General features: G+C 49.5%; 57 protein-coding genes, 2 tRNA genes, 1 riboswitch and 2 other annotated features (1 of these 62 running past the window's edge). Of the genes, 15 read left to right on the plus strand and 44 right to left on the minus strand.

Features of this window, described 5'->3' with window-relative positions; genetic code table 11:
• Nucleotides 1-172 precede the first annotated feature (172 nt).
• The 13 genes from rplT to QOS01_RS04440 form a co-directional block, all read right to left on the minus strand.
• Nucleotides 173-526: a 50S ribosomal protein L20 gene (gene rplT, locus QOS01_RS04380; RefSeq protein WP_047770540.1), complete on the minus strand. Its 354-nt coding sequence runs from the start codon at nucleotides 524-526 to the stop codon at nucleotides 173-175.
• A 44-nt stretch (nucleotides 527-570) separates the two neighbouring features.
• Complete coding sequence (gene rpmI / locus QOS01_RS04385) at nucleotides 571-768, minus strand: 50S ribosomal protein L35 (RefSeq protein ID WP_283621262.1); 198 nt, start codon at nucleotides 766-768, stop codon at nucleotides 571-573.
• A gap of 25 nt (nucleotides 769-793) precedes the next feature.
• Entirely contained in the window at nucleotides 794-1,306 is a 513-nt protein-coding gene (gene infC / locus QOS01_RS04390) for a translation initiation factor IF-3 (RefSeq protein ID WP_222257898.1), read from the minus strand.
• A 43-nt stretch (nucleotides 1,307-1,349) separates the two neighbouring features.
• Nucleotides 1,350-1,483, minus strand: a sequence feature (ribosomal protein L20 leader region).
• 46 nt (nucleotides 1,484-1,529) lie between these two features.
• The gene (gene dnaI / locus QOS01_RS04395; protein ID WP_283621263.1) at nucleotides 1,530-2,471 is read right to left on the minus strand and encodes a primosomal protein DnaI; all 942 of its coding nucleotides are present in this window, start codon (nucleotides 2,469-2,471) and stop codon (nucleotides 1,530-1,532) included.
• Nucleotides 2,468-3,838, minus strand: coding sequence for a DnaD domain protein (locus tag QOS01_RS04400; protein ID WP_283621264.1), 1,371 nt, complete (start codon nucleotides 3,836-3,838; stop codon nucleotides 2,468-2,470). The genes dnaI and QOS01_RS04400 overlap by 4 nt, the downstream gene beginning before the upstream one ends.
• 11 nt (nucleotides 3,839-3,849) lie before the next feature.
• Nucleotides 3,850-4,323, minus strand: coding sequence for a transcriptional regulator NrdR (gene nrdR, locus QOS01_RS04405; RefSeq protein ID WP_047770530.1), 474 nt, complete (start codon nucleotides 4,321-4,323; stop codon nucleotides 3,850-3,852).
• 43 nt (nucleotides 4,324-4,366) lie between these two features.
• The gene (coaE, locus tag QOS01_RS04410) at nucleotides 4,367-4,966 is read right to left on the minus strand and encodes a dephospho-CoA kinase (RefSeq protein ID WP_283621265.1); all 600 of its coding nucleotides are present in this window, start codon (nucleotides 4,964-4,966) and stop codon (nucleotides 4,367-4,369) included.
• A complete protein-coding gene (gene mutM / locus QOS01_RS04415; protein WP_283621266.1) occupies nucleotides 4,963-5,802 on the minus strand; it encodes a bifunctional DNA-formamidopyrimidine glycosylase/DNA-(apurinic or apyrimidinic site) lyase in 840 nt (279 codons plus the stop codon). Before mutM ends, coaE begins: the two co-directional genes overlap by 4 nt.
• A gap of 12 nt (nucleotides 5,803-5,814) precedes the next feature.
• Nucleotides 5,815-8,472, minus strand: coding sequence for a DNA polymerase I (gene polA / locus QOS01_RS04420; protein WP_283621267.1), 2,658 nt, complete (start codon nucleotides 8,470-8,472; stop codon nucleotides 5,815-5,817).
• A 134-nt stretch (nucleotides 8,473-8,606) separates the two neighbouring features.
• Nucleotides 8,607-9,320, minus strand: a complete 714-nt coding sequence (locus QOS01_RS04425) for a Bax inhibitor-1/YccA family protein (protein ID WP_283621268.1) — start codon at nucleotides 9,318-9,320, stop codon at nucleotides 8,607-8,609.
• A gap of 74 nt (nucleotides 9,321-9,394) precedes the next feature.
• A complete protein-coding gene (gene murC / locus QOS01_RS04430; RefSeq protein ID WP_283621313.1) occupies nucleotides 9,395-10,702 on the minus strand; it encodes a UDP-N-acetylmuramate--L-alanine ligase in 1,308 nt (435 codons plus the stop codon).
• A gap of 133 nt (nucleotides 10,703-10,835) precedes the next feature.
• On the minus strand, nucleotides 10,836-11,483 hold the full coding sequence (gene ytpR, locus QOS01_RS04435) for a YtpR family tRNA-binding protein (RefSeq protein ID WP_283621269.1): 648 nt from the start codon (nucleotides 11,481-11,483) through the stop codon (nucleotides 10,836-10,838).
• A 113-nt stretch (nucleotides 11,484-11,596) separates the two neighbouring features.
• The gene (locus QOS01_RS04440; RefSeq protein ID WP_283621270.1) at nucleotides 11,597-11,917 is read right to left on the minus strand and encodes a thioredoxin family protein; all 321 of its coding nucleotides are present in this window, start codon (nucleotides 11,915-11,917) and stop codon (nucleotides 11,597-11,599) included.
• A 148-nt stretch (nucleotides 11,918-12,065) separates the two neighbouring features.
• On the opposite strand from QOS01_RS04440, the gene QOS01_RS04445 reads away from it, so the two are divergent.
• Complete coding sequence (locus QOS01_RS04445) at nucleotides 12,066-12,404, plus strand: PepSY domain-containing protein (RefSeq protein ID WP_283621271.1); 339 nt, start codon at nucleotides 12,066-12,068, stop codon at nucleotides 12,402-12,404.
• A gap of 47 nt (nucleotides 12,405-12,451) precedes the next feature.
• Here the strand turns inward: QOS01_RS04445 and trmB are convergent, their stop codons facing one another.
• The 3 genes from trmB to QOS01_RS04460 are packed head-to-tail and all read right to left on the minus strand — an operon-like array spanning nucleotide 12,452 to nucleotide 15,032.
• Complete coding sequence (gene trmB / locus QOS01_RS04450) at nucleotides 12,452-13,093, minus strand: tRNA (guanosine(46)-N7)-methyltransferase TrmB (protein ID WP_283621272.1); 642 nt, start codon at nucleotides 13,091-13,093, stop codon at nucleotides 12,452-12,454.
• Nucleotides 13,094-13,108: 15 nt separating this feature from the next.
• Nucleotides 13,109-14,302 (minus strand): ABC transporter permease, encoded by a 1,194-nt coding sequence (locus tag QOS01_RS04455; RefSeq protein ID WP_283621273.1) that lies wholly within the window; start codon nucleotides 14,300-14,302, stop codon nucleotides 13,109-13,111.
• A complete protein-coding gene (locus QOS01_RS04460) occupies nucleotides 14,295-15,032 on the minus strand; it encodes an ABC transporter ATP-binding protein (RefSeq protein ID WP_283621274.1) in 738 nt (245 codons plus the stop codon). Before QOS01_RS04460 ends, QOS01_RS04455 begins: the two co-directional genes overlap by 8 nt.
• 117 nt (nucleotides 15,033-15,149) lie before the next feature.
• On the opposite strand from QOS01_RS04460, the gene QOS01_RS04465 reads away from it, so the two are divergent.
• Nucleotides 15,150-15,584, plus strand: coding sequence for an HIT family protein (locus QOS01_RS04465; protein ID WP_047770510.1), 435 nt, complete (start codon nucleotides 15,150-15,152; stop codon nucleotides 15,582-15,584).
• Nucleotides 15,584-15,802, plus strand: a complete 219-nt coding sequence (locus QOS01_RS04470; RefSeq protein WP_283621275.1) for a hypothetical protein — start codon at nucleotides 15,584-15,586, stop codon at nucleotides 15,800-15,802. The genes QOS01_RS04465 and QOS01_RS04470 overlap by 1 nt, the downstream gene beginning before the upstream one ends.
• A 197-nt stretch (nucleotides 15,803-15,999) precedes the next feature.
• Here QOS01_RS04470 and QOS01_RS04475 read toward each other — a convergent pair whose 3' ends face one another.
• From QOS01_RS04475 to QOS01_RS04510, 8 genes are all read right to left on the minus strand, one after another.
• Entirely contained in the window at nucleotides 16,000-16,947 is a 948-nt protein-coding gene (locus QOS01_RS04475) for a peptidylprolyl isomerase (protein WP_283621276.1), read from the minus strand.
• A gap of 109 nt (nucleotides 16,948-17,056) precedes the next feature.
• On the minus strand, nucleotides 17,057-19,522 hold the full coding sequence (locus QOS01_RS04480; protein ID WP_283621277.1) for an ATP-binding protein: 2,466 nt from the start codon (nucleotides 19,520-19,522) through the stop codon (nucleotides 17,057-17,059).
• Entirely contained in the window at nucleotides 19,512-20,717 is a 1,206-nt protein-coding gene (locus QOS01_RS04485; protein WP_283621278.1) for a metallophosphoesterase family protein, read from the minus strand. The genes QOS01_RS04480 and QOS01_RS04485 overlap by 11 nt, the downstream gene beginning before the upstream one ends.
• 86 nt (nucleotides 20,718-20,803) lie before the next feature.
• Nucleotides 20,804-21,172: a YlbF family regulator gene (locus QOS01_RS04490; protein ID WP_047768601.1), complete on the minus strand. Its 369-nt coding sequence runs from the start codon at nucleotides 21,170-21,172 to the stop codon at nucleotides 20,804-20,806.
• 69 nt (nucleotides 21,173-21,241) lie between these two features.
• Nucleotides 21,242-23,401, minus strand: a complete 2,160-nt coding sequence (locus QOS01_RS04495) for a PBP1A family penicillin-binding protein (protein WP_283621279.1) — start codon at nucleotides 23,399-23,401, stop codon at nucleotides 21,242-21,244.
• 158 nt (nucleotides 23,402-23,559) lie between these two features.
• On the minus strand, nucleotides 23,560-25,248 hold the full coding sequence (argS, locus tag QOS01_RS04500; RefSeq protein ID WP_283621280.1) for an arginine--tRNA ligase: 1,689 nt from the start codon (nucleotides 25,246-25,248) through the stop codon (nucleotides 23,560-23,562).
• 312 nt (nucleotides 25,249-25,560) lie between these two features.
• Nucleotides 25,561-25,631, minus strand: a tRNA-Gly gene (locus QOS01_RS04505).
• A 41-nt stretch (nucleotides 25,632-25,672) separates the two neighbouring features.
• A complete protein-coding gene (locus QOS01_RS04510; RefSeq protein WP_047767115.1) occupies nucleotides 25,673-25,987 on the minus strand; it encodes a hypothetical protein in 315 nt (104 codons plus the stop codon).
• 137 nt (nucleotides 25,988-26,124) lie between these two features.
• On the opposite strand from QOS01_RS04510, the gene QOS01_RS04515 reads away from it, so the two are divergent.
• The 3 genes from QOS01_RS04515 (at nucleotide 26,125) to QOS01_RS04525 (ending at nucleotide 27,383) form a co-directional block, all read left to right on the plus strand.
• Nucleotides 26,125-26,460, plus strand: a complete 336-nt coding sequence (locus QOS01_RS04515; RefSeq protein WP_283621281.1) for a hypothetical protein — start codon at nucleotides 26,125-26,127, stop codon at nucleotides 26,458-26,460.
• Between the two features lie 69 nt (nucleotides 26,461-26,529).
• Nucleotides 26,530-26,613: transfer RNA gene (locus QOS01_RS04520), tRNA-Leu, on the plus strand.
• A 53-nt stretch (nucleotides 26,614-26,666) separates the two neighbouring features.
• Nucleotides 26,667-27,383, plus strand: coding sequence for a potassium channel family protein (locus QOS01_RS04525; RefSeq protein WP_283621282.1), 717 nt, complete (start codon nucleotides 26,667-26,669; stop codon nucleotides 27,381-27,383).
• Between the two features lie 147 nt (nucleotides 27,384-27,530).
• Here the strand turns inward: QOS01_RS04525 and QOS01_RS04530 are convergent, their stop codons facing one another.
• From QOS01_RS04530 to QOS01_RS04550, 5 genes are all read right to left on the minus strand, one after another.
• The gene (locus tag QOS01_RS04530) at nucleotides 27,531-27,812 is read right to left on the minus strand and encodes a heavy metal-binding domain-containing protein (protein WP_283621283.1); all 282 of its coding nucleotides are present in this window, start codon (nucleotides 27,810-27,812) and stop codon (nucleotides 27,531-27,533) included.
• A 431-nt stretch (nucleotides 27,813-28,243) separates the two neighbouring features.
• Nucleotides 28,244-28,924 carry a CPBP family intramembrane glutamic endopeptidase gene (locus QOS01_RS04535; protein ID WP_283621284.1) on the minus strand — a complete coding sequence of 227 codons (681 nt, stop codon included), beginning with the start codon at nucleotides 28,922-28,924 and terminating at the stop codon, nucleotides 28,244-28,246.
• Nucleotides 28,905-29,144, minus strand: a complete 240-nt coding sequence (locus QOS01_RS04540; protein WP_283621285.1) for a hypothetical protein — start codon at nucleotides 29,142-29,144, stop codon at nucleotides 28,905-28,907. Before QOS01_RS04540 ends, QOS01_RS04535 begins: the two co-directional genes overlap by 20 nt.
• A gap of 25 nt (nucleotides 29,145-29,169) precedes the next feature.
• Nucleotides 29,170-30,192: a ribose utilization transcriptional repressor RbsR gene (gene rbsR, locus QOS01_RS04545; protein WP_283621286.1), complete on the minus strand. Its 1,023-nt coding sequence runs from the start codon at nucleotides 30,190-30,192 to the stop codon at nucleotides 29,170-29,172.
• A gap of 62 nt (nucleotides 30,193-30,254) precedes the next feature.
• On the minus strand, nucleotides 30,255-30,863 hold the full coding sequence (locus QOS01_RS04550) for a hypothetical protein (protein WP_283621287.1): 609 nt from the start codon (nucleotides 30,861-30,863) through the stop codon (nucleotides 30,255-30,257).
• A gap of 175 nt (nucleotides 30,864-31,038) precedes the next feature.
• On the opposite strand from QOS01_RS04550, the gene QOS01_RS04555 reads away from it, so the two are divergent.
• Nucleotides 31,039-31,671 carry a deoxynucleoside kinase gene (locus tag QOS01_RS04555; protein ID WP_283621288.1) on the plus strand — a complete coding sequence of 211 codons (633 nt, stop codon included), beginning with the start codon at nucleotides 31,039-31,041 and terminating at the stop codon, nucleotides 31,669-31,671.
• Nucleotides 31,672-31,726: 55 nt separating this feature from the next.
• Here the strand turns inward: QOS01_RS04555 and QOS01_RS04560 are convergent, their stop codons facing one another.
• The 4 genes from QOS01_RS04560 to pepV form a co-directional block, all read right to left on the minus strand.
• Nucleotides 31,727-32,824 carry a glycoside hydrolase family 73 protein gene (locus QOS01_RS04560; protein ID WP_283621289.1) on the minus strand — a complete coding sequence of 366 codons (1,098 nt, stop codon included), beginning with the start codon at nucleotides 32,822-32,824 and terminating at the stop codon, nucleotides 31,727-31,729.
• Nucleotides 32,825-32,944: 120 nt separating this feature from the next.
• Entirely contained in the window at nucleotides 32,945-34,336 is a 1,392-nt protein-coding gene (locus QOS01_RS04565) for a L,D-transpeptidase family protein (RefSeq protein WP_283621290.1), read from the minus strand.
• 227 nt (nucleotides 34,337-34,563) lie between these two features.
• Nucleotides 34,564-35,061 (minus strand): universal stress protein, encoded by a 498-nt coding sequence (locus QOS01_RS04570; protein ID WP_283621291.1) that lies wholly within the window; start codon nucleotides 35,059-35,061, stop codon nucleotides 34,564-34,566.
• Between the two features lie 55 nt (nucleotides 35,062-35,116).
• Nucleotides 35,117-36,517: a dipeptidase PepV gene (gene pepV, locus QOS01_RS04575; protein ID WP_283621292.1), complete on the minus strand. Its 1,401-nt coding sequence runs from the start codon at nucleotides 36,515-36,517 to the stop codon at nucleotides 35,117-35,119.
• 88 nt (nucleotides 36,518-36,605) lie between these two features.
• On the opposite strand from pepV, the gene QOS01_RS04580 reads away from it, so the two are divergent.
• Nucleotides 36,606-37,466, plus strand: coding sequence for an NAD(P)H-hydrate dehydratase (locus QOS01_RS04580; RefSeq protein WP_283621293.1), 861 nt, complete (start codon nucleotides 36,606-36,608; stop codon nucleotides 37,464-37,466).
• 67 nt (nucleotides 37,467-37,533) lie between these two features.
• On the opposite strand, the gene QOS01_RS04585 is transcribed toward QOS01_RS04580, so the two are convergent.
• The 6 genes from QOS01_RS04585 to QOS01_RS04610 form a co-directional block, all read right to left on the minus strand.
• The gene (locus QOS01_RS04585) at nucleotides 37,534-39,183 is read right to left on the minus strand and encodes a putative polysaccharide biosynthesis protein (protein WP_283621294.1); all 1,650 of its coding nucleotides are present in this window, start codon (nucleotides 39,181-39,183) and stop codon (nucleotides 37,534-37,536) included.
• Between the two features lie 106 nt (nucleotides 39,184-39,289).
• Complete coding sequence (locus QOS01_RS04590; RefSeq protein ID WP_283621295.1) at nucleotides 39,290-39,553, minus strand: type II toxin-antitoxin system HicB family antitoxin; 264 nt, start codon at nucleotides 39,551-39,553, stop codon at nucleotides 39,290-39,292.
• Nucleotides 39,554-39,627: 74 nt separating this feature from the next.
• Entirely contained in the window at nucleotides 39,628-42,048 is a 2,421-nt protein-coding gene (gene leuS, locus QOS01_RS04595) for a leucine--tRNA ligase (protein WP_283621296.1), read from the minus strand.
• A 74-nt stretch (nucleotides 42,049-42,122) separates the two neighbouring features.
• Nucleotides 42,123-42,333 (minus strand) — a binding site (T-box leader).
• Between the two features lie 46 nt (nucleotides 42,334-42,379).
• Complete coding sequence (gene metK / locus QOS01_RS04600) at nucleotides 42,380-43,567, minus strand: methionine adenosyltransferase (RefSeq protein ID WP_283621297.1); 1,188 nt, start codon at nucleotides 43,565-43,567, stop codon at nucleotides 42,380-42,382.
• Nucleotides 43,565-43,680, minus strand: a riboswitch (SMK box riboswitch). (Overlaps the previous gene by 3 nt.)
• A gap of 49 nt (nucleotides 43,681-43,729) precedes the next feature.
• A complete protein-coding gene (locus tag QOS01_RS04605; protein ID WP_283621298.1) occupies nucleotides 43,730-44,266 on the minus strand; it encodes a DNA-3-methyladenine glycosylase I in 537 nt (178 codons plus the stop codon).
• Nucleotides 44,267-44,399: 133 nt separating this feature from the next.
• Nucleotides 44,400-45,836: an MFS transporter gene (locus QOS01_RS04610; protein ID WP_283621299.1), complete on the minus strand. Its 1,437-nt coding sequence runs from the start codon at nucleotides 45,834-45,836 to the stop codon at nucleotides 44,400-44,402.
• A gap of 128 nt (nucleotides 45,837-45,964) precedes the next feature.
• On the opposite strand from QOS01_RS04610, the gene QOS01_RS04615 reads away from it, so the two are divergent.
• Nucleotides 45,965-46,420 carry a Fur family transcriptional regulator gene (locus QOS01_RS04615; RefSeq protein WP_283621300.1) on the plus strand — a complete coding sequence of 152 codons (456 nt, stop codon included), beginning with the start codon at nucleotides 45,965-45,967 and terminating at the stop codon, nucleotides 46,418-46,420.
• A gap of 90 nt (nucleotides 46,421-46,510) precedes the next feature.
• On the opposite strand, the gene QOS01_RS04620 is transcribed toward QOS01_RS04615, so the two are convergent.
• A complete protein-coding gene (locus QOS01_RS04620) occupies nucleotides 46,511-47,860 on the minus strand; it encodes an amino acid permease (RefSeq protein WP_283621301.1) in 1,350 nt (449 codons plus the stop codon).
• Between the two features lie 243 nt (nucleotides 47,861-48,103).
• On the opposite strand from QOS01_RS04620, the gene QOS01_RS04625 reads away from it, so the two are divergent.
• The 3 genes from QOS01_RS04625 to QOS01_RS04635 all read left to right on the plus strand — a co-directional run bounded on the left by QOS01_RS04625 (nucleotide 48,104) and on the right by QOS01_RS04635 (nucleotide 49,373).
• Entirely contained in the window at nucleotides 48,104-48,532 is a 429-nt protein-coding gene (locus tag QOS01_RS04625) for a VanZ family protein (protein ID WP_283621302.1), read from the plus strand.
• A gap of 23 nt (nucleotides 48,533-48,555) precedes the next feature.
• The gene (locus tag QOS01_RS04630) at nucleotides 48,556-48,726 is read left to right on the plus strand and encodes a hypothetical protein (RefSeq protein ID WP_169746074.1); all 171 of its coding nucleotides are present in this window, start codon (nucleotides 48,556-48,558) and stop codon (nucleotides 48,724-48,726) included.
• 122 nt (nucleotides 48,727-48,848) lie between these two features.
• A complete protein-coding gene (locus tag QOS01_RS04635; protein ID WP_283621303.1) occupies nucleotides 48,849-49,373 on the plus strand; it encodes an HdeD family acid-resistance protein in 525 nt (174 codons plus the stop codon).
• A 72-nt stretch (nucleotides 49,374-49,445) separates the two neighbouring features.
• Here QOS01_RS04635 and QOS01_RS04640 read toward each other — a convergent pair whose 3' ends face one another.
• Nucleotides 49,446-49,877 (minus strand): Hsp20/alpha crystallin family protein, encoded by a 432-nt coding sequence (locus QOS01_RS04640; RefSeq protein ID WP_283621304.1) that lies wholly within the window; start codon nucleotides 49,875-49,877, stop codon nucleotides 49,446-49,448.
• Nucleotides 49,878-50,166: 289 nt separating this feature from the next.
• Between QOS01_RS04640 and QOS01_RS04645 the strand changes: the two genes are divergently transcribed.
• Together QOS01_RS04645 and QOS01_RS04650 are read left to right on the plus strand one after the other, a co-directional pair.
• Nucleotides 50,167-50,721, plus strand: coding sequence for a L,D-transpeptidase (locus QOS01_RS04645; protein ID WP_408612460.1), 555 nt, complete (start codon nucleotides 50,167-50,169; stop codon nucleotides 50,719-50,721).
• A gap of 14 nt (nucleotides 50,722-50,735) precedes the next feature.
• Nucleotides 50,736-51,584, plus strand: coding sequence for an aldo/keto reductase (locus tag QOS01_RS04650; protein WP_283621306.1), 849 nt, complete (start codon nucleotides 50,736-50,738; stop codon nucleotides 51,582-51,584).
• A gap of 50 nt (nucleotides 51,585-51,634) precedes the next feature.
• On the opposite strand, the gene QOS01_RS04655 is transcribed toward QOS01_RS04650, so the two are convergent.
• Nucleotides 51,635-52,144 (minus strand): acyl-CoA thioesterase, encoded by a 510-nt coding sequence (locus QOS01_RS04655; protein ID WP_408612459.1) that lies wholly within the window; start codon nucleotides 52,142-52,144, stop codon nucleotides 51,635-51,637.
• Between the two features lie 125 nt (nucleotides 52,145-52,269).
• Here QOS01_RS04655 and QOS01_RS04660 point away from each other — a divergent pair, with 125 nt between their 5' ends.
• Nucleotides 52,270-53,964 (plus strand): phosphoenolpyruvate carboxykinase (ATP), encoded by a 1,695-nt coding sequence (locus QOS01_RS04660; protein ID WP_283621307.1) that lies wholly within the window; start codon nucleotides 52,270-52,272, stop codon nucleotides 53,962-53,964.
• Between the two features lie 123 nt (nucleotides 53,965-54,087).
• Here the strand turns inward: QOS01_RS04660 and apf are convergent, their stop codons facing one another.
• Nucleotides 54,088-54,846 carry an aggregation-promoting factor gene (apf, locus tag QOS01_RS04665; protein ID WP_283621308.1) on the minus strand — a complete coding sequence of 253 codons (759 nt, stop codon included), beginning with the start codon at nucleotides 54,844-54,846 and terminating at the stop codon, nucleotides 54,088-54,090.
• A gap of 356 nt (nucleotides 54,847-55,202) precedes the next feature.
• On the minus strand, nucleotides 55,203-55,778 hold the final stretch of the coding sequence (locus tag QOS01_RS04670) for a glycoside hydrolase family 70 protein (RefSeq protein WP_283621309.1). Its footprint extends 4,182 nt past the window's final position; the window shows 576 of its 4,758 coding nt (coding positions 4,183-4,758); the start codon falls outside the window, past its right edge — the gene reads right to left on this strand; the stop codon is at nucleotides 55,203-55,205.

A 55,778-nucleotide genomic window follows, 5' to 3' on the forward strand; every position in this document is an offset into this window, starting at 1 on the left:
ATTGGCATACACCAATCGAGATCTTCCTGCTTAATCTACGTCATTAAATTCGTTCAAGTTATTTCTTGCAATCTGCCTAGATTAATTATAGCGATTGTGAATTCTAGTTTCAATTAACATCAAAAAAAGTCACCCACCCGGTAACAGATGGATGACTTCATTCAAGTTGGAATTAGTTGAGAGCCTTCTTAGCTTCGTCAACAACCGCAGCAAAAGCCTTTGGGTCGTTAACAGCCAGGTCAGCCAACATCTTCCGGTTGATGTCGATGTTAGCCAGCTTCAAACCGTGCATCAGCTTGCTGTAGCTGATTCCGTTGATCCGGGCACCAGCATTGATCCGGGCAATCCAGAGTTCACGGAACTTACGCTTGTTGACCTTCCGATCACGGAAAGCGTAAACGTAACTCTTCATTACTTGGTCCTTGGCAGTCTTGAATAAACGAGACTTTGCACCACGGTAACCCTTTGCTAACTTCATAACGCGCTTACGACGTGCACGCGTAACAGTTCCACCTTTAACTCGCATGTTGAAATCCTCCTACGTATTTTTGATTATTTAGTGTGTGAAGTTTACTTGAATGGCAGTAACTTCTTGTAACGCTTTACGTTGGACTTGTCCATCATGCTCAAGCCACGTAATTGACGACGTTGCTTCTTAGTCTTACCGTGGAAACGGTGGCTAGTAAATGAGTTACCACTCTTGAATCCACCTTTAGCAGTACGCTTAAAACGCTTTGCAGCAGCGCGGTTAGTCTTCATCTTTGACATAAGAAAATTCCCTACTTTCTTAAAATTATTTCTTTGCTTTATCAGCAGCTGGGGCGAGTGTTAAGAAAATGCTCCGCCCCTCCATCTTTGGACGTTGAACAACAGTAGCAATGTCTGACGTTTCATCAGCCATCCGTTCAATCATGTCACGACCGATATCCTTATGCGTAATGGCACGACCACGGAAACGGAGTGAAACCCGTACCTTGTCACCCTTGGCAATGAACTTACGAACCCGCTTCAATTTAACATTGAAGTCGTTCGTGTCGATTGATGGGCTCAGGCGAATTTCCTTGACCGTTACTGTCTTTTGTTTCTTCCGAGCTTCACGCTCTTTCTTTTGCATCTCGAAACGGTACTTACCGTAATCCATAATGCGGGCAACCGCTGGACGAGCCTTTGGTGCAACCAGCACCAAATCAAGATTGGCATCTTCTGCCAACTGGAGCGCTTCACGCTTGGACTTGATCCCTAATTGTTCACCATCTTGACCAATTAGCCGCACTTCACGTGCACGGATACCGTTGTTGACAATCATATCTTGTGCTATGGCAACGCACCTCCAATTTTATTAGCGAAAGATCAAGCAAAAAAAGCGGGATGCAAACCGCATCCCGCTTTATCTAAACGGACCTCACCTGTCCGTTCAATTTCATCTCGTCAGCCCGGCGATCCTTATCACCTAGGCGAGAAGCGGGTGCTTCTGCTTTTTCTTTCAACGTTTACTAGAATAACGAATCTCTTCTTAAATGTCAAGATAATTATCCCTTATTCCGCAAATTCTGGCCGGTCATCGGCATTTCGCGGGAAAGGAACTTAATCCGTTCCATGATTCGCTGGGCCTTTAGGGGCTCACGGTCACCCTGGGTATCAACTGCCAGGTGGTTAGCCGCTAGCTCATCCATTGAGAAGTTAGAACTGAAAAAGGTCGGCAACTCTTCTTGCATCCGGTATTCAAGAATGATCCCCAAGACATCGTCTCTGACCCACTTACTCATCGCATCGGCCCCGATATCGTCAAGCATCAGGATGGGGGCCTTCTTTACCGCCGCCAGCTTCTCGCTGGTGCTATTACTTTTAATTGAGTTCCGCATCTCCACCGCAAAGCTCGGGAAGTGCATCATGGTCGTGGCCACGCCCTTCGTCTTGGCAAGCTCATTGGCAATTGCCCCTAGGAGGTAGGTCTTGCCGACCCCAAAATTACCGTAGAGGTACAGGCCGGGCTGAAAGTGTCCCGGCTGGTAGCTCTCTGTAAAGTCAACCGCCGCCTTCAAGGCTGCTGTCCGGGTTGCCGTGGCGTGTTGTTCGTCAATGTAAAAGTCGTCTAGAGAAGCGTGTTGAATAAACTTTGGCATATTGATCGACTGAACCAGCCGTTTAATATGCCGCTGCCGTTCCTGTTCCACCAACTGCTTAGTGGGGACATAGGTCACATCAATCTGGCCAGAGTTCAAAACTAACTGGGGAGAATAGCCCGGGGCCACGGTGGCTTCACCCCGCTGGCGGAGCTGCTTTTCGTGGTAGAACTCGTACAATTTCGACTGGCCACTTCGTACCATTTCTTTAGTGATCTGGTCACGATTAGCACTAAGAAATGATTGAACGTCGGAATCCGCCATCACCTTTTTCATCAGCTCGGCAATGTTGGTGTTAATGTTCTTTCCCCGCATGATTCCCTGGAGTGATTCATTTAAGGATTTCATTGTTGGTCACCACCCTTTCTTCCTTTCCGCTTAGCGAGCATGGCCTGAACTTCTTTTAGCGCCGCGGGGGACGCCTTCTTATTTAGCTGCTGGCTATCCGTTTTGCTCCATTTTGGCATCTGTTCTTCAACCTGCGGCCGGCGGTAAGCAAAGCGACCCTTGGACGTTGCACGCTGCTTGCCCCGTTGCTCCTGAAAGTTCTTTAACTCCTGAAGGGCCCCCGGCGCATCCTTGACCCCCGCCTTAATCCAGCTATTGGCAATTGCGTCAACAAAGCTGGCCTTCAGGTTAGCATTGTCAAGGTCGGCAATGACGTACCAGGAAAGAATGTTAATGACCGCTGAATCAAGCTTAACATCATTAACCAGGTGGGTAAGGATATGACGTTCATTTGCACTTACAAAGCCACCGGTCTGTTCTTTCAAGCCTTGAAGAAATTCAACCGGTGCATAATCCGCCGCACTCTGCAGAAGCTGGCGATCCTTGGCCGTTAGCTTGACCGGCGAACTAGCGGACTGGTTAGCAGTCGCTGGAGGGGCCTGGTGACCAACCTGTTGGTAACGACTCGCAACGATCCGCTTGAACTTTGCCGGGTTGAAGTGGTTGTCGGCTAGGTCAACCGCCTTGAAGACCAGTTTAGCCATCGTGGGCTCATCAATTCCGTATAACTGATGCTCAACCTCGATTAACTGCCGGGCCGCACTCAGGTCCTTTTTCATCACTGGCTGCTTTTTAACTAACTGGAAAAGGGTCGGCCAGTCAAAGTCACTTTGCCCCGCCCCTAGCTGGGGACGCTGGTCAACGTTCGTTTGCTCGCGGGCATCTTTAATCGTGGTGGGCGTTTTAACTAGCGACTTGTTGGCCACGTGGAACTCATCGAGAAAGTGGTGGCTAACGTTTTCTAAAGACGGCGCAGAGGCCAGCTGGTAGCGCCGGGCTTCCTTGACCAACTGCTTAAAGTGGCCATCCCCAACTGCCTCAAGAAGGAGGACACTGAGGAGGTCATCCTCAATAAAGGCCGCCGGTGTGAGGGTCGCCCGTAACTGATAGACGAAAAAGGTTCCCTGGCTATCCTTCCCCCGGTAGGTCTGGACCATCCCCACCGCTTCTAAGCGGTGTAAGGCCCTTGCTAACTGGGAAGTTCCCGCATTCAGTTGGCGGATAATATTTGCCTGTAAGCGGCGGTCCGCCAAGGTGGGCTGGGAAATCAGCTGAGCGCGGAGGGCGTAAAAAAGGCTAAAAGCCGTTGGCCCTAACACCGGCTGGTAAAAGCTGGTAAAGACCCGGTCGTTAAAGTTGACAAAATCGGTGGCAGCAGTGACCAAGAATCCCGCTTGCGGGTTAAATTCCTCTTCCTGCGCAGTCATTGCCACTCCTCCTACTTCTTTTCACCCTTGTGTTCGTCCTTTACCATCGTCTCTAGTTCGCTCATAAAGGCATCAACGTCTTTAAACTGCCGGTAAACACTGGCAAAGCGGATGTAGGCGACCTCGTCAACGCCCTTTAACTCGTTCATGACGTACTTACCGATCAGCTGGCTAGAGATTTCGTTCTCACCCAGGCTCCGGACCTTCTTTTCCACCTTATCGGTCATCTTGGTCAGCCGCTCCATACTAATTGGGCGCTTTTCCGCTGACCGCACAATCCCGTTGAGGATTTTTTGCCGACTGAACTCCTGGCGCGTGCCGTCCTTCTTGATAACCAAGAGGGGGGTCTGCTCGTAGCGTTCAAAAGTGGTAAAACGAAAGCCGCAGTGGATGCATTCCCGGCGCCGGCGTATAAAGGTACCATCCTCACTGGGCCGGCTATCAACAACTCGTGATCCGTTACGGTGACAATGTGGACACTTCATGCGCTTTCCTCCTTAATTGCTTTAATACTTTATTTTACCATAATCACTTTGCCCCAAGGTAGTCAACTAACTTAGCGACCTGGCGCCGCAGTTCATCTAAGGAACCATCATTGTTGATCACTACGTCCGCTTGGCGGGACTTTTTAGCCAGTGGCCACTGGGCGGCAATTCGCTGTTCGGCCACCGCCCTTGTGTATCCGTTACGGGACATCAGGCGTTGGACTTGGCAATCATGACTGACCGTAACAACGACAATTAGGTCACATTCCTGGTCGTAGCCCTGTTCAAACAGGAGGGGGGCATCCAGGATTACGAATGGGATGTCCTGCTTTTTAAAAGCGGCTAGCTGGTCCATAATTGTCTCCCGAATCAGGGGCTGCATGATTGCGTTTAGTTGGTGACGAACGCCAGCATCACTAAAGGCCATTTTACCAAGGGCCCCCCGGTTTAAATGGCCATCCGCTGTTAAAATTTCCCGTCCAAACTGGCCCACCAGCTCGCTTAGGCCTAACTGACCAGGCTGTTGGAGGCGGTGGGCAACTTGGTCCGCATCGACAATCGGCAGGCCCACCTGACTGAGCATCTGGCTGACGGTCGATTTGCCACTCGCAATTCCCCCGGTTAAGCCCACTACTTTAGTCATTTTTCTTCCTCCACAAGCGGCTGGCAGTGCGGACAGAAGGTCGTCCCCCGCTGGGCAACCTTGATCTTTACCATCTTCGTTCCACAACGTGGGCAACGGTCACCAGCGTGCCCATAGGCGTTCAGCCGTTCCTGAAAGGCCCCGGCATCCCCGAAGGCGTTGGTAAAGCTGTGGACAGTCGTGCCCTTGTACTTCGTTGCCGTGGCCAGTTCCTTGATGATGTTATCGTGGAGGGCCTTCACCTTAGCTGGCGGAATCGTATTAGCCGCTTGTTCCGGATTGATTTTACTCATCCACAGGACCTCATCGGCGTAAATATTCCCCAGTCCGGCGACGTGACGTTGGTTCAATAGGAAGGGTTTAATCTTCCCCCGGCTACGTGCCAGCTCTTTTTGGAAGAAGTCGAGGTGAAAGGCCGCGGCCGTTGGCTCCGGCCCAATCGTCTTGAGTCCCCCAACCTGGTTCTCTTTACCGGTTTTGACCAGGGTCATCCGGCCAAACTTCCGGGTATCGTGGTAGCAGAGTTCACTGCCGTCGGTAAACTGAAAGACAACGTGGGTGTGTTTATCAATTGGTCCCCCGATTGGCTGGTTAAAGTACTTACCCTCCATCCGTAAGTGGGAAACCATCGTCAGGTTATTCGTAAAGCGGAACAGGAGGTACTTCCCCCGCCGGTCAACGTCGGTAATCGTCTGGCCAATCAATGCCTGACGAAACTTTTCAACGTCGTTTGTAATTGTCTTGCCGTAGTAAACATCAATTGCTTGAATCTTCCGCCCCTTTGCGATCTTTAATAATCCGCGGCGGACGGTTTCAACTTCTGGTAATTCCGGCATTTTATTGCCCCCTTACTTAAGGTCGTACCAGGTGTCGCCGACCTTACTGTCAACCTTTAACGGCACGTCCAGTTTCACAGCTGAGTCCATTACCTGTGGTACCAGCTTCTTCAAAACCGGGATCTCGTCTTGTGGCGCCTCAAAGACCAGTTCGTCATGGATCTGGAGGAGCATCTTGGCCTTGAGCTCCCGTTGGTCAAGCTCTCTTTGCATCCGAATCATCGCAATCTTGATGATGTCGGCCGCACTACCCTGGATTGGCGTGTTCATCGCCGTCCGTTCCGCAAATGACCGCCGGTTAAAGCTCTTCGCGTGGATGTCCGGAAGGTAACGCCGCCGGTGAGTAATGGTCTCCACATAACCGTGCTCCCGGGCAAAGGCGATGGTGTCGTCAATGTACTTCTTAACACCAGGGAACTCCTTGAAGTAGTTCTGAATGAACTCGTGGGCCTGAGCCCGGGTAACGTGAATTCGCTGGGCAAGGCCATAGTCACTGATACCATAGACGATACCAAAGTTAACGGCCTTGGCCCGCCGCCGCATGTTGCGGTCAATTTCAGCATCTGGCCTCAGGTGGAAGATCCGCCGGGCCGTACTTGCGTGAATATCCTCACCGTTTTTAAAGTCTTCCTGGAGGTTCTTATCCCCGGTAATGTGGGCCAGAACCCGTAATTCAACCTGGGAGTAATCAGACGAGAAGATTTGCCAGCCATCGTGACTAGGTACGAAAGCTTGCCGAATCAGCCGTCCTTCCGGTAGGCGGACAGGAATGTTTTGCAGGTTCGGGTCAACGGATGAGAGCCGTCCAGTCTGGGTTAAAGTCTGCAGATAACGGGTGTGGATCTTCTGGTCGCTGGAGTGAATGACCTTCAAAAGGCCGGTAATGTAAGTTGACTGTAATTTAGCGATCTGCCGGTATTCCAGGATCTGCTCAACGATTGGGGCCCGGTCAGCCAGCTTTTCCAAAACATCCACGGCGGTGGAGTACCCCGTCTTGGTCTTCTTGATAACCGGTAACTTCAGTTTTTCAAAGAGGATGTGGCCCAGTTGTTTGGTGGAATTGATGTTGAACTCCTCGCCAGCCTCTTCGTAAATACTGCTTTCAATGTCAGCTAACCGTTCCTTAAGCTTGCTACCCATGTTTTTGAGGGTTTGAGCATCAACGTGGACACCGGTAATCTCCATTTTTGCCAGGACCCTGGTCAGTGGCAATTCAATGTCCGTATAAAGTGGGGTCTGCTTATTCTGGTCGAGCTTTTCAAAGAGGGGCGCTTTTAGGGCATTAATTGCCCGGACCTTCTGGGCAAGGTGGGTAAAGAAGACCCCATCGTCGTCGGGGATCGCCCGCTTGACGCCCTTTCCATAAACCTCTTCGTCGGTTCGCACGTCGTGGTAGTCGTGTTCGAGGGCCACCTGGCCGAGGTCATTACTGTTGTCATTGGTGTTGAGGAGGTAGGAAGCGAGCAAAAGGTCAAAGTCGACCGCCGCCAGTTCGATGCCGAGCCGGTGCAAACCAACAATGTGTGCCTTGGCATTAAAGACATTCTTTTCGGTCGTTGTTGACTCCAGAAGCTTCTTCAACGGGGCCCGTTTAAGCAACTCGGCGTCCCGACTGACGAACCAGTGGCTACCATCCCCTAGGGCAAAGCCAGCGAATGGTGACAGGTGGTAGTTAGCTTCTGGCATTTCAAGGTAGAAGCTGACCTCACCACTCAGTTGGTCAAGGTCACCAAGGTTATCGGCCGTCAATTCAGTATAGGTAATTGGCTTAACCTGGTCTTCCTCCGCTTCGGGGGCAACGTTCATCTTAGCCAAGAAGGACTTAAAGCCCATCTGCTGGTAGAAGTCAATCAATTCTTCCGTCTGTTCCCCCTCGTATTTCAGGTCCTTCAGACTGATCTCTAAGGGCGCATCCCGGAGAATCGTGGCTAAGGTCTTGCATTGACGGGCAACATCTTCATCCTCAATCAGGTGTTCCTTCATCTTGCTCTTCTTCAGGTCGTCAATGTGGTCATAGAGGTTTTCAACCGAGCCGAACTGCTTTACCAACTTAATGGCAGTCTTTTCACCAACCTTAGTGACACCGGGGTAATTATCCGAAGTATCCCCCATCAGAGCCTTCATATCAATAATCTGCTTAGGAGTGATGCCAAGTTTTTCTTCCACGTGGGCCGGTGTGTAGTGTTCAGTATCCGTAACTCCCTTATGGGTAACGGCAACTGTGGTGTGGTCACTAGCCAGTTGGGTAAGGTCCCGGTCCCCAGTGACCACCAGCGTCGTGTAACCAGCATCATCAGCTTCCTTGGCAAGGGTCCCAATGATATCGTCAGCCTCGTAGTTCTTTAATTCGTAACTGTGGAGGCCACTAGCCTTCACCAGCTGGTGGACATACGGGAACTGCTCCATCAACTCTTCTGGCGTCTTGTTCCGGCCACCCTTGTAGTCGGTGTACATTTTAGTCCGGAAGGTCTTCTTGCCGGCATCAAAAGCTACCAGGGCAGCGTCCGGGTGGAAGTTATCAAGGACGTGGTCTAACATCAACTTGAAACCGTAGATTGCCGCGGTATGCAGGCCGTCCTTGTTGGTAAACTTATCGATTTGGTTGTGCATTGCAAAGAATGCCCGAAAAACAATACTATTTCCATCAATCAGTAATAATTGTTTGGCCATGTAGTTATTCGCTCCGTTCCTTTTTTTCTACTAACTAATTGTACCAAAGATTAGGGGTTATCGTTAACGACATGCTGGTGTTCATCCGCTGATTAAAGAAAAAACGAGTCGGAAATTACCGACTCGTTTTTTCTTTAATCCCGGTCACTCATTCCAAAAATTTGCAGGAACGAGATGAAGAGGTTGATAAAGTCTAAGTATAACTGTAGAGCACCGATGATTGCCAGTCCCGCAACTGAATTAGCGGTGTTGTAATTGAGGTAAATCTGCTTCATCTTTTGGGCATCCCATGCGGTTAGGACCACAAAGATGATTACCGCAATGAACGAGAAAATATAAGCAATTGCCGGGCTCTTCAGAAACATGTTAATCAGGTAGGCAATGAAGAGGGCCACCAGTGCCGCCAGGGCTTGGGAACCAAACTTACTGAGGTCCCGCTTGGTAACCGTCCCGTAGATTGTCATCGTCGCAAAGATTGCTGCGGACGACACGAAGGCCGCCGCAATATTCGTCCCGGTGTAGACCCCGGCAATCAGTGCGAACTCAACTCCGTAGATGATGGCCACCACCATTAGCATAATGAAGCTCCCTACCGGGTTCCGCGTGGCACTAAAGCTGATCCCCATCGTTAGGGCAAATGGCAATAGCAGGATCAACCAGACCATCCCCGGGTGGGCCCCAAAGTAGCCCATCACAACATTCCGGAAGGTCGTCATTGTCTGCCAGGCACTAAGCGCCGAAACCAGGACGGCCAACGTCATGTACCCGTACATCCGGGTCAGGAATGCATTCAAACCGGCCTGGTCACCAACAACACGGCGACCAGAATCGCCAGGAAAGTTATTCATTCTTATTCCTCCTCAAATTATTTATCGGTACTGTCAAGAATACCATACCGCAGCGGTGAAGGGGGCAAGAATGCTTACTTATTAAGCAATTCTTTGAATTTATCCTCATACTTTTCAATATCCCCGGCACCCATGAAGATCACTACGGCATCGTGGTACTGACTCAACTTATCGATCGAGTCCATGTCAATTCCTTCGCTCCCCGGAATCTTAGCTTCCAGGTCTTCACTCGAAACACTACCGCTCTGTTCTCGAATGGAAGCAAAGATTGGGGTCACGTAGACCTTGTCAGCACGCGAGAGGGTCTTGGCAAAGTCATCGATGTAGGCCGCCAGCCGCGAGTAAGTGTGGGGCTGGAAAACCGCCACAACCTCTTTGTCAGGGAACTTTTGCCGGGCCGCATCAATTGTCGCCTTGATCTCGTTCGGGTGGTGGGCGTAGTCGTCAATCAACTTGTCCCCAGCCACGTCGGTTTCACTAAAGCGCCGCTTAACACCGCGGAAGTTAGCCAGTTCCTTCTTGATTTGGTCCATGTCAACATGTTCCATGTAGGCAACGGCCAGGACAGCCAGGCTGTTTAGGATACTGTGTTCACCATAAAGGTGGATGGTGAAGGTCCCCAGTTTCTGGTCCTTGAAGTAGGCATCGTAAGTCGAGCCAGCCGGCGTCCGCTTGATGTTTTCTGCCCGGAAGTCATCCTTTTTACCCGTCCCGTAATAGTAGACGGGAACGTCGACGTCCAGCTTCCGCAGGTTAGCGTCGTCGCCCCAGGCAAAGATGGCCTTCTTAACCTGCCGGCCGTAAGTTTCAAATGATGCCCGTACATCATCAATATCTTTGAAGTAGTCCGGGTGGTCGAAGTCAATGTTTGTCATGATGGCGTAGTCGGGGTGGTATGCCAAGAAGTGGTCACGGTACTCGTCCGCTTCAAAGACGAAGAAGCGGTCACCGGCACTTCCCTTGCCGACCCCATCACCGATGAGGTAGCTGGTCGGTTCAACCGCTGCCAAAACGTGGGACAACAGTGCCGTGGTACTGGTCTTCCCGTGGGCCCCGGCAATCCCGATACTGGTGTGGTTGACAACCTCGTTTTCAACCGCTTCTGGATAGGTCAAGATTGGTAAGCCCATCTTCTTTGCCTGCTGGACTTCGGGATGGTCATCGGAAAAGGCGTTTCCCTTGATCACCGTCATTCCCGCTTTCAGATTAGCTGGGTCAAAAGGCAAGATCTTGATTCCCGCCTTCAGTAGGGGTCCCTGGGTGAAGGTTTCCTTTGCGATGTCTGATCCTAATACCGTGTTGCCCTTGTCGTGCAGGATCCGGGCCAAAGAAGCCATCCCGGTACCCTTAATACCAATAAAATAATAAGTCTTCGTTTCCATCATTAATTTCCTTTCTGACTAGCAGGGAAAAGGGGCCTAAAAAGCACCCCGCCTGCTAAGCAAACTACCTTTTGTCCCCTAAATCATATAGCATTCCTGTTTTTAAGCAATAGTGATTTAACAATTTTGATAATTATTTAGCAGGGAAGAAGGTGTCCGCCTTTGCGAAGTCCACGGCTTCACCAACTTCTTGCCAGTCATCGGGAATAATCCACAGGCCCTTCTTATCGGGAGCATTCTTCATCCGCAATTCACGGAAGCCGCAAAGCATCCCGTCACTTTCTACCCCCATGAGGGCCCCCGGCCAAATAATCTTGCCATCAGGCATCATTGCACCAGGCCGGGCAACAACGACCTTAATGCCCGCCTTAACATTTGGTGACCCACAAACAATCTGGACAGTCTGGTCAGCACCAATCCGGGTCTTAGTAACCTTCAGGTGGTCAGACTTCGGGTGGTCCTTTAATTCTTCAACATACCCCACCACAAACTTTGGATCGTGGTCCGCGGTGATTTCAGCATCAAAGCCGGCAGCGTGAATCTGCTCGTTCAACTTGGCGACCGCTTCATCACTTAAGAAGACCTGGCCATTTTGTCCCTTCAGTTCTGGCAAAATTTGGCTCGCGTTCATAAAGTTGTAGCCAAGCAACTGCTGGTCCTTAGCCGTGGTAATTTGGGCAACGCCTTTGTTGACCTTGCTTACCTGCGCACCATTATCTGGTGCCGTGATTGTTACTAAAATATCGCCCATTTCACTGGGATTATAACTCGCAATTAGCATCGAATGTTCCTTTCTTAAATAACTGATTCCCGCCCAAAATAAAAAGAGCGCAACGATAGCGCCCACTTTTATTAATTTATTCAAGCGGGTCGGATTGACTTGCGCTTTATATTTTACTTCAATTTACGCAAAAAATCTTCCACTTGTTGCTTGGTTTTTCGATCTTTATTGACAAAACGGCCAATTTCTTTCCCATCCGCGTAGGCAACAAAGCTAGGGATGCCAAAGATATTTAGCTCCGCCGCCAGGTCAATGTTTTCGTCCCGGTCGACTTGCAGAAAGGTGAATTCCGGAAAATCCTTCTCAATCTCGGGCATTGCCGGTTTGATAAAGCGGCAGTCCGGGCACCAACCAGCTGTAAAGAACAGGACGTACTTCCCCTTCGCCAGCTTCTGTTGCAATTGGTCTTCCTTCATAACAGGTAAACTTTCCATTCGACCATCCCTTTCCTGATGTTTATTTTTACTATATCATATTCTCAACTTATGAAAAGTAAGTTGCACTTTTGGACTTATTTGAAGAAAATGTTACAATAAGTTAATATTAATCGCTAGTGAATAAAATTATAAAGGAAGCAATCCAATGAACGATTCAAACAACACGCTTAATCCATGGTTAATTCCGGTGACGCTTGGTGCCTCCGGGGTGGCTGGCTTCGTGGCTGGTAAGCTATTTGGCAAACGGCCTATTTCGGCCAACCGGGCACTCAAGCTGATTCGCAATGATTTTGCCCGCGAAGGAACCATCACCGGCAGCTGGATTGACCACCGTCGCGTCCCCTTCCAACGCTACGCCGTTAAGACTAGCGCCTACCGGGGTGGATTGACGCGGCTAGAAGACAATGAACCCGTTAACTACGAGTTCCGGGTGGATGCCTACACCGGTAGCCTGCTGGAACTCAAGCGGTTGGCAGACGATTAAGAATTAAAATTCCCCAGCAAGGTCAAAATACCTACTGGGGAATTTTTTTAAGCAAAGTGGGCAGTCAGTTTGTAAATTGGTTGCCCCTTAGCCGCAAATTTTTGCTCATATTCGGTTTCAACGTTGTGTTCATTTTCATCGCTGTTGTGGAGGTCGAGCCAGACCCCATCAAACTTCATCCCGTAGTTATTCATACTCTCCAGGGAGAATTCAAAGAAGCCCATATTATCCGTCTTCAGCTCGATGGTCCCCTGCTCTTTCAGGATGTTTTGGTAGCCATCCAGGAAGGTGTGGTAGGTCAAACGCCGCTTGGCGTGACGCTTCTTAGGCCACGGGTCGGAGAAGTTTAAATACATCCGGTCAATTTCGTGGGGTTCAAAGTAGTTAGTGATATCTGAACCATCCCCGCAAACCAGCTGGAGGTTGGGGAGGTCTTCTGTAAGGGCCTTCTTCAGGGCAATCGCTGCGACCGTCTCCTGAATTTCTAGACCAATAAAGTTGACCTCTGGGTGGGCCTTGGCCATTCCGATGATGAACTGGCCCTTTCCCATCCCCACTTCCAGGTGAATTGGCTGGGGCTTTTCAAAGCGTTTTTGCCACTTGCCCTTCACTTCTTCAGCATTCGTCACCATTTTTTCTGGGTGGGCCGCAATTAACGGTGCTGCCCATTTTTTATGTTTTACACGCATATTAGTATTCCTCGCTCAGTTTTTCATTCGTAGTTTAAAGTAAAAGTGGGTTAAAAAGGCAACCTCGATTCCTGCTAGGACAAGGTTAATTAAAAATTGCTCCCAATCAACCCGCAGGCCAATGCTAGCAATGACGATTAGCCCCGCCTCAATCAGGGTCACCCGGGCTAGCAAGTTCTGGAAGTCCGCCACCCGCTCACTTTGGGTAACCGGGTACAGGTGGGTAAAAACATTCCCGTCGTACTGGTCAAAGAGCGGCATTAACTGGGTGGCAATTAAGTAGATGAATAACAGGGCCATAACCGTATTCAACCAGTGAACCGGAATCAAGAAAGTGAGGACCATTCCCAAGACGGTCAACCGACTAACAATTCCACTAATCTCAGTGTTACGGACAAAGCCCCGGGCGTAGATGTATGACCAGGGATGCTTGCCAACCGTCAGCCACTTGATCAGGCTCGTCGCCCACTTCCGCCGTTTTACATTCCCCTGGACACTTGGGACATCGGTAAAGAGGTTAAAGAAGCGGTAGACGCTGTACATCCGGTCCTCTTCCATCTTGACAGCCGCCCGCCAATCAACTATCAAGTCCCGGTATACCAACCGCATTGCTAGGTCGACGACGATTGCCACGATAAGACCTACCGTGGGGTTCACCAGCCAGGTTGCTAAAGCCGCCAGGGCGGGGTTAACCCAGTACTCTGCGCGGGTCCGCCACTGAAAACGCGCCCACCGCATACTGATTGACTTACGGGCGGTAAATAGCCAGTCATCCTTGCTGACCATCGCGGTCAAAAAGATGAGGACAATGTCAACCGTCGATAACTTTTCGGTCGTCATGGCAAACGGCAGGGCCACGAAGGTCCCCGCAATGGTAATCAGCTCACCCAGAAGCAGGCTGTAGGCAAAGGCCCTTTTGAGGTAGGCCTCCATTGCCGTCACCTGGGGTAAGAGGAATACCGGGTCGGGCCGCTTTAAGAGGGTAGCCAAGAGACCAAACTGGGCAATTGCGACAAACCAGATCACCAGTAGCCAGCGACTCCACCACAAGTGGGGACCCAGGGTCGGTAGCCACTGCCCATAACCGTAGGCCAGCGCACCGAAGAGGAAGAAGAGGGCGATTACGAAGTGGTCATTAAACACCAGTCGCCAATACTTTAGCAGCATCATGAAATGGCGCTGGCGCCGCGTTGCAAATAAATTATTCATTTTGCTCATCCCTTGCTAAGCCAAGATAGATCTCATCAAGTGACTCGTCCGGCCGATCAGCCTGCGCCCGCAGTTCGGCCAGGGTCCCGTGGGCCTTGACCTGGCCGTTAGCAAGTAGGACGAAGCGGTCACAGTACCGCTGGGCCGTGTCCAGGACGTGGGTTGACATCAAAACCGCAACCCCTGCCGCCTTCTTTTCGGCAATTAGGTTCAAAAGGTCGTGAACGGCCAGTGGGTCCAGACCATAAAATGGTTCATCCACGATCAGCAGCTTGGCATCCGTCATGAACGCACAGCAGATCATTACCTTCTGCTTCATCCCCTTGGAGAAGTTTGCCGGGAACCAGTCCAGCTTGTTATCAAGCCGGAAAGTCTTCAATAGCTTGTGCGCCCGTTGCCAGGCCTGGTCATGGTCCAGTTGGTAGGCGTTCATCGTCAATTCCAGGTGCTCTCGCAAGGTTAACTCATCGTAAAGGATGGGCGTTTCGGGAACGTAGGCAATCTGCTTCTTGTACTCGTTGGGGTTGTCCCGGATGTTCAAGCCATTGAGGGTGATTTCCCCGGAAAATGGCCGCAGAATCCCAATAATGTGGTTTAACGTTGTCGACTTACCAGCACCGTTGAGACCAATCAGGCCGACCAATTCACCGGGCTGGACATCCAAGTTCACTTTCTTTAACACTGGTATTTGGGAGTATCCCCCAACCAGGTTCTTCACTTCTAGTGCCATTAATATGCCTTCCTTACCTACTTTTTCAAAAATTCATTATACCATACCGTAAATTCATGCAGCTTGGACCAAATTTAGGTATACTAAGGTTAACATAACACTAAAGGAGTGGTACTTATGACTGATTGTATTTTCTGCAAAATAATTAATGGTGAAATTCCTAGCTACACGGTTTACGAAGACGACGTTGTGAAGGCCTTCTTGGATATCTCACAGGGGACACCGGGCCACACTTTGGTCGTCCCAAAGAAGCATGTTAAAGACATCTTTGCCTATGACGAAGACCTTGCGGCAGCGGTCTTCTCCCGGATTCCAAAGATTGCCCGGGCCATTAAGCAATCTAACCCCGCTATCAAGGGAATGAACATCATTAACAATAACGGTGAGGTTGCTTACCAGTCCGTATTCCACTCCCACATCCACCTTATCCCCCGCTACACCGACCAGGACGACTTTAAGATGATCTTCAAGGATAACTCCGGCAAGTACAACGAAGAAAAGTACCAGGAAATCCAAAAGGCTATCGCTGACCAATTTAAGGACGCCCAATAATGCAAGCAATTAAAAACGTTATTAGTGATGTGAAAAAGCTGGGTCGCGAGGGCAAGCAGCTACAGGCTAATCTGGCAAAGCTCCAGAAAGCCCTGCCGGCAGTTAGCGAATACCAGCAGGAAGTAACGGTACTGGTCAACAAGTGGAAGTTCAAAGACCAGCACCGTCTTGACCGAATCCAAGAGATTGTCGAAAAGTTGAATAAGCGGCTTAAATAAATGGTGACGGTGTTTCCGCGCTCATAAAAGCCGGGCAATGAACCAATCAGTAGTCCATCGCCCGGCTTTTATATATCAAGGTTGCCGCCCAGCCCCTTATTCCTATATATATAAATCCGCACTGCGCCTTTTACAATCGCAGTGCGGATTTTTTCATCTAAAGCAAGAAAGCCAAGGTCATTTTCCCACCTTAAACATTAGTTATTAGAACTCGAGGAACCGTTGTTAGAGTTGTTTCCTAGTGAACCACTATTAGTGCTATTCGTGTTCAAGTAGTCATCCAGGATGTTCTTCTCGTCATTATCCTTGATTGAAACGTTCCCCTTCTTCAGGACGTTGGAGACAACCTTGTGTAAGAATGTCCGGTTGTTCATGTTTTCTTGAACAATCTGGTTCCGTAAGTCAGCGATGTGTTGACTCTTCTTACCCTTGGCCGGGTGTTCAATCATGTAGATTACCTGGTAACCGTCATCGGTCTTGACCGGCGTGGACGTGTATTCACCCGTCTTCAACTTAAAGGCTGCCTTCTTGTAAGCCGAGTCGAGCTGGTTATCGGTGTTATCAAAGGCTGGCACCCGCCCACCGGCATCCTTGTTTGAGGTGTCGGTCGACTGGGATTTGGCAAGCTTCTTGAAGGTCTTGTACTTATTGCTGGAGCTGTCAAGCCGGCTGATGATGTTTTGGGCCTCTTCCTTACTGCCGACCAGGATTTCCGCAGTTTGAACCTTTGGCTGGTACTTCTTCCACTGCTTGTTGATTTGCTTGTTGGTAATGTGGGAGTAGTCCTTTACTGCAGCCTGGAGCAACAGGTTAGAACGAATCTGCTGCTTGAAGGACTTTTCCGTCATCCCGTTTTGCTGGAGGTAGGCACTGAAGTTTTGCCCGTACTGGTTCTTGTACGTGTTGTATTCGGCATTGACCTGCTTATCGGAAACTTGCTTACCATATTCCTTTTGCAAGACCTTGTCCAGGATCATTTGTTGAAGGACCTGCTTCCCATTGCTGGTCTGCTTCATGCTGCTGTAGTATTGACTCTCGGTGATCTTCCCACCACTAGTGGTTGCGACCGCCTTGTTACCACATGCAGCTAATGGCAGCATCAATGCCGCCCCCGCAATAATCGCAATTAACTTCTTCGATTTCAAAAAAACACATCCCTTAATTTATTTATTTCGAAAAGTTCACCCATCAAATATACCACAATTGACGGCAAACGGACGGTATGCAATAAAAAGTTTAACCGATCTTCATAAATTATTCACGATCGAGGTCCAAGACGCCGGGAAGCTTTCGCGCCTGGTCGTTGGCGGTAAAGTACAAGACCTGGTTCCTTGTTGCCAGGTCATTGAGGAGTTCGATCACCCGCTGGCGACGCTGCTGGTCAAAGTTAACAAAACCGTCATCAATGATAATTGGTAACCGTAACCGGTCGCTCATTACACTGATGAAGCCCAGACGGAGGGCCACGAATAACTGTTCCGCCGTCCCGGTCGACAGTTCCCCGACCGCGTACCACTCTTGCTGGTCATCCAATACCCGGACTTCCTTGGTTGCTAAGGCAATCTTTTGGTAATGTCCGCCCGTTAAGATGGCAAAGTTCTTTTCCGCCGCTTTAATAACCGCCGGGTAGCGGTCGGTTGAGGCCAAAGACAGGGCCCGGTCAATCCATTGAATTGCCAGCTGGTAGCTCATCCATTGCTGGGCCTCCTGGATAATCTTTGCCAATAAACTGGCCTGGTGTTGGGCCAATTCATCGGGAGTTCCATCAGCCGCCAAGTTTTTGATGGTGAACTGGTCCCGCTGGACTTGTTCCCTTGCCCCGTGCAGGTGGGCACGGACTTCAGTTAAGTGATGGGCCAACCGCTGCTGCCGATCACGCAGGCTTGCTTCACTGTCAAAGCGGGCCAGCGCCGCCTTATCCGCAGCCGTTAACTGCTGACCGTATACGCTGGTCGTAATACGGCGGGTCTGCTGACCGGCCTGCTGGCTGACCAGGCTGTCGAAGTCATCCGGACTACTTGTTTGGGCCCGACGGTAAATTTGCTTGAGCTGGTCAGTAATTTTGTCCTGCTGGGCCCGCACCGCGGATTCTTGCTGCTGACTGTTTTCCAACTGCCGGGTGACCCGTTGCCATTCCTGATAGTCACTGGCCCGGCGGCTTAGCCAGTCATTAAAGTGCTGACTTAATTTTGCCGGCGTCTGGCCACTTGCCTTACCTGTCAACCGCCGCTGCAGTTCCGCCAGCCGTGTCTTAATCTCACTGGCCGCTGTCTGTGAATTGGCGATCTGCTGGTCCAGTTCTGCAACCCGGTATAAGTCGGCTTGCATTGGCAACCATTCGCTGACCGGAAAATTGGTCAGTCCGTGGAGGCGGCCAAAACGTCGCAGGGCGGCCTGTTGGTGATCAGTGGACCGGCTTGTCTCATTATTTATTTTATAAAGCCACGCCCCGGTAGCCGCCAGGACAATCAGTCCCATCAGCATGACCAACCCGTGGTGACCGAACATTCCCAGGATAAACAAGGCGGCACCGAGGCCCAAAAGCCCTGCAGACATCCGCCGGTTAGTTGTTGTAGACGCCGGATGGTTGCCTAAAAGGCTCTGAAGCGTCACGGTTTCTTGTTCGGACAGCGGCTTTGGTAACTGGTGACCGTAACGCCTTTGGAGACGGTTGCGCTCCGCAAACAGCTGCTCAAGACGTCCCTGCTGCTGGTGGTACTGGTCATCGCGCGACTGGAGCTGGAGCAGGGCCGTCTGGAGTCGCTGGTAATCATAGCGGTGTTGGTGGTAGTCCGCTAGCTCGTCCCGGTCAAATTGCGCGACATCTTTTTGCAAGCGGGCGATTTCATCCCTGAGGGTCCCCAGTTGGGCCGCCAAGCCATTAAATTGGCCCCGTAGTTGGTTGACCTGCTCAATATCGTCTGGGGCAACCGCAACTGTCGCTGCTTGTGGCTGTCTCTTCTTCCAGGCATCATAGATTGGCCACAGGCGACTTAGCTGGTCCAACCGGTTGACCCGGGCGGTTAAATTTGTTTCTTCTTGTTGCCACTTTTGGACCGCTGCTTTTTGTTGCTGCTGGTCCCGATTAGCAGCCATGTACTGGTCATACTTACGACTTGCTTGTACTGCTTGTCGAGCAAGTTGCCGGTACTCATCCAGGTGGCGGTTTAACTGTGGCTTGCGGCCCCGAGGCTTGTAAAGTTCATCCCCACGCTTAACCAGGCTGGCAATTAGTTGGTCCCACTGCTGGCTGCCGACAGCCCCGACCTGTTTAAGCTGGTGGTGAACCTCGTCAGGACTAAGGTCTTTGATATTTGCCAGTTCCTCCTGGCTGAAGCTAAAGACCGCTTGGTATAAGTCCTGGTCGATGTTGGCAAGCATTTTAGCCAGCTTATCTTCACCAAAGCGGTGGCCGTCCATGTCAGTCACCGTCACCAGACCACCACCCTTGCCGGCCGTTCGCCGAATTCGGTACCGGGTCCCGTGATCCTCCACGAGAAGGCTTCCCCCATAAGTACCGGTCGTCCGCGGCTTGTACTGCTGGTAGCGGTTTTTCCCCTTCGCGTTTGCAAAGCCAAAGAGGATGCTCCGGATAAAGGTCGCCAGCGTCGTTTTCCCGGCCTCATTACTGCCAAAGATTACCTGGGGGTTAGCGGAAAAATCAAAGTCCTGGTCATGCCACTTACCAAAGCCGTCAATGTGGACACTCTTAATTTTCACTACTGATCCCCCCTAACACCTGCTTGGCAAGCTGATAAAGTTTCTCTGGGGTAAGTTCCGCCCCTAACTGGTCAAATAAAACATCCTGGCGGAGCAGGGGCTGGGCGACGTGAGCAATGTTCTCTGGCGTAAAGACTGCCTTTTGCGCGTCCGTCCAGAAACGCTGGTCCAGGTCCGTTAACTTTGGAAGGTTAGCGGTCGGCGCTATGGATAACTCATAGGGCCACCACTTTATTTGGTCCTGGTGGGCAAGCCGGTCCTGAAGGTGGTTGAGGAGGGTCCCATCACGGAGCATTGTCCGGCATTCCGGCGATAGGTGATCCGTGTTTTCGAGCTGCAAGGCCACAAGGGTCAAGTTATTCCTTGTTAGCTTAGCGCCCGCCTGGGTAGCCGCCTCCGTAAGCTCCTGCGGGTTGGTAACCGTTGAAAGGTCAACCCCCGCCTGGGTCCACGCGATTCCGTCCAGGGGCTCAAAGGATGGGACTAATTGGTGACCCCGACTTTCCACCAGGTAGTAGCCATGCTGGCCACCCTCGTTCTTGTGCCGTCCCTGGGGGATGCCACTGTAAACAATTGGCGGCTGGGCGTTTAAAAGCTGGTGCTGGTGGATATGGCCCAACGCCCAGTAGTCGTAATGTTTTGCCCGGAGTTCGTCAAGCGTGAAGGGGGCGTAGTGGTTACTGCCACCGGCCTGGTACTGGGCACCATGCAGCATCCCAATTTGCCAGTCCGCGCTTTTCTTGACGGGAAAACTGGCGACAACATCTTCATCAACCCACCGCCGGGCATAGCTAAAACCAGTGATGGCAACGCTGGTCCCGTCGCTCAGGGTCAGGTGCTTAGTGCTGACGGTGGGGCCGAAGACGCGGACGTTGGCGGGCAAATCAATCTGTTGGTCCGTCCCAGTATTAAAGTCGTGGTTCCCATAGGACAGGAAAACGGGGATGCCCGCCGCCGCTAGACGTTGCAGCTGGGTCACGAAGAAGTCAATCGCCGCGATGCTCTTTTGCTCGCGGTCAAAGACGTCGCCGACAATTAGCATAAAGTCAACGTCCTCATCAATTGCGGCGGTCACGATCTTCTTAAAAGCCGCGAAAGTCGCCGCGTGAACCCGTTGCCAGAGCTGGTGCGGAATGTCTGTTAACCCCTGGAATGGACTCGCCAAGTGTAAATCTGCAGTGTGGATAAATTTCATAAACTCCCCTTCTTACAGGAATGGCCCCCAGCATCCGGATCAAACCGAATAGTGGAGGCCACTTATCATTTACCAAGAAATAGTGCTTACTGCTTGTTTTGGTCAGGCATTAAGTCACTGTAGAGGTCTTGGATAGGACTGGTAATCGTCTTGTTCAGTTGTTGCAGCATTTGGTCGACTTGACGTTCTTGGTTCATCAGGTTTTGAACGGCCTTCTTACCGCTGATTTCCTTTGCCAGGGTTTGGATTGCCTTGATTTCGTCATCGGAAGGCTTCTCACCCTTCATTTGCTTTTGCTGGGCGCCCGCCTGCATTTGTTGGAACTTCTTGAAGGAATTAAATGCTTCCGTGTCGGCCTTTAATTCGTCCAGGGCCTTCTTTAAGCCTTGGTATTCTTGGGTATCAACAAGTTGACGACTCATTTCATTTGCTGAATCGTAAATATTTACAACCATTGTAAAAAAACTCCTTTTTGATTACTTACTACAAATTGTATCATGTTTGCCTTCCCGATTAAAAGGGGACTAGAAGAGGGACTTAACACTGTCCCAGATCTTATTGGCCCGGTCACTGAAGTTATTGACCGTCTGGTTAAAGCGGTCGGTGAGGTCACTGCCGTTGTCAAAGAGCGACTTCCAACCGGACGGCTTCTTCAAGCGCTTGTTGGCCCGCGTCTGGGCATCCTCAACCGTAAACTTAGTCCCCGGCGTATTCGGCAGGATCCCCGTCATTTCGGTCTTGAAGAGGCTGTTGATATTGTGCTCAGAAATATCCTGGAGGACATGGCTGGAATTCGTGTCGTCATACCCTTCCCAGGTGGCGACCACAACGTCGGGGGTGTAACCAACAATCCACTTATCACGGTCGTTGGACTCATCGCCCTTGACACCGGAATTGGTCGTCCCGGTCTTCCCGGCCAGGGTGTAGCCACTCGGCTTGGCTGTTTCACCGGTCCCGTGCTCGTAGACGCCAATCATCATACTGGTCATTTCCTTAGCGGTCTTGCTGGAAATGACGTGTTTGACCTTGGAACCCTTGTTCTGGGCAATCACCTTCCCCGAGGCATCCTCAATCTTGGTGATGTAGTGTGGGGTCGGCATCTGCCCGTCGTTATCAAAGGTAGCGTACGCCCGGGCCATTTGTTGGGGAGAGACCCCCTTCGTCATTCCACCAAGGGCCAGGGCCAAATTCCGGTCGCCCTTTTCGACCGGTAGGCCAAACTTTTGCGCCATCTTGTAACCCTGGTTGACCCCAATCTTATTGAGGAGCCAGACAGCAGGGGCATTCAAACTTTCGTACAGGGCCTTGTACATTGGCACACTACCGCTGTAGGTATCGTCATAGTTCTTTGGTGTGTAGTTGTTTGTCCCGTACGACTGCTTCTTATCCTGCAAGATTGAGTCATAGAAGTAACCGTGCTCCAAAGCAGGCGTGTAAACCACGATTGGCTTGATCGTCGACCCAGGCTGCCGCCGCATTTGGGTTGCCCGGTTAAAGCCACGGAAAACGTGCTTACCCCGGCCACCAACAACCGCCGTTACACCCCCGGTCTTCGGGTTCATCGCCACCGAAGCGGATTGAACCATTGTGCCGTCACTTGAATTAGCAGGGAAATTATCGTCATCATCATAGGTGTCCTGCATCGATTCCTGCTGTCCCTGATCAAGGGTGGTGTAAATCTTATAGCCATCATTCATGATTGACTTTTCCGACAGGTGGTAGCGGCTCTCCGCCTCGGAGATTACCGCATCAAAGAAGTACGGGTACTTGTAGCTGTCGTTAGCTACGTAGCCACTGTTGATGCCCAGCGGGGTTTTCTTGTAACTATTCGCCGCCGACTGGCTCAACTTGTTGTTCTCGACCATCAGTTGGAGGACCAGGTTCCGCCGTTGAAGCGTTGCCTTCGGGTGTTCAATCGGGTCATAGATTCCGGGTGAAGTAAGCATCCCCGCTAGCATGGCCGCCTGCGGAACAGTTAGCTGACTGGCATTGACATCAAAGTAACGCCGGGCGGCATCCTGGACCCCCCAGACCCCGTGGCCAAAGTAGGCATTGTTTAAATACATTGTCAGGATCTGGTTCTTCGAATACTGGTTCTCCACCTCTACCGCGATGAAGATTTCCCGGGCCTTCCGCGAGAAGGTCTGTTGCTGGGTTAAGAAGGCATTCTTGACTAGTTGCTGAGTCAGGGTACTCCCCCCACCAGAGATGTAGTCCCGGTGGAGGAGCTTATTCTTCACTAGCAAAAAGGCGGCCCGGCCAAGACCCTTAATGGAAAAGCCGTGTTCGTGGTAAAAGTTACGGTCTTCTGTTGACAGGACCGCGGCCGGAACGTTGGCGGAAATTTTATCCAGCTTGACGTAGGTCCCCTTCTGCGAGTAGAGGCTACCAGCTGACTGCTTTTTATTGTCGTAAATCATCGTGGGGCGTGATAGCCGGTTCTGCAAATTCTTGACGTTCGCCGTCTTAGCAATGAAAGTCAGGTGAATGCTTGCAATCAGAAAAATACTCAAAAAGACGACAATGAGCCAACGGGTAATCTGGTACCGGTGCCAAAAACGACTGACGTTTTTCTTCACTAGTTGCCAGAAAACGTTTAACTCCTTGCGCATCTTCCTACCAACTTCTTTTAGCCACGCAATGATGCGTTCCTTAGTTGAATTAGGTTGTGGTTCGCGTTTCATTTCCGATCTCCATTTGTTCGTTTAAAGGTTGCCTGTTATTTTAGCATACTTTTTTGCCCTTAGACCGGTCAGGGGCAATCCTTTATTAAGGCTTAAAGTATCGCAAAAATAAAAGGCTGGAGAAAGATTTTCCAACCTCTTTAATTTTAAGTTATCATTTACATTTCATCGGGAGCCTTGATGTCAAGCATTGCCAAAGCGTCCTTCAGGATGTGACTAACCGCCTGAACCAGTGCAAGACGAACTGGTTGCTCATCGTCGTCTTGAAGAATCCGGTTGTGGGCGTAGTATTGGTTGAACTTCTTGGAAAGTTCCAGAGCGTACTTAGCAACTACCGATGGGTCGTAGTTGACCGCAGCCCGTTCAACAGCGTTACTGTATTGGCTGAGGAAACTCAGGATGTCCCAAGCAGAGTCACCAATCTTGGTCAGGTCAACGTTACTGAAGTCCCGGATGCCACCCTTCCGCAGGATGCTCTCCGCCCGGGCACGGGCATACTGGACATACGGACCAGTTTCCCCTTCAAACTTAACGACATCTTCCAGCTTAAAGTTAACCGCGTTCCGCCGGTCATTCTTCAGGTCGTGGAAAATAACCGCACCGACACCGACCTGCTTGGCAACTTCGTCCGCGTTCTTCAGGGTTGGGTTCTTTTCGGCAATCTGTTGACGAGCGAGCTTGATTGAATCGTTCAGCACGTCTTCGAGGTCGACCACGTTCCCCTTCCGTGTTGACATCTTCTTACCATTCAGGTTCATCAGACCGAAGGAGATGTGTTCCAGTTGGTTCCACCAGGTGAAGCCCATTTCCTTTAGGACGGCCTTTAATTGCTTGTAGTAGTTTTCCTGTTCGGCACCAACCACGTAAAGGGACTTGGCATGGCCGTACATCCGTTTCCGGAACAATGCGGTTGCCAGGTCACGGGTAATGTAGGTGGTCGTTCCGTTACTCTTAATAATCAATGGTGGGGTCAACTTGTAGGCATCCAGGTCAACAATTTGGGCACCCCGGCTGGACTTCAGGAGGTGCTTATCCTTCAACAGTTGGATTGGGTCGTTCATCTTCTGGGCACTGAAGGCTTCCCCGTGGAAGGAGTCAAAGTGAACGTCCAGCATGTCGTAAACCTTTTGGAACCGTTCAATTGAGATTTCACGGAACCAGTGCCATAAGCGCCAGGCTTCCTTGTCACCGTGTTCCAACTTAGCAAACCACTCCCGGCCGAGTTCAGTGTATTCGGGGTGCTCATCTGCTTCGGTGTTAATCCGGACATAGTACTTAAGCAGGGTGTTAATCGGGTCCTTCTTGACCTCTTCTTCACTCCCCCACATCTCGTATGCGGCCATCAGCTTACCGAACTGGGTTCCCCAGTCACCGAGGTAGTCAACCCGAATCAGGGTGTAATTTTCTTTTTCTAGGATCCGGGCAACGGCTTCACCAATCATTGTTGAACGCAGGTGCCCCATACCCATTGGCTTGGCAATGTTTGGTGAGGAGTAATCAATTACCACGTTGGCTTGGTGACCCAGGTCCTTCTTACCGTAGCCTTCTGGGTCGGCAAGGATGGCCTTAATGATTTCGGCCCCGACTTGTGCCTTATCCAGGAAGAAGTTAATGTACGGACCGGCAACGACGACCTTTTCAAAGCCCGTTTGGTCAATCTTTTTAACCAGGTCAGCCGCAATCATCTGCGGTGCCTTATGCAAGGTCTTGGCTAAGAAGAATGTCGGGAAGGCATAGTCCCCGTTATTGGCATCCTTTGGCCGTTCGATTTTATCCGTGATCTCGTCAAGTGACAGGTCCGGCAGCGCTGCTGCAACCGCTGTTGCTACTTGTTGCTTTTCATCCATCTGTACGTCCTCCTTAATAAAAAGTCTCCAGTATTACTAAAAATACTAGAGACGAGAATTCCCGCGGTACCACTCTAATTGAAATTGGTTTCCACTCATTATTACTTATATTAAATCTATCCTGCCTTGCACGCCTTCACTAACCACCAGCTCCTAACTCCCACCAACTTAGGATCGCTTTTCCTGGCTGCTAGCTACTACTCAAAGCAGTTTCACAATCACATATTATAGCAAAATCCTCCCTAATTACAAGTTGGGGGAAATCGAAGAAAATAAAAAAAGCTGAAGAACTTATCTCCAGCTTTTGCGATAAGCGGGTAACGAGAATCGAACTCGCGACGCAACCTTGGGAAGGTTAAGTTTTACCACTAAACTATACCCGCATAACTAACTTAATTGATAACACTAAGTTAGTATATACCTTTTATTTCTTTTTGTCAGCCTTTTTTGTCACTTTTTTTCGACTTTTTGCTGGCTTTTTCTTGGCCGTCTTCTTTTCGTCCGCATCATCATCGTCTTTTTCTTCTCGTGGAACAGCCTTGATCATTTTCGCTTCACTTTGGCGAATAACTGCCCGGCCATTAAGCTCGTTGACACCACTCTTGTCAGCTGGATCAAAGTCGTTGATGGAAACCATGATTGAATTGTTGTAGACCTTTTCAACTACACCTTGGAAGTCGTGATCCATTGGCCCAAACTTCTTGCAGCCAACTACATCACCAATTTCAAAATCAGCCATTCGTTTTCACCTCGCTACTATTTCCAATAGGATAACAGGAAACACTTTACTCTTTTTTCGGCTTTTTTTCAAGTCAAAAGCAAATTGGTCATTGTCCATAATTATGATAAAATCATAGCAGAAAGGGGGTCAGCGAAATGCTCAAGTTGTTTTGGGAATTTATCGTCCTGATTCTTTTATTTGCCAACATCTTTGGTAACCACTCTAAGAAGGAAAAACACGTTTCGGACTGGTTAGGGATCGCCCGAATTACCTTCTTCATTCTCTTGACCCTGGCTGTTATCCAATTTATTGTTGTTTTCCCTGCCCACATTGTCTGGCACATTATCTGGCTGCTCTACCTAGTAGCAGTTTACATCCTGATGGAAAACACTTTCCGGCTTAAGCGGGAAACTTTTGGTAACCCCCTCCAAGCTTTCATTGTTACGACGGCGTTAGTCATCACTTTGATAATTATTATTGCTTTATTTTAAATAAAGGCTTGCATTCTGATGAAAAATCAGTATAATAATTATTGTTGTCTGATAGAGATAGATAGCAATGCCCCAGTGGCGGAATTGGCAGACGCGCAACGTTCAGGTCGTTGTATGGGTTTCCATGTACAGGTTCGAATCCTGTTTGGGGCATCAGTTAGCTCGGTAGTTTTTCTACCGGGCTTTTTTCGTACGTGGGGGAAATAATGAAAACTAACCAGAAAATCTATGAAGTATTTATGGCGGTGCTCGCCATCATTTCGATTATCCTAATTGTCCTTAGCTACGGGTCGGTCATTGATATCAACCATGGCTACCCCGAATTGTTAAATAACGCCATCTTAATCATCTTTACCATTGATTACTTTGCCCGCCTCTTCCTCGCCAAGGACAAGAAAAAGTTCTTTAAGGAAAATATTTTTGACCTCCTGTCGATCATCCCAGTCAGTGCCTCCTTTAACCTCTTCCGGTTTGCCCGCATTGGGCGGCTCGTCGTTGTCTTCCGCCTTGTCCGTCTCATCGGGCTTACCGGTAAACTCAACCGGTTGCTAAAAATCAACGGCCTGATATACATCATCTACACCAGTATCGCTATTTTGATTGTCAGTGCCTCGATGTACTCAATCAGTGAGCATGTTCCTTACGGCGAATCACTATGGTGGGCCATCGCAACCGCCACCACAATTGGTTACGGAGATATTTCGCCCCATACCTTTCTCGGTAAGCTTGCCGCAATTCTGTTAATGGTGATTGGAATCGGCTTTGTCGGGGTCCTTACTAGTTCCCTGACTAATTTCTTCATCCAGGACCACACCAACGACCGGATGGCAACCGTCTTAAACAAGTTAAGCGATCTCGAAAAATCAAACCGGGAGCTCCAAGCAGAAGTCCGTAAACTCTTGAAAGAAGAACGCAATAAATAAGTGGGGTTGTGGCATAAGCTCAATAAATTAGATGAAACACGGAAAGTACAATAAAGCCTTCAGTGCCGGCATTAGTCATGAACACTGAAGGCTTATTTGTTTTCTTTGGAGACGATAAGTGTCTCCTTTTATGTTCCATTTTTTCTCTTACGCTTTCACCCGTTGAATCATTGTCCCGTAACCGGTCAACACTAAGAAGCGCGGTGCCACTTGGACATTGGCGACGTTCGTATTAAAACGAATATTGACGATTCCGTCAGCCCCCTTAGCTTCGGCCCGTTCCTTCATCTTCTCCTTGACCTCATCAAAGAGCTGGTCCATAGATTCAAAAGCATCGATTGCGTCACTGGTCAGCATCAGGTGACCCGTTGCGTTAACAATCCCTAAGATTCGGTGCGCCTGTGGATAATTCTCTGTTGATAAAAACACTCGACCCCATCCCCTTCTTACCATCCAGTATAACAAGCTTTTCCCTTTATTAACCAAACAAATAGTCCCCAGAACTTGGTTAACCCAAATCCTGGGGACTTAATTGTGCATGGGGAGCTTTATCCCCCGGCTATACGGAAGGAATCTCGCCACTTTGCTCTGGAACTGATTAATTACCTAACATTTTGATTCTATCTTCCGCAAAGTCGCATTTTATAAACCATGTGTAAAGCGCACCCTGGTGACCTGACTCACTTCATAAACTTTACCAATACTATTGGTCACTCTTACGTTGCTTCTGCCTACTCCTTATGTCCTTCGGCTCCTTACATCGTGGGAGATCTTCATGACGGATCATGATCTCTTTTCTTCTTTCCTTCCACATCTTTAATATACCACCACTTGTAAGCGGTTGCAACCATCTTTTTAAACTAAATTGTATGCAACAAGGCAGAGATGGCAACCGCGTTATTTAGGGCGTGAATCAGCATGCTGTTCTTAATGTTTCCCGTCTTCCGGTAAACATAGGCCAGCACCATCCCCATAAAACAGTAGAGGAGAAAACTCACGATTGTTGTGCTGGCGTGGGCTGATGAGAAAACGATCCCGGACAAAATAATTTTGGGCCAAAAACGCGTCGGCTTGAAGAAAAGGTTGGTTAAGATCCCCCGAAAAATCAACTCCTCGGCAACCGGAGTCAGGGTAAAGGAAGAGATTACAAATACACCGGTCACTAACCTGTTATGGTCCAGCATCTGTCGAATTAACTCGTTATTCGCCGTCCCGCTCTGGTGGAAAATTACTTGGTTGAGCCAGGAGAAAAACATCATCCCGACCATCAGAGCAAGATAGCCACCAATTATTGCACCAACCTTAATCCCGGCCTTTTGGGGCAGCTGGTTATACTGGTGAAAGACGTAGCTGGCTCGGTCGATAATGAACAAAAAGATTAACACGAACAGGCTAGACATCACGATTGCCACTCCCTGGTTATCGGGCCGCCGGTTAGCAATTGCTATCGCCATGGGGGGCGTTTGAATAAGGACATAGAAAACGAGGAAGAGGCCCACCCGGTAAAGGAAGTCCCCCAGCTTAGTCTCCTTGATCTTCATTTTTCTGCTTTTTTTCCTCCTTTAAGCGGATTTCCTTCCGTCGTTGATAGGTCTGCTTAGCGGTATACCGCGTCACAATCAGGTTTGCAACGATAAAGCCAACAATCCATAGGGCATACATCAACCAGCCCGAAATTAGCTTGGCAATGGTCAAAGCAACCAGGACGGCAAAAATAATGAACGGTGGCAAAATGACCTTTATTAAATATTCAGCTTTCATCTGCTTTCTCCCTTCGCACTTTCAATTAATTTTGCTGACACTTGCCAGTACTCTGGCGGGCAATCAGTTTAACCGGGAAGTGTTCAACCTGCTCCGGTTCAGCATCCGGGTGGTTAATCTTGTTTAATAAAATCTTGGTGGCCCCTACCCCCAGCTTAAAGATTGGTTGGTGAATCGTTGTCAGCTGCGGGTAAACGTATTCGTCCAGAATAATATCATCGTAGCCAATGACAGAAATATCTTCCGGAACACGGACCCCCTGTTCGCGCAGTCCCCGCATCAGGCCAATGGCAACCTCGTCATTAGCCGTGAAGACGGCCGTTGCACCACTTTCAATCACTGGCTGGGCTATCCGGTAGCCGCCTTCCTTACTCAGGTCGGCCTTCAACAGGTTATGGTTCTCATCAAAGTCGATCCCCTGCGCATTAATGGTTTCCTGAAAGCCCGCCATCCGCTGTTTAAAGTTTTCAGTGATATTTTTAACCCCCAAGAACAGCATCTTAGTATGACCAAGGGCCAGGAGGTGCTGGGCGGCCAGCTGACCACCATGGTAGTCATCCGTCAGTACCCGGGCCCCCTGCTGGTCGTAGTTACGGTCAAATAGGATGTAAGGAATATCACGGTTGCTGAGGGCCTGGTTAATCATCTCGGTCGTCATCCGGGCACTCGCGATGATGAGGCCATCAATGGACCGCTCAACCATTTGCTCCAGGTACTCCTGTTCCAGCTTGGGTTCCCGGTTGGCACTGAAAATCAGCGGAATTAGCTTTTCCTGGCGGGCAACTTGCTGGACCCCTTCGACAAAGGTACCGAAGAAGGACTCACTGACGTTGGGCACGAGCACCCCAATTGTATTGATGTTTCCCTTCATAATTAGGCTCCGCGCGTGAAAGTCCGGCACGTACTGGTACTGGTCACGGAGCTTCATAATCTTTTCACGGGTGGTTTTACTGAACCGTTTTCCCTTACCATTCAACACCTGTGAGACAGTGGTAACTGAAACACCGGCCATCCGCGCAATATCACGAATTGTAACTTTTTTCCCCATTATTTTCCTCTTCTATCCTTTTTTACTTCCAAATATTAAGCTAAAATTGCGGGTCATGCAAATTATTGCTGACCAAAAATATCGTGCAGGACCTGGCGCGTCGTTGCCGCCTGAGTTCCCCGGACTCGTACATAGTCAACCTGGGCAAGTAAAACGTCGTACGTCCACATTGAAGAAAGGTCGTGCTCGTTAAAGTAGTGGAGGGTCAGCTTAACCCGGTCCAAGCTGGCAATCACTCCTTCAAAGTCATCGGCCCCCTTATACTTTGCGGTCCCAATTACCACTGGCAAGTGGTTGGTAAACGAATCGTCCAAGACATTGCTTAAGAGGTCCCCCTTGGTATAGTCCGGATGGTCGTCAATGAACTTCTGCACCTGCCAAATATCAAAGTAGTGGTACTGGTGGGCAACCTTGGTCTTCTCCGAAATGGTCATCAAATAGTCCGTCCCCTTGGCCACGTAGTCAATACTGCTGAGGCGAACTGCAATCAAGCCGTTGATCTTGCCATCCCAGTCAATGCTGATCAGGAGGCAAAAGAGGGGATCAATCGCGAGGACGAACCCAACATTAAAGTAGTCATCATTCGGAATATTATGGACCTCGATCAGCGTGCCCTGCTGACGGACGATGGCCAGCTGGGCCCGAATTTCATTTAGTTTCATTTTTGTCATTATTATCTTCCTTACAGTAATTATCCCCTTCTATTTTCCGGGTTTTCCCCATAATTTTCAAATATTTTTGCTAGTGATGATTTTCCACAGCCAAATATTGTGAATTTACGGTGGGAATCCCCCATATTTTGTAGTAAGATGGTTCTTGTGCTAAAAAAAGTAAAGAGGGGCCATTATGGTGATAATTACAGCAGGAATGATTGGTGTCGGGAAAACAACCTTAACGGGTAAAATCGCCGAACACCTCCACACTAAAGCATTTTTTGAACCGGTCGGTAATAACCCGGTCTTGCCGTTATACTATAAGGATCAAAAGCAATATGGTTTCTTACTGCAAATTTATTTCCTTAATAAACGGTTTTCAATGATCAAACAGGCCTTGGCGGACGACAACAACGTATTGGATCGTTCAATCTACGAAGATGCCCTATTCACCCGCGAAAACAATGCGGAAGGCAACATCACGGATACCGAGCTTGAAGTCTACCTGACCTTACTGGACAACATGATGAAAGATCTCCAGCAGCTGCCAAAGAAGGCTCCGGACCTGATGGTATATTCCGAGACTGACTTTGAAACAATCCTTTACCGGATCAAGAAGCGGGGTCGTGACTACGAACAGATCGACAACAACCCCGAACTGAAGGACTACTACTACAAGATGTGGAGTGCCTACAAGCAGTGGTACAAGGACTACGATGCGAGTCCTAAGATGAAGATTGACCTAGAAAAATACGACCTGGAAGATCCGGCCAACGTTAAGACTGTCTTGGCAATGATCGATGACCGGCTCAAGACAATCCGTTAATAAATAAAAAGAAGCTGAAAAAGCATCAGAGGGCCCTGATGCTTTTTCAGCTTCTTTATTTCACCAAGGCAAAGCGACGAAGGAGGGTAATGGCGCCGGCAGATCCAGCCCCACCCAAAATTGATAGCCAGGTGACCCGGTGGGGATGGTGGACCCGGCTCGCCTTTACCTCATGACTACTAGTCGGGGCCATCGGTGGTTCCTTAAAGACCGCCGGCCGGTGCATAGCAGTCCGCTGTGGTTGGTGGTCATACTTGGTAAGCTGGAAGTTACTAATAATTTCGTTGAGTTTCCGGTCATAATGGGGATCGGTCGCGTACCTTCCCAGGAGGGCATGGGTCGCTTGCCGGTAGCTTTTCGCGGCCCGCCGGTGAACACCATCGTACAAGGGATCTTCCAACGTCTGGGCGTAATCATGGAGGGACTGGTAGTCGTTATCATACCAACGGAAGTAATCCTTAATCTCGTGCCGGTGCCCCTCCTTATCAAATTCAACGGTTGGTTGCAAAACAGACCGTGTTTGAAACGCGCCCTTGACCCCAAATAAGTTATGGTAGGGTTTACGAGCCAGGTCACTCGTTCCCCAGTTACTCTCCAAAGCGGCCTGGGCAATTATGATTGACGGGTAGAGGTCAAACTCTGCCCCAATCCGCTGCGCATCTTTAGCAATTCGGGCAATAAAGGCGGCCTGGGCCGGTGAAGGGTGCTTCAAGGGGTATTCACTAGAGTCCGGACCACTTTCCTCCGGCAGCTGGTTATCAGCCATCCCCCCATTAGTCGTGACTTCGCCATCGCTGGGTGCCGGCTGGTTTCCGCTGCGAAAGTTTTGCCCCCGTGCAAAGCCCCGCTGGTAGGCAGTAACAGCCACATCGTCCCCACCTGGTTGTGCAGGATGCCCCTGGAGGCCATCATTCACCCCCTGGCGAAAGGCCTGCTCATACACCTGTCCCACTTGCGCAAGGGCTGACAAGAAGGCACTGGCATACTCATCACCGCGTTGCTTAACCTGGTTTTCGTCAACCAACTGGCGGTTCAAAACGGCTTGTCTAGCATCCTGGTAAGCATCCTCAGAGACGCTTGCGGCCAAGGCACCCGAAGCATTTCCGAAGATCGTTAGTCCCGCCATTAGTCCAATAATAAGTTGTCGTTTCATAATATCCTCTCCTCATCGTTATCCTTATTTATTAAATACGGACAATTGATGAGGAGGCACTTTTTTACTAAAAAAAGAGGATTTCGGTGCTTCGCCGAAATCCTCTTTACATTTTAAATCTTAGTAAATAACCACTGGTTCGTTGATTTCCATGTCGTGGTATGCCGTTCCAGCATCTGCCGGGTGCATGTTTGCACAACCATGTGAGCCACCAGTCGTGGTCAGGTATTCCGTCTTGGACCAGTTGTTCCGCCAGCTGGCATCGTGGAAGCCACAGCCGGTATCAGTAAATGGTGACCAGTATTGAACTGGGCTACTGTACAGTGATCCATCATCGTTGGAGCCCCGCAGAGTAGCTGGTGATTGCTGGTACATGATGTACCAAACGCCCTTTGGTGTCCGGTTGCCTGGCGTATTACTCCCCGTTACCACGTCAGCATCAAAGACACACTTACCATTCTTGTAGAACCATACGTGTTGGTCAGCCAGTGACAGTTCAACATAGGTGTTGCCAATACCGTTATTAGCGGTAACACCATAGCCAGTCCCCCGCCGGTTGTAGCCGATTCCGTAAATATCAGCCTTGGCATTAACCGTCTTCTTACCGTCCGCAACCGCTTGAGCTAAAGATTGGCCGGCACGTTGGTCACTGATCTTCCAACCATAGGAACCCTTGTCAGAAGTGGTAATTTCCTTACCGGAGTGGGTCCTAAACTTGAACGACTTACCCAGCGTTGCCTGCTTATTGTTGATCTTAGCAATCTGGCTGTTAACAGCGTGAGTATCAAAGCTGTACTTACCATTTTGGTAGGTGGCACTTGTGATAATGTCGTTAGAGTTTAACTTGTAGGTTTCGTTTTCGACCTTGTAATTAACCTTCTTGTTAACCAGGTCCTTCAACTTTGCCTTTTCGTTTTGAACCGTCTTGCTGTCAGCGGTTAACGGCTTGGTGTAGTGGGCGGTTAAACGAATCGTCCCGTTATTCTTCTTATTGTCAAACTGCTTCAGTAAGTTCTTAGCATCATACTGGTTCCCCTTCTTCGCAGCAATGGTGCTAATCTTGCCATTTTCCAGCTTAGCATAGGCGTCAACCGGTGCCTTCCGTCCCTTGTTCATCTCAGAAACGGCTGTTTCAACGGCATCCCGCATTGCACTCGTCTGGTTACTGGAATGTTCTGGCGTAACCAGGACGTTTTGCTTCTTACCACTGGGGAAGAAGGTCCGCTGTTCCTTTTGTGCCGTCACAAACTTATCCTTGTCAGCACTGGTAATACCAGAGCCACTTGCCTGACCGTCGTAAATCAACTTACCATCAAGGTAAACATCATTGCTCCGGTCGGTAGCCTTAACCTTTTGGTAGGCCTCATCCGTGGTCATTCCACCAACTGCGACCCCGTTAACCGTTGTGTTGCGGTTGAAATGCGTGTGTTGGTGCCACGTCATTATTACGCCTAATAGAACAATTACAACAGCAATAATTGCAATAACTAAACGTCTTGCTTTCAATTGCATTTTCAAACTCCCTAAAATTTATTTTCTTTAGTCGAACTAAAGATAACGATCATATTGTACCAGCATTTATGACATTTAGCACACTTTATTTCTTATTTCTGAAATCTTTCTGTAACAAATGTCTTATTTACGTAAACTAATTGCCCGTTTCTTGACACTTAATAGTCAAAACAGGGCTTGGCATTCTCTTGCCGCGCCCCGTTTCCTTTAATTAACATTGTTGGTGATTAAATTTCTAAGTATCTGTTCTTCTTCAGGTCAACCTTTTTATTGTCCTTATCCGTCTTAACAACGGTGACATCGCAAGGGGCTTCCCGAATAGTGTACGCAGCCGTGGAACCAACGATCAGCCGCCCAATCATGTTCAAACCAGTTGCCCCAATGACAATTAGGTCAATACCATTATTCTTTGGGTAGTTTTCGGCCAGCTCTAACTTAGCGTTACCAACCTTGACTTCGGTAACGACGTTGGTAATACCGGCAGCCTGTGCCTTCTTCTTGTATTCATCCAGCCGCTTTTCCATCGTATCAATTGCCGGCTGGTAGATGCTCCGGTCAACAAGGCTGTAGCCGTTCGGGCCGCCAGATGGAATCTTTTCACCATTAATCACACTGAGCAAGTACAACTGAGCCTTGTTCAGCTTGGCCGTCTCGACAGCCTTGTCAAATGCCATGTCGGCCTGCTTAGAACCATCAATTCCTACTAAAATCTTTTGATAAGTCATATTGACACCCCCACTTAATTGATACACTTATTTTATCACAAAGTCGTTATTCAACTCAGTCGCTTACCAAATTCTTAATAGCTTCCATGTAAATTGCCATCGACTTAATCAGGTCATCGACTGGCTGGTATTCGTTTGCCTGGTGCATCGTGTTTGGCGTGTTCGGCATCAGGGCCCCAAAGGCAACGCCCCGTTTCATCAGCCGACCATAGGTCCCACCGCCGACAACTTCCGGTTGGGCGTTCTTGTCACCACTCTGGTTGATGTACGCCTCCATTAAGGTCTTAACAATTGGGTCATCCGGGTCAACGTAGTGAGGTTCTTGGGCAGGTTCCTGCTTAACAGCAATTCCAAGTGGCGTGGCGACCTTTTCAACGGTTGCCTGTAACTGGTCCGGTGAAATGCCCTTTGGGAAACGGAAGTTCATATTGATGGCCCCACCGTTTTCAAGGTCAAAGTTCAAAATCCCGGCATTCATCGTCAGCTCACCCATTACGGGATCGGTGAAGGCGCCGTCAAAGCCGTCCATCCGGGTATCAAGGTGCAGGTACTTACCCAGGAAGTGGATGAAGCTCTTCGCCCCCTTGGCAAAGTCATACTGGTCAAGGAAGTTTGCCAGGTAAGTTCCGGCATTGATCCCCTTTTCCGGCTCCATTCCGTGTGCGGCCTTCCCAACCACGGTGATGGTCAGTTCATCCCCATTTTCCGCAATGTTACCGGAAATCGGGTTCTCACCAACAAAGCGGGCAAAGTCATCCCGAATTTGCTGGTTGTCAGCAGCCGTAATTACCGCCACTGCCTCGCGCGGAACCATGTTGAACCGCAGACCCGACTTGAAGCTCTTAAGTTGGAAGGCGCCATCATTGCTGGCCGGCACGGACAAGAGGAGGGAGACTTGGCCCTTTTCGCCGTTGATAACCGGGAACTCAGCATCCGGTGAGAAGCCAAGGGTCGGTGCGGGCTCCACTTCAAAGTAGCGGTGCATCCCAGTCCAGTTGCTTTCTTCGTCCGTACCGACGATAAAGCGGACCCGCTTGTTAAACTTAGTCCCCTGGTCTTTCAAATACTTGAGGGCGTAGTATGCCGCCATTCCAGGGCCCTTATCGTCGGAAGCCCCCCGACCATAGAGATTACCATCCTTAATTACCGGGTCAAAGGGATCCGTATCCCAGCCCTTGCCGGCGGGCATCACGTCAACGTGGGCCAGGATCGCCAGGGTATCGTCACCCGTACCGCATTCGGCATAACCGACCACGTTATCAATGTTCTTGGTCTTAAAGCCATCCTGGTCAGCCATTTCCAAAAAGGCCTTCAGTGCCTGGGCCGGCCGGGGTCCGAGTGGGTATTCGTCCGTTGCTGCATCGTCGTCTCTAACACTTGGAATCTTCATTAAGGAAATTAAATCCGTTAAATAGTCCTTCTTCTGGCTTTCTGCTGCCTTGAGCCAATCTGTCATAATTTATCCCTCCATCGAAGTAATCATTAACGCTAAAATAATGATACCATTAAAGTAAGCGTTACAAAATCTAAAGGAGACTTTTATAATGAAAAAACTTTCCGATCAAATTCTTCACCAAGTGATTAAGCCCCGGCCGGCCAACAGTTTTAAGGGAACCTTTGGCAAGGTAACCCTGGTAGGGGGTAACCGGAACTTTGGTGGGGCCATCATCATGGCTTCAACGGCCGCCGTGTGCGCAGGGGCGGGCCTGGTGACGACGGCAACCGACGCTAGTAACTCCGGCGCCCTCCACGCCCAACTACCGGAAGCAATGTTTGCCGACTTCACTAACGATAAACAGGTCGCCAGCCTGGTCAGTGCCGCAACTACGGTGGTTGTTGGCCCCGGCCTGGGTGACGACGAAACCAGCAAACACATTCTTAAGAACGTTTTTGCCAGTGTCAAGCCTGAGCAGAACCTGGTCATTGATGGTTCCGCCATTACCCTGATGGCCCGGGAAAATATTTCCCAGCCGGCCGCCAACGTAATCTACACACCGCATGAAATGGAATGGCAACGACTCTCCGGTATCAAGATTGGCGAACAAACCGAAGAGAAAAACCGTGCTGTCCGGGACCAGCTCAACGCAACCGTCGTTCTTAAGAAGCACCACACGGAGATCTATACCACCAATGAGGTTTACCAGTTGACGATTGGGACCCCGGCCCAGGCCGTTGGTGGGATGGGTGATACCCTAGCCGGAATGGTCGGTGGTTTCACTGCCGAATTCCACCAGGACGTTACTAACGCTGTCTTGGCTGCCGTTTACGCCCACAGCGCAATTGCCGAGAAGATTGCGGAGAGCCAATACATTGTCCTGCCCCACCAGATCAGTCGAGCCCTGCCGACTTTCATGAAGAAGATGGAACAGGCACCAAACGAACACCACATTGGTTTCTTGAATTAATTTCCCGGGAAATTAATTTTGCCCCATAATAAAAAAGGTTGGAGAAAATTTCTTCAACCTTTTTTATTTAACGAATATGCAATTTTTGCCGAAGAGCTGCGGACCGGGGACCAATAATCTGGTCCGTTAAACGGAACTTGAGAGCGAGGAAGGCAAAGACCCCGACGCCCAGCATTACCCCTAAGATCAGGGTAAAGAAAGCCGTAAACCGACCGTAGGGACTTACGAAGTGGCCAGTCAGGAGCATGAATGCCTTGGTGACCACGAACATAATGATTGAGTAGCAAAGAATCTGGTTAGTGGGCTTGGACATCTTGTAGAAGTGAAGGCCAAACTCCATATTAAAGGAGTGCAGAATCATGTAGTCAATCACAAACATTGACAGGCAGGTGGCAAGTAGTGGTCCCAACCCCTGCAAAAGCTTAATACATGGGTACTGCAAAAGCAGCTTGATAATAATACCGATTCCTAAGAACTTCATCATCCGCCGGTTCTCAGAAATTCCCTGCATCATAGCGGCGGCAACGGTATAAAGACCCATTGGAATTGATACAAAGGCCGCAAATTGGAGGACCACAATTCCTGCCTGGTCGTAGCGGTAGAAGACCGTGTAAATTTGTTGGGCCACCGCTGCCAGGCCAAGTGAAGCCGGGATCATTACGAAGTAGAAAAGCAGGAGGACGTTTTCAATCTGCTTTCTGATTCCCTGCAGGTCGTTTTGGGCCCGGGCCGTTGCTAACAACGGGATAACCGTAGCGGCCATGGCTGCCGCCAGGGAAATAATAATCGTGTAGAGCTTGTTAGCGTTGAAGGCAAACAGGGCGTAAAGGATCGTTTCCTGGTAATGGGTAAAGTGACCAACCCGGAACAGCATGTGGGGGAAGGTAAACTGGTCGATTAGCTGGTAAACCGCCACTCCCGATTCAATGATGACAAACGGGATTGACTGGTAAACCATCCGGGCGACCAGTTCCATCGTCGACACCTGCAGGTTTGACCTCCCCTGACTAATCAGATCGTTCATCTCCCGTCGGTGGCTCATCCAGGCCCAGGACAGGACCATGATGGCACCAATTGCCCCGATAAAGGCCGCAAAGGTCGACTGGGTAACGGCCGCTACCCAACTCCCCTTTTGGATTTTCATAATCAGGTAGGTGGCCGCCAACATATAGATAACCCGGAAGACTTGTTCCACAAACTGGGACATGGCCGACGGTGCCATCCAGTTATACCCCTGTAAGAATCCCCGACTCATCGCCAGGGCAGGAATGATCAAAACGGCCCAGGCCAGCGACCGGACAACCGGAATGACGTTTGCGTCACCATTATCCATCATTGGGGCGGCAAACATCATCACCGTCGCACAAACAACCCCCATCGCCAGAGCAACGTACATGCTCGATATGTAAAGGCGCCGGCTTACCCCGTATTCATTTAACCCGTTATAGTGGGCAACCATCTTGGAGATTGCGGAGGGCAGCCCCGCCGTTGCAATAATTAAGAAGATGTTATAAATGTTATACCCCTGTGCAAAGAGGGCGTTAGCTTCGTTACTGTAAGCACCGAGCCAGGTTACCCAAGGGATAACGTAAACGGCACCTAAGATTCGCGAGGTGATACTCCCTACCGTCATCCAAGCGGAACCGCTTAGCATCTTTGATTGAGCGTCCTTATTAGGATTCACCACTTGCGAACCATCATTATGTTTTTTAGTCATGATTCGTTAAATTCCTGCCTTCTTAAAAATAAACAATCCATACCATTTTAGCGTGAAACTTGGCGGGGCGCAATTTCTTTTCTCTTTTTTAAATTTTACTTAAGGGCTAGTACTGGTCCAGGTCGACCGTTACCAGCTTGACGGTGCTTTCCGGATGGTCCCGCTTCACTGCCGCTAGATCACTGGCCTGGGGGGCCTTTTCAAAGTGGCCCAGTTTATCATTTATAGTGATTGCCAGGCCCAGTTTGGCGAAGTCCATCGCCTCTTCCATTGTTTTCCCTTGAGTAAAGGCCTCCGGGAGGTCCGGGAAGTCCACCAGGATCTCCCCATCCTTGGCGGTAAAGAGGGCTGGATAAGAAACTAATTCCATTGTTATTCCTTCCTGAAAAAGGGACCGCCTACTCAGCGTCAGGCTGAATACCGGTCCCTTCTTTCGTGTGCTTATTACTTGGCAACGATGTTAACAATCTTGTTTGGTACAACAATAATCTTCTTGATGTCCTTGCCATCAGTGAACTTCTTAACGTGTTCGTTGGCCAGAGCCACCTTTTCTGCCTCTTCCTTTGGGGTGTCCTTAGCCATCTTAACCTTGGCCCGGACCTTCCCGTTGACTTGCAGAATCATTTCGACTTCGTTTTCAACCAATGCTTGCGGGTCATACTTTGGCCATGGCTGGTAAGCAATCGTGTCGCTGATTCCAAACTGACTCCACAGTTCTTCAGCTACGTGCGGAATGATTGGGGAAATCATTTTGACGAAGCCCTGCATGTATTCCGCTGGCAGGTCGTCTGCCTTGTAAGCTTCGTTAACGAAGACCATCAGTTGCGAAATAGCCGTGTTGAAGTGCATCCGCTCATAGTCTTCCGTAACCTTCTTGACAGTTTGGTTATATACCTTGGTCAGCTTGCCATCGTTAAAGTTGGAGACCCGGTCCCGCAGGTGGTTGTTATCATCCATCAACAGGCGCCATACCCGTTGAATCCACTTGTAGGAACCATGGAGCCCCTCTTCATCCCACGGAACGGATTCGGTCAGCGGACCCATGAACATTTCGTACAGGCGGAGGGTGTCCGCACCGTACTTGTCAACGATGTCATCAGGGTTGACAACGTTCCCCTTGGACTTGGACATCTTTTCGTGGTTGGCTCCAAGGATCATCCCCTGGTTAACCAACTTCATGAATGGTTCCTTAGTTGGTACTAAACCGAGGTCGTAAAGAACCTTGTGCCAGAAGCGGGCGTAAAGAAGGTGCAGGACCGCATGCTCAGCCCCACCGACGTAGAGGTCAACTGGTGACCAGTAGTCAAGGGCTTCCTTAGAGGCAAATTCCTTGCTGTTGTGAGGGTCGGTGTAACGGAGCCAGTACCATGATGAACCAGCCCACTGTGGCATGGTGTTGGTTTCCCGCAGGCCGTGACGACCTTGGTCATCGTAAACGTTGACCCAGTCCTTGACGTTGGCCAGTGGGCTCTCACCAGTTCCTGATGGTTCAATGTTATCCGTGTCAGGTAGTTTCAAAGGTAATTCATCCTCTGGTACCAGGGTTGTCCGCCCGTCGTCCCAGTGGATAACCGGGATTGGTTCACCCCAGTAACGTTGCCGACTGAAGATCCAGTCACGCAGGCGGTAGTTGACCTTCTTGTGACCGGCGTCGTGTTCTTCCAGCCAGTCAATCATCTTAGCCTTGGCATTCTTGATGTTCAGACCGTCCAAGAAGCCGGAGTTAATGTGCTTGCCGTCACCATCAAAGGCCCCCTCAGAAAGGTCGGCACCTTCGATAACAGGCTTGATTGGCAGGTCAAACTTCTTGGCAAAGTCGTAGTCCCGTTGGTCGCCGGAAGGAACGGCCATCACTGCCCCGGTACCGTATGATGCCAGGACATAGTCACTGATCCAGATTGGCAGCTTCTCACCATTGACCGGGTTAATGACGTAAGAACCGGTAAATACCCCGGTCTTGTCCTTGTTCAGGTCGGTCCGCTCCAGGTCAGAACGACGGGAGGTTTCTTCCTTGTACTTAGCAACTTCATCCTTGTGTTCCGGCGTCGTCAGCTGGTCAACTAGCTTCTTTTCTGGGGCCAAAACAACGTAGGAGGCACCAAAGAGGGTGTCTGCCCGGGTGGTGAAGACTTCAATCTTCGTGTCTTCGTCACCAGCAACCGGAAAGAAGACGGCGGCCCCTTCAGAACGGCCAATCCAGTTCCGCTGCATTTCCTTAACACTTTCCGGCCAGTCAACCAGGTCGAGGTCATCAATCAGGCGGTCAGCGTAGGCAGTGATCTTCAATACCCACTGCTTCATTGGCTTCCGGTATACTGGGTAGCCACCCCGCTTTGTCTTTCCGTCTTCAACTTCTTCGTTGGCAACCACGGTTCCGCCCATGAAGTCGGGTGCCCAGTTAACCATGATCTCGTTTTCGTATGCCAGGCCCTTTTTGTAGAGCTGTTCGAAGATCCACTGGGTCCACTTGTAGTATTCAGGATCCGTCGTGTTGACTTCCCGGTCCCAGTCGTAAGAGAAGCCCAAAGACTGGATTTGCTTACGGAAGTGGTTAATATTCTGGTTAGTGAAGCCTTTTGGATTGTGACCGGTCTTCAGGGCGTACTGTTCAGCTGGTAGACCAAAGGCGTCCCAGCCCATCGGGTGCAAAACATTGTAACCCTGCATCCGCTTCATCCGGGCCATTACATCGGTTGCCGTGTAACCTTCGGGGTGACCAACGTGGAGCCCTTGACCTGACGGGTATGGGAACATGTCCAGGGCGTAGTACTTCTTCTGGTCCTTATTAATCTCCGCTTTAAACGTCTTGTCCTTTTTCCAAAACTTTTGCCACTTATTTTCAATCGCTGTGTGATCGTAAGCCATAAATTCTGCTCCTTTTCAATTCTGTCCACTACTAAAATGATCGTAATAAAAAAGTCCCGCAGAAGCCCTTGCTTCGACGAGACGAAATCTAATCCGCGGTACCACCCGTTTTCTATGGTCACCCATAGCACTTAAGGCCTTAACGCGGCAGACGTCACTACCTACTCAATTCAGCAGCAATCTTCTAGACGAGTTCATTAACCGTGCCCTCCTACTTTCCACCACCAGCAGGTCTCTAAAAGTCACACTGTTAACTACTACTTCTATCACGATCAAAAATATTAATTGTATTCTAACGTCCTCCCTGCCTTTTTGCAAGGGGGCCACTAGATTAACCTAAAATCTTTTTCAGTTCATCAACCTTGTCCAGGTGTTCCCAAGGCAGGTCAACATCGGTCCGGCCAAAGTGACCGTAAGCCGCCGTTTGTTCGTAAATTGGCCGCTTGAGGTCTAGCATCTTAATGATCCCAGCTGGACGCAGGTCAAATACCTTCCGGACAGCAGCAATCAGTTCCGCTTCGGTCCGGGTACCCGTCCCAAAGGTGTCAATGGAGATGGAAACCGGTTCGGCAACCCCGATGGCATAAGCAACCTGAATTTCCAGCTTCTTGGCATAGCCAGCAGCAACCAGGTTCTTAGCAATGTAACGGGCGGCGTAACTAGCCGACCGGTCAACCTTGGTGGCATCCTTACCGGAGAAGGCCCCACCACCGTGGTGAGCAGCACCACCGTAAGTATCAACGATGATCTTCCGACCCGTCAAACCGGCATCCCCTTGGGGACCACCGATGACAAAGCGGCCGGTTGGGTTGATGAAGTACTTGGTCTTGTCGTCAAGCAGGTCAGCCGGGATGACGGCCTTGATGACTTGTTCCTTCACGTCCTTACGAATCTGGTCCAGGGTAACGTCGGGGTCGTGTTGGGTACTTAAGACCACCGTGTCCACCCGCAGGGGCTTGTCGTTATCGTCGTATTCAACCGTTACTTCGGCCTTGGCATCCGGACGTAAGTAGGAAATTGTCCCTTCCTTGCGGAGCTTGGCAATCCGTTGCATCAGCTTGTGGCTGAGCATCAGCGTCAGTGGCATGTATTCAGGCGTCTCGTCGGTTGCGTAACCAAACATCAGTCCCTGGTCACCGGCCCCAATCTTGTCGAGCGGGTCAGCATCCCCTTCACGGGTTTCCAGTGAATCGTCAACCCCTTGGGCAATGTCGGGTGACTGTTCGTCCAGCGAGGTGATTACGGCACAGTTATCGGCGTCAAAGCCGTACTTGCCATCGGTGTAACCAATCTTGCGGATTGTATTACGAACCACCTTTTGGATGTTAACGTAAGCCTTGGTGGAAACTTCACCGAAGACCAGGACTAACCCAGTCGTTACTGAAGTTTCAACGGCCGCCCGTGCATCTGGATCCTTTTCCAGCAGGGCGTCAAGAATGGCATCACTGATTTGATCGGCAATCTTATCTGGGTGCCCTTCGGAAACTGATTCGGATGTAAATAGGTGTTTTTCTGTCATTTTTATTAATTCCCCCATGTTCTAGTCGAAACTTAACATTAGTTTTGTAGTTGCGGTTACAAGGCATCTTCACAAGGGGTCCTTGTGAATCCTATCGGGAATTTGCTTCATAACAAGGACAATACTATCACAAAGCAACATTAATAATCAATTAAAATATTATTAAAGGCGCGCGTTGACAAGACCGACCGCCGTCATAAACGAGCACACAATTGTCGGGCCCATAAACTTAAAGCCGTCCTTCTTCATCTGGGTTGCCATCTTCTTAGATGCCGCGGTCCAAGGGGCCAGGGGCTCACCTGGCTTAAGAATCAGGCGCTGGGGTTGGTAGTCAACAGAGGACCAGATATAGTCATCAAAGTCTTGCCCTGCCTGCTGCATTTTATAGATAACCTGGGCATTATTAATGGTGGCCGTGATCTTGCGGCGGTTACGGATGATCCCCTTGTCGGCAAGCAGGCGGTCAACGTCATCCGATGAGAAGGCCGCCACCCTTTCAACTACAAAGTCACTGAATGCTTCCTCAAAGGCTGGCCGCCGCTTCCAAATCGTTGACCAGGTTAGGCCAGCCTGAAAAAGCTCTAGGCTCAGCATTTCAAACAAGAAACGCTCGTCATGGACCGGTAACCCCCAGTAGTGGTCGTAATAGTCCTGCATTGCGGGACTGGTATTTGCCCACGTTGGCCGTTTGATTTCCATTATCATTACCCCCTAATACGGTTTTCGGTTGTTAGAAAAATGCGCCCCTAATGGCTAGTATAATTCTCATTATATTAGCCATCCGGAGCGCTCTAATATTTTTTCTCCTATTATTTAAATACGGCATAGGCCATTAATCTGCAACAGCTTTCTTCGTATTCTTCAGCATTAATGCCAGGATTAGACCAATGATCTCAATCACAACCATCATGATAAATACCAGGTGATAACCGTGAAGGGATGCTGCCAATGGTCGACTGCCGGCGCTTAATGCGTGGCTGCTAGCAACCGTCAAAACAATCGTGGCAACCGCAACCCCGGCAGATCCCAGGACCTGACGAACGGTGGTGATTACCGCCGTGCCGTGGGGAACCAGCTCGTTTGGTAAGGCGTTGGCCCCTAAAGTAACCGCCGGCATCATGACAAAGGCGTTTCCACCTTCAATGACCATTGCACAGAGGATCATTGCTAGCAGGCTCAGGCGGTTTAGCATCAACAGACCAACGACCCAGCCACAGATAATCATTACCATCCCCACGAGCATTGTGGGTTTAAAACCAATCTTATCGGCAAGCTTCCCCGTCAACGGGTTAAGAATACTCAAGAACACCGCCCCGGGAACCAGTGACATCCCGGAAACGAAGGGACTGACCTTGAGAACCCCCTGGTAGTAAAGGGGAAAAATAATGGTAGTGACAATTAAGGCAATGTAGGAAATCGACGTTAAAAGAACCGCTAAGTCATAGTTAAAGGTCTTCAAGACCCGCAACTCCAGTAATGGTTCATCCAGGTGTAATTGCCGGTAGCAGAACCAGGCCAAGGCGAGGATACTGATGACCAGGATGGCCCCGTTAAGCCCCCAGTTGACGTTGTGCTTGGCGGCAAGGTTAACAACGTACATTACACCGATCAGGCCAATTGAAAGAAACACCGACAGCCAGTCGAGGCTGGTTTCGTGTCGCGGCATAACATCCCGGATCAGCCCCGTTCCAGCGAGGACAATGATCAGGGTGATAACAATCATAAAGAGGCCGAAGAGACTCTTCCAGTCAAAGAATTTCAAAACGATTCCGGAAACGATCGGGCCACATGCCAACGCAGATCCCATGACCAATCCGGCAATCCCCATGGTTGTCCCCCGGTTAGCCTTCGGGGTGATTTCCAACAGGACCGACTGGTAGGACGGAAAAAGGACACCAACAGCAAAGGCCTCCATTGCCCGGCCAACCATCATAAACAAGAAACCACTGGTCCCCCAGCTTGCGGGCGTGAGGACAATCATCAATGATCCGATATCAAATAGTGCCAGGGCACCGATGAACATCGTCTTGAAGTTCAGGTTGTTTAGCATCCAGGGACTGATCGGCATGCTGACACACATTACCAGCATAAAGCCGGTTGTTAGCCACTGAACAGTATCAGCAGAGATTCCAAAGGCATTCATTAATGTCGGGTAGGCCGTCGAAAGCGATGATTGACTAATCGACATCGTGAATGTTCCTACCAATAAAGTAAAAATAAACCAAAAACGACTATAAGCGCGGCCATTTTGGTCAACATTTCTTTCCATTTTTCTTCCCCTCTTTTAGAACTATTATTATTTTACAAATACTCATTATATATTTTGAATCTAAGCTTGTAAATGATATAATACTGTTAGATTATAATTATTTTAAATTAAAGAAAGGAGAGTTGTTCATGGCAGAGGCAGAACTTGATCGGGCATTAGACCTATTACGTAGTCACAAGGTGCGGCTAACTCCCCAGCGAAAGACCATCCTGGAATACATGATCACCCACCATACTCACCCGAGTGTCGAAATGATTTATCAAGACCTCAAAGATAGTGTCGATAACATAAGTATGGCCACCGTCTACAATACGCTTAAGCTGTTCGTCGATTATAACTTGGTAATCGAGTTAAAGAACGGTGACGGTAGTACCCACTACGACTACTTTGGTCATCCCCACTACCATGTTGTCTGCGACAATTGTGGTAAGATCACTGATGTCTTTGATGAACATTTTTCTGAAATTACCCGGGAAATGGCTGACATGACCCGGCGCAAGACCCACTACCTGGTAACGGGTAACAACATTGAGGTCCACGGTCTGTGCCCCGAGTGCCAACGAAAGTTACATTTAAACCGCTAAAACAATAAAACGTGGCTAGCAAGAAAAACTAATTTTCTCGCTAGCCACGTTTTTTCTCAGTTATGTAACTTATTAAGGCCGTCTGTTATTTTACTCGTTCTTCTGGGTCAAAGAAGCGATAAACAGAACCGCAAACCAAATCAGGGTAAAGATAAGGGCAGTCAGGGTCTGCTTATCCATGCACAGGACAACGAGGACAAAGACCAGGAAGGCCAGGACCAGGTAATCCGTGAACGGCGCGCCGGGCAACTTAAACGGGCGCTCAATTGAACGGTTCTTAATGAAGCGCAGGTGGGCACCAATAATGGCAGCCCAGATGAAAAGAAAACTCGTCGTGGCAATGCTTGAGATCAGGGTGAACACCTCGCCTGGCATCAAGAAGTTCAGTAACGCTGCTACTCCAATCACCGCCGAGGAAATAACGACTGCCCGGGCCGGAACCTGGTGCTTAGAAAGGCGGCTGATTGCCTGGACATGGGGATGGCGAGACTTGGCAGTCAGCTCGGCCAGCATCCGCCCCGTCGTGTAGATTGAACTGTTACATGCCGAAGCTGCCGCGGTGATAACAATGAAGTTAACCACGCTCGCGGCCCCGCGCAGGCCGGCATCCTGGAAGACCAGGACAAAGGGACTGTTTGAAGGCGAAAGCTGGTTCCACGGGTAAATGCACATGATGGCCGCCAGCGCTCCGAGGTAAAAGATCAGCACCCGGATAGAAATGCCGTTGATTGCCTCCGGAATTACCTTACGGGGGTTCTCCGCTTCCGCTGCGGTGACCCCAACCATTTCAATGCCAACAAAGGCAAAGACAACCATTTGAAATGACATCACAAAGCCCTTGGCCCCCGTCGCAAAGAAGCCATTGTAAGCCACCAGATTCTTGGGGGACGCCACGTACCCACCGGCCGACTTGAACTGGATCAAGACCATGAAGATACCGACCGCAATCAAGACAATGATTGCCACAATCTTAATCATTGCAAACCAGAATTCGATTTCGCCGAAAACGTTGACCGTAATCAGGTTCAGGCACAAGAAGATTAGAAGGGTAATCACCCCTGGGATCCACTGGGGTACGTGGGGGAGCCATATCTGAATATAGAGCCCGATTGCCGTGATCTCCGCCATCGCCAGCGCTAACCAGCAGGCCCAGTAAGCCCAGCCAGCAATAAAACTGACCCGCTTACCTAGGTAGTCGCGGATGGCCTCCATAAATGACCGGTAGTGCAAATTCGATAATAGGAGCTCTCCCAAAGCCCGCATGATTGCGAAGCAGACAATCCCCGTAATTAAGTAAGCAAGTAAGATTGCTGGTCCCGCGGCCCGAATCGCCTTTCCTGAGCCCAGGAAAAGGCCCGTGCCAATCGTTCCCCCGAGGGCCATTAGCTGGATGTGGCGGCTCTTCAGGCTCCGCTTCATCTGCGTCTGTTTATCGTCCATTTTTTCAATTCTCCTTAAACTTCCATTGTCAACCCTTCCCCTAGCAGTTAAGCTAGTAGTGGCGGCTGACAATTAGTCTCGAGCCTTTATTGTATACCTATTTTGGCAAATTGAACCCGCAAGGAGAAAATTAATATTCAATACCTCGCTTTTCTAACCTACTTTTTAATATGTTGCGTCATCATTAAGCACTTTTGGCCTCGCTTCCCGGAATGGGGGCAGCGGATTACCCTACTGAGCCTCTTGGTTTACGTCACGGCGGTCATGGCCCTGTGTCTGACCCCTTCGATTCTTAGCGTTGCCTCTGCACATAAGCGGCTTTTTTACCTCTGGGGAGTTCCCTATAACGCCATCCCCCTCCAAGGACTCAGCCATGAGTTTTTCCTCAACGTTATCATGACGATTCCCTGGGGCGTCTACCTTTTCCTTATTAACCACCGACTGAGGTTAGCACGGGCTACCCTGTTTTGCCTGCTGTTTAGCCTTTTCATCGAGTTGAACCAGTTCATCCTCGACCTGGTAGTCAACCTGGGTCGACTAGCGGATGTCGATGACTTGATTACCAACACAGCTGGGGGTCTAATCGGTTTTCTGGTCATGGTCCTCCTGTCTCGGACCCGGGCCCGCCGCTTGATCCAATATTTCAGTCTCAGTAAGGACAAAGTTTGGTAAACTATTACTGTGAGGTGACATTAATGATTTCAAACGAACAACGTGCACACGATATTGCAATTGCCCTAATGCAAGCCAACAGCAAGGACGTTGAACCAATCGAGGCCTACCACCGCTATGTCAACTACTTACTGCCGATTCTACGGGAAATTGACAAGGACTTTCCCCATGGTATCCGCGAACACCTTAATTAAAATACACCAAATACGCCATGACCCGGTTAATCCCGCATCGTGGCGTATTTTAGTCTATTGCTAAATTAATAAAAAAGAACTATGATGGTCTCGTTACTAAATTAGAAAGGAGAAAATGGTTTATGTTTAATGAACATCAAAAGCGGTTCGACTGGTTCAGTCTGGTCCTAGGAATCCTGTTTGTGATTGCCGGCTTTGCATCCTTCATGCACCCTGACAAGACCCTTCACTTCCTGTCCATTCTGGTCGGGATCGCCTTTATTTTTCGGGGAATCTACGAACTGTGGTTCCGCAAGTTTATCAATGCCACTCTGAACGAACGCTCCGGTTGGATTGTTTTTGCAGCTATTTTAGATATTATTCTGGGGGTTATCGTCCTCGTCTATCCTAACTGGGGAATTCTCTACCTGGCAATCCTGTTTGCCATCTGGTTCATCATCGATGCCATCATGCAAATCAAGGCTGCCGGCTTCTTCAAGACTTTCCATCGCGGGTACGCCACCCTGCTGGTTATCCTAGGGGGCGTCAGCGTTGTCCTGGGGGTAATTCTCCTATTTAGTCCAATTCTTTCTGCACTGACGATTGTTTGGCTGGTTTCAACTTTATTGTTAGTCTTCGGCATCATGCAGATTATTCAGGCATTCTAATGTCGTTTATGCAAATAGCACCACGTACCAATTCGGCGCGTGGTGCTATTTGTTTTTTAAAGGTGATTTTTATTAGTCAATGTCAATCCGGGTATCATTCTCGTCACTGGCTTGCAGCTTTGGCAGGTTCAAGGTCAAAACTCCATTCGTGTATTGGGCCTTGACTGCGTCCCGGTCAACGTCCGGCAAACGGTATTGCCGACTCATTTGACCATACCGCCGTTCGGTGTGGAGAACATTACCATCCTTGTCGCTATCATCAGCAAAGGTGTCCCGGTGACCAGTTACGGACAAAATGTTGTTAGCGTAGTTGATATGAATGTCCTTCTTATCAAAGCCCGGCATATCAATCTTAACCGTGTAACCCTTGTCGTTCTCGGCAACATCGGTCTTCATGTGATCAGCTACTGGTGTTAAGTCTGAGAAGAAGTCATCATTCATCCAGTCACGCATATTCATCAGATTATCAAATAAGTTGTTACGACGTTGAATTTCGTTAGCCATATATCGAATCATCCTTTCTCATACCTTGTTTACATTTTCTATATTAATCATTGGTCAACAATAGTCAAGAAAAAATTAGCACTTAATCGTTTCGAGTGCTATTTTTTCTTGACCAATCTTAACCAAACTGCTGAAGCTTACGCGCTCAATGGATTAGGGCCCTCAATCATTGGATGCTTTAACGGCAAAAAGTTTTCCACTATCCCTAAACATATGAACATTTAATCATGCATTATTGTGCTAAAATGTAGCTATTAATTATTGAAGAAGGCATCACACAATGAATTTAATGAAGAAAATCTTTTTAGTCACCCTCGTCGGTGTATTTGCATTGATCACCGGGAGCGTCACTGCCAGCGCCCACTCCAACATGCGGACACCCATCGACTACCGGAAGTCATCGGAGACAATTCCTTACCCGGACATCAACAAGCTCAAGGACCCTTGGATCAAGGTCAGCATCAACAAGAACCGGGTTTACATCATGTCCGGCAATAAGGCGGTGTACACAATGTACTGCAGTGCCGGAAAGTACGAAAACAAGGACGGTAAACGGGTAAGTACAACGCCAACCGGAACCTTCGCAATCCAGTCCGAACGGGGTAATGGCTTCTACAACCCATCGGTTAAGTGCGGGGCAAATAACTACGTTTCCTGGCATGATAACGGCTCCTACCTCTTCCACAGTGTCCCAACGGATAAGGACGGCCACTACATCAAGTCTGAAGCAGCCAAACTGGGTAAAACGACCGCCTCTCACGGCTGTGTCCGCCTGTCTATCCCAGACTCCAAGTGGATGATGAACATGCCAGAAGGAACCAAGGTTGTTGTCCAGGATAACTAAGAGGAGGCTTCCGAATGAAAAAGGTAACAATTAACGGGGTCCCCCTCCCCGCCGTGGGAATCGGAACCTGGAACATCGGTGACCATCCCGCACAACGACAGAACGAAATTGCCGCCATTCAAGCTGGCATCAATGCCGGAGCCCGGGTGGTGGATACCGCTGAAATGTATGGCAATGGCCGTTCGGAGCGGCTCATCAAGGAGGCCATCGCCCCCTTTGCCCGGGAAAAACTTTTCCTGATCGATAAGGTCCTGCCCCAAAACGCCAGTGCCCGCCTCTTAGAGCGGAGTCTCGACCGGAGCCTGCAAAACGTGGGAACTGATTACTTTGACCTCTACCTCCTCCACTGGCGGGGAACGGTGCCCTTATCAGAAACGGTCACCACGATGGAAGAAATGGTTAAGAAGGGTAAAATCAGGTCCTGGGGGGTCTCCAACTTTGATGTTAGTGACCTCCAGGAGCTGTGGGCCCTCCCAAAAGGTGACCACTGCGTTGCTAACCAAGACCTGTATAACCTTGATGAACGGGGAATTGAATTTGACCTCCTCCCCCTGATGCGGGCCCACCGCCTTCCCCTAATTGCTTACTCGCCCCTTGCCCAGGGTGACTCCCTTTCCGGCAAACTGGCAGACAATAAGGTCCTGCAAGAGATTGCCGCTAACCACCAGGCAACGATTTACCAGGTAATGCTGGCGTGGACGCTTCGGGAACCGGACGTCCTAGCAATTCCCAAGAGCAGTTCGGTGCAACATGCCCAGGCAAATGTCCAGGCCGGTTCACTTGAATTTAGTAGTGACGAACTGAAGCAGTTAGCCGCCACCTTTCCCAAGCCAACCAGTAAGCAGCCACTCGCTGTTCTCTAATAAAAAAAGATCGACACTAGCGTTTGAATTCAAACGTAGTGTCGATCTTTTTATCTTCGCCAGGGAAAGTCAAGCGAGACAGCGTCGGTAATTTGTTGCTCAGCCTGCCGACTGACGCGTCTTTCCTGACGGCGCCCCTCGTAGCCGGCTAATAGTGTCCGTTGTTCATCGCTTTCCGGAACCATCCCTGTCACCGGAACCGCCTTTTTAGGGTCCGCAATGACGTAGGTAATGAAGCAGGTAAAGCCCAAGAAGCGTGCACCAGTCATCAGGTGTTCACCAATGACCTTAACAAAAACCTCGATGGAGCGGTGACCAACCCCGGTGACGTAGGCCTCCATACACATTGAATCCTGGAGCTTGAAGGGCTGGAGGAATTGCACGTGGTCCATACTTGCGGTAACGACAACCGTCCGGGCGACCCGCATTGCGGCAATCGAGGCTTCACCGTCAATTAATTCCAGAATCCGGCCCCCATAAACGGTGCCGTGTTCGTTAAGGTCATCATTGAGGACCCGGTGAACAGAAATAGAGAGTGTGTCATTACATTTTGCTTGCATAATAAATGGAACCCCTTACACTTTTTTATTATTCTAACATAATTAGGTCGAAATTAAATTTTACTCACCGTTTGCTCAAAGATACACTATAATAGTAGCAAGGCTATAGGAAAGGATTGAGATTAATGCCTAAGCAAGAAAAAATTAAGACGCCTTCACTCTATGTCAACACGGAGCGCGGGGTTGCTTTGCTGAACCTGAGTCATGCGTACTATAAGGACACTTACTCACTTGTTAATAGTGATGAATTATTGGAAGTTGTTAAGTTGTACCTTGATTCCAAGAATCCGGAATATGACGATGACGCATTTGATAATGCTACGCCTGAACAATACGTTCAAACGTTAAAGAAGATCCTGATTGACGATGACAGTGCCTTTGACAAGTATGATCCAAAGGATATCCTGGCCAGCGTTGAAGAGTTATACTCCTTCTACCGTTCACTGCTCCGGGTTACGGTGATCAACTATAACAACAGTAAAATTGCCGGCAATGAATTTAAGATGATTGACGGGCATTTCAACGACCTGGTTCGTGAATCCTACCGGGTGGTTGAAGAAAAGCTCCAGGGCTTTGCTAACCAAACCTACCGGCAAGTTAACGCCGCTTCAAACGCGTCCATTCTTGTTCAGACACATGATTGGCCAATCCCAGAAGGTTACGACCAGCTGCGCGACATCGACTTTATCGATACTGTGATGCTCCGGCCACCAATGATGATGCACACCAAGAGTAACAAGCGTGAAGGGGTCTTCTCAGCTGTTGAAGAGAACCCTATCAAGCGGTTCCACGGTCAAAAGGGTCAATGGTACTGTTACCCAGCTAAGATTGGGGAAAGCCTGGCCTACATCTACTTCAACGTTGACTACCTGGTCAACGGGATTGCCCTCTCTAACCTCTTCCAGTTGGCCCGGCCAGATGAGGTCCGGGGGCAAAAGCCAGACCTGATCCTACTCTTCGGCTTGAAGGAAACCGAGGGAATGGTTTCGCATTACTACCACGATACCAAGAACCACATCTGGGTTGGGGAAGTGCCATACACTGACAAGACCACCTACTTCGGTTACATGAAGAAGATGTGCCTGACATTGCACAACCTTCACCAGATTTACAACGGCCGCCTGCCAATTCACGGCTCGATGCTGCGGGTACGGTTCACCAACGGTAAGGAAAAGAACGTTGTCTTCTTTGGTGACTCCGGTGCCGGGAAGTCTGAATCAATCGAAGCAATGCAAGAAATTGCCGATGACAAGATTGTCGACATGGAAACAATCTTCGATGACATGGGCAGTTTCACTATCGGTGATGACGGGAAGATTTACGCCCAGGGGACCGAAACCGGGGCCTTTGTCCGCCTCGATGACCTTTCCAGCGCAGTTGCCTTCAACAACATGGACCGGGGTGTCTACCTCAATCCTGAACTGTCCAACGCCCGGGTCATCATCCCCGCGGACACTTACGAAAACGTCATTAAGCACCACCCAATTGATATGTGGGTTTACGCTAACAACTATGACGACAAGGTTGGCATCCACCGCTTTGAAAACGAGGAGGAAGCCAAGAAGGTCTTCGTTGCTGGTAAGCGGAAAGCCCTCGGAACGACTGATGAAGTCGGCATGAGCACGACCTTCTTTGCCAACCCATTTGGCCCCGTTCAAGAAGAAGAACGGACCAAGCCAATTATTGACAAGGTCTTTAACAAGCTCTTTGCTAACAACGTTTATGTCGGTGAAGTCTACACCCACCTTGGTAACGACAAGTCCAAGGAAGCGCTGCACGAGTCTGCACGGGAATTACTAGACGTTTTGATGAATAACTAACAGATAATTAATTAACTATAAAATAAGGGAACTAGTACACTTTGTACCGGTTCCCTTTTTTAATTCGTTCATAAAAAAAGCCGGAGAAAACATCTCCAGCTTCTTAGCAAATATGATTAAATTTTAGTACCAACCGTGTGATTGCCAGAATGCTTGGGCAGCGGTCCAGGAACCGTAACGGCTAGCAACGTATTGGTCAGCAACCCGTTCTTGGTTAGCGGCAGAGTAGTCACCGTTCAAGTATGAAGCGGATAACTGGTACTTACCAATGTATTGACCGTTCGTAGCGGTGTATGAACCACCAGATTCACGAGCAGCAATCCAGGCCTTCGCACTGGCTTCGTCACCAGTTACGCCTGAAGTGTAGCTAGTGTTGGTCGTTGCTGCACCAGTGTAGGCAGCAGTTGCGGCCGCGTTAGCAGCTTGGGTGTAACCACTAGCTTGTTGTTGGCTAGCAGCGGCTGGTTGGCTAGTCGTGGTCGTTGCTTGTGCTTGATTGGTAGCAGTCGACTGTTGGGCTTGGCTAGCAGCAGCTGATTGTTGAGCCTGACTAGTTGCCGCTTGGCTTTGGTTTTCCGGAGTAGCACTTGGCAGCGTAGCAATTTCTTGTTGCGTTGCTGGTGCGACTTCACCGTTATCCTTAATAACTAATTTTTGGCCAACGTAGATTAAGTTCTTGTTGGCAATGTGGTTGGTTGAAGCTAAGGTATCAACAAAGCTTAAATCATGACCAAACTTGTAGGAAATTCCTGATAAAGTATCACCACTTTGCACCGTGTAAATTGAATCAGCGTTTGCGGTCGTAGCAGTAGCAATGGTACCCAATGCAACGGCTCCAGCAACAGCAGCAGTAATTTTAGCGATGTTCTTAGATAACTTCATAGAGATTAAATCCCATCCTTTACATAATTCTGTTATTTACTTATTAACTCATCACTTGGATTGATTCATATCAATCAACACCTAATACTATACATGCCCAAAGTTACACGGGAATTACTGGCGAATATCAATTTCGCCCGTCAGCGTAATAATTCGTAACAATCACAATAAATTTATTTATCATTATCCGCGAAAAGCCCACCAGGTCAGGACCTAATTTTTCCTGCCGTCCCGGGGGCGAAATGTAACAAAGCAGACAAAAAAGCGGTGATTTACCGGGAAAAGACTCGGTAAATCACCGCTTTTACTACTTTTTGGGCCCTAATGTAACACTGTTGTAATCACTTTAGGAGGGCCTAATTCTTTAGTTCTTGTTGAACGTAATAATCAATTGAGCCCATCTGTTCCGGCAAAGTCGTCGCAAACTTATTGTTATTACCACCATTCAGGTAAGCATAATCACCGTTTGGCAGCTTAACGGCGAGGCCAACTCCGATGTTTTGCAGGGACGTTCCGTTCTCATACTTTGCGGACCATTGGGTAATCCGGGTCGTTGGGTCTGGTGCCACACCGGTCGAGATGGCCTTAGTCGTGAAGAGGTCGGGGTACTTTGCCTGCAGTTCAGCAAGGTACTTACCACCATAGTTCTTTTGACCATCGCCACCACCAACTGTGTAGGCAAAGTAGATCTTGTTAGCAAAGGTCTTGCCATCAACACTCAGCGGTACCCCGTACTGGTTAGCCCGGGTGACCGTTACGGCTTCCTGACCGCTAAAGCCAATCATCTGGTTCAATACCAGGTCCTCTTGAACCTTCAAGCCAGCCTTGTGAAGGGCAGCAATCGCGTTGGCCAGTTCTTCACCGCTACCATACTTGGTTGGGTTCTTGGTCGTCCCCAGGGTGTAACGGTCGTTCGTGGCGTACCCTTCGCC

It is taken from the genome of Limosilactobacillus avium, from assembly GCF_947381485.1.
Taxonomy (GTDB): domain Bacteria; phylum Bacillota; class Bacilli; order Lactobacillales; family Lactobacillaceae; genus Limosilactobacillus; species Limosilactobacillus avium.

Excerpts from the sequence above, each read along its gene's own strand:
- rplT (WP_047770540.1), bottom strand. The coding sequence starts at position 526 with ATGCGAGTTAAAGGTGGAACTGTTACGCGTGCACGTCGTAAGCGCGTT.
- rpmI (WP_283621262.1), bottom strand. The coding sequence starts at position 768 with ATGTCAAAGATGAAGACTAACCGCGCTGCTGCAAAGCGTTTTAAGCGT.
- infC (WP_222257898.1), bottom strand. The coding sequence starts at position 1,306 with ATGATTGTCAACAACGGTATCCGTGCACGTGAAGTGCGGCTAATTGGT.
- dnaI (WP_283621263.1), bottom strand. The coding sequence starts at position 2,471 with ATGAAATCCTTAAATGAATCACTCCAGGGAATCATGCGGGGAAAGAAC.
- QOS01_RS04400 (WP_283621264.1), bottom strand. The coding sequence starts at position 3,838 with ATGACTGCGCAGGAAGAGGAATTTAACCCGCAAGCGGGATTCTTGGTC.
- nrdR (WP_047770530.1), bottom strand. The coding sequence starts at position 4,323 with ATGAAGTGTCCACATTGTCACCGTAACGGATCACGAGTTGTTGATAGC.
- coaE (WP_283621265.1), bottom strand. The coding sequence starts at position 4,966 with ATGACTAAAGTAGTGGGCTTAACCGGGGGAATTGCGAGTGGCAAATCG.
- mutM (WP_283621266.1), bottom strand. The coding sequence starts at position 5,802 with ATGCCGGAATTACCAGAAGTTGAAACCGTCCGCCGCGGATTATTAAAG.
- polA (WP_283621267.1), bottom strand. The coding sequence starts at position 8,472 with ATGGCCAAACAATTATTACTGATTGATGGAAATAGTATTGTTTTTCGG.
- QOS01_RS04425 (WP_283621268.1), bottom strand. The coding sequence starts at position 9,320 with ATGAATAACTTTCCTGGCGATTCTGGTCGCCGTGTTGTTGGTGACCAG.
- murC (WP_283621313.1), bottom strand. The coding sequence starts at position 10,702 with ATGGAAACGAAGACTTATTATTTTATTGGTATTAAGGGTACCGGGATG.
- ytpR (WP_283621269.1), bottom strand. The coding sequence starts at position 11,483 with ATGCTAATTGCGAGTTATAATCCCAGTGAAATGGGCGATATTTTAGTA.
- QOS01_RS04440 (WP_283621270.1), bottom strand. The coding sequence starts at position 11,917 with ATGGAAAGTTTACCTGTTATGAAGGAAGACCAATTGCAACAGAAGCTG.
- QOS01_RS04445 (WP_283621271.1), top strand. The coding sequence starts at position 12,066 with ATGAACGATTCAAACAACACGCTTAATCCATGGTTAATTCCGGTGACG.
- trmB (WP_283621272.1), bottom strand. The coding sequence starts at position 13,093 with ATGCGTGTAAAACATAAAAAATGGGCAGCACCGTTAATTGCGGCCCAC.
- QOS01_RS04455 (WP_283621273.1), bottom strand. The coding sequence starts at position 14,302 with ATGAATAATTTATTTGCAACGCGGCGCCAGCGCCATTTCATGATGCTG.
- QOS01_RS04460 (WP_283621274.1), bottom strand. The coding sequence starts at position 15,032 with ATGGCACTAGAAGTGAAGAACCTGGTTGGGGGATACTCCCAAATACCA.
- QOS01_RS04465 (WP_047770510.1), top strand. The coding sequence starts at position 15,150 with ATGACTGATTGTATTTTCTGCAAAATAATTAATGGTGAAATTCCTAGC.
- QOS01_RS04470 (WP_283621275.1), top strand. The coding sequence starts at position 15,584 with ATGCAAGCAATTAAAAACGTTATTAGTGATGTGAAAAAGCTGGGTCGC.
- QOS01_RS04485 (WP_283621278.1), bottom strand. The coding sequence starts at position 20,717 with ATGAAATTTATCCACACTGCAGATTTACACTTGGCGAGTCCATTCCAG.
- QOS01_RS04490 (WP_047768601.1), bottom strand. The coding sequence starts at position 21,172 with ATGGTTGTAAATATTTACGATTCAGCAAATGAAATGAGTCGTCAACTT.
- QOS01_RS04495 (WP_283621279.1), bottom strand. The coding sequence starts at position 23,401 with ATGAAACGCGAACCACAACCTAATTCAACTAAGGAACGCATCATTGCG.
- argS (WP_283621280.1), bottom strand. The coding sequence starts at position 25,248 with ATGGATGAAAAGCAACAAGTAGCAACAGCGGTTGCAGCAGCGCTGCCG.
- QOS01_RS04510 (WP_047767115.1), bottom strand. The coding sequence starts at position 25,987 with ATGGCTGATTTTGAAATTGGTGATGTAGTTGGCTGCAAGAAGTTTGGG.
- QOS01_RS04515 (WP_283621281.1), top strand. The coding sequence starts at position 26,125 with ATGCTCAAGTTGTTTTGGGAATTTATCGTCCTGATTCTTTTATTTGCC.
- QOS01_RS04525 (WP_283621282.1), top strand. The coding sequence starts at position 26,667 with ATGAAAACTAACCAGAAAATCTATGAAGTATTTATGGCGGTGCTCGCC.
- QOS01_RS04535 (WP_283621284.1), bottom strand. The coding sequence starts at position 28,924 with ATGAAGATCAAGGAGACTAAGCTGGGGGACTTCCTTTACCGGGTGGGC.
- QOS01_RS04540 (WP_283621285.1), bottom strand. The coding sequence starts at position 29,144 with ATGAAAGCTGAATATTTAATAAAGGTCATTTTGCCACCGTTCATTATT.
- rbsR (WP_283621286.1), bottom strand. The coding sequence starts at position 30,192 with ATGGGGAAAAAAGTTACAATTCGTGATATTGCGCGGATGGCCGGTGTT.
- QOS01_RS04550 (WP_283621287.1), bottom strand. The coding sequence starts at position 30,863 with ATGACAAAAATGAAACTAAATGAAATTCGGGCCCAGCTGGCCATCGTC.
- QOS01_RS04555 (WP_283621288.1), top strand. The coding sequence starts at position 31,039 with ATGGTGATAATTACAGCAGGAATGATTGGTGTCGGGAAAACAACCTTA.
- QOS01_RS04560 (WP_283621289.1), bottom strand. The coding sequence starts at position 32,824 with ATGAAACGACAACTTATTATTGGACTAATGGCGGGACTAACGATCTTC.
- QOS01_RS04565 (WP_283621290.1), bottom strand. The coding sequence starts at position 34,336 with ATGCAATTGAAAGCAAGACGTTTAGTTATTGCAATTATTGCTGTTGTA.
- QOS01_RS04570 (WP_283621291.1), bottom strand. The coding sequence starts at position 35,061 with ATGACTTATCAAAAGATTTTAGTAGGAATTGATGGTTCTAAGCAGGCC.
- pepV (WP_283621292.1), bottom strand. The coding sequence starts at position 36,517 with ATGACAGATTGGCTCAAGGCAGCAGAAAGCCAGAAGAAGGACTATTTA.
- QOS01_RS04580 (WP_283621293.1), top strand. The coding sequence starts at position 36,606 with ATGAAAAAACTTTCCGATCAAATTCTTCACCAAGTGATTAAGCCCCGG.
- QOS01_RS04585 (WP_283621294.1), bottom strand. The coding sequence starts at position 39,183 with ATGACTAAAAAACATAATGATGGTTCGCAAGTGGTGAATCCTAATAAG.
- QOS01_RS04590 (WP_283621295.1), bottom strand. The coding sequence starts at position 39,553 with ATGGAATTAGTTTCTTATCCAGCCCTCTTTACCGCCAAGGATGGGGAG.
- leuS (WP_283621296.1), bottom strand. The coding sequence starts at position 42,048 with ATGGCTTACGATCACACAGCGATTGAAAATAAGTGGCAAAAGTTTTGG.
- metK (WP_283621297.1), bottom strand. The coding sequence starts at position 43,567 with ATGACAGAAAAACACCTATTTACATCCGAATCAGTTTCCGAAGGGCAC.
- QOS01_RS04605 (WP_283621298.1), bottom strand. The coding sequence starts at position 44,266 with ATGGAAATCAAACGGCCAACGTGGGCAAATACCAGTCCCGCAATGCAG.
- QOS01_RS04610 (WP_283621299.1), bottom strand. The coding sequence starts at position 45,836 with ATGGAAAGAAATGTTGACCAAAATGGCCGCGCTTATAGTCGTTTTTGG.
- QOS01_RS04615 (WP_283621300.1), top strand. The coding sequence starts at position 45,965 with ATGGCAGAGGCAGAACTTGATCGGGCATTAGACCTATTACGTAGTCAC.
- QOS01_RS04620 (WP_283621301.1), bottom strand. The coding sequence starts at position 47,860 with ATGGACGATAAACAGACGCAGATGAAGCGGAGCCTGAAGAGCCGCCAC.
- QOS01_RS04630 (WP_169746074.1), top strand. The coding sequence starts at position 48,556 with ATGATTTCAAACGAACAACGTGCACACGATATTGCAATTGCCCTAATG.
- QOS01_RS04635 (WP_283621303.1), top strand. The coding sequence starts at position 48,849 with ATGTTTAATGAACATCAAAAGCGGTTCGACTGGTTCAGTCTGGTCCTA.
- QOS01_RS04640 (WP_283621304.1), bottom strand. The coding sequence starts at position 49,877 with ATGGCTAACGAAATTCAACGTCGTAACAACTTATTTGATAATCTGATG.
- QOS01_RS04645 (WP_408612460.1), top strand. The coding sequence starts at position 50,167 with ATGAAGAAAATCTTTTTAGTCACCCTCGTCGGTGTATTTGCATTGATC.
- QOS01_RS04650 (WP_283621306.1), top strand. The coding sequence starts at position 50,736 with ATGAAAAAGGTAACAATTAACGGGGTCCCCCTCCCCGCCGTGGGAATC.
- QOS01_RS04655 (WP_408612459.1), bottom strand. The coding sequence starts at position 52,144 with ATGCAAGCAAAATGTAATGACACACTCTCTATTTCTGTTCACCGGGTC.
- QOS01_RS04660 (WP_283621307.1), top strand. The coding sequence starts at position 52,270 with ATGCCTAAGCAAGAAAAAATTAAGACGCCTTCACTCTATGTCAACACG.
- apf (WP_283621308.1), bottom strand. The coding sequence starts at position 54,846 with ATGAAGTTATCTAAGAACATCGCTAAAATTACTGCTGCTGTTGCTGGA.